This window comes from Dactylosporangium sp. NPDC049525 (assembly GCF_040676755.1).
Classification (GTDB): Bacteria; Actinomycetota; Actinomycetes; order Mycobacteriales; family Micromonosporaceae; genus Dactylosporangium.
In genome coordinates this window covers 115344-171870 of sequence record NZ_JBFAPO010000003.1, presented here as the reverse complement: position 1 = coordinate 171870, position 56527 = coordinate 115344, and the positions used below count along the sequence as shown (strand labels likewise).

The following is a 56527-nucleotide window of genomic DNA, read 5'->3' as shown; positions in this document are numbered from 1 at the left end:
CACCTCGAGGCCCGCCGCGCCTGGTTCGAGCCTGACGCGACTCCGGCCCTGGAGGACCTGCACGCCGAGCGGTTCCGCGGCATCCGCCCGGCGCTGGGCTACCCCGCCAGCCCCGACCACTCGCTCAAGCAGGCCCTGTTCGATCTCCTGGAAGCCGGCAAGCTCGGCCTCGCGCTCACGGAGTCGTTCGCGATGACGCCGGCCGCGGCGGTCAGCGGCCTGATCTTCGCCCACCCGGACTCGCGGTACTTCACGGTCGGCCGGATCAACCGCGACCAGGTCGAGGACTACGCCACCCGCCGCGGCCTACCGGTCGCTGAGATCGAGCGCTGGCTGCGCCCCAACCTGGCGTACGACCCGGCCTGACCGCCGACCCGGCCTGACAGCTGACTGACGCCCCCGTGCCGTTCGGGCTCGGGGGCCCAGCGGTGCACGGCGAACGCGCCGAGCAGGGTCGTGCCCGCCAGCAGGGACCACAGGAGCGCGGGGGACGCGGCGAGCAGGGCGAGAAGCAGCGCCGGGGCGGCGGCGTTGGCGAGGCCGGTGGACAGCTGCCACCGCGCGAGGGCGTGGCCGAGGCGGTGCGGGGGAGCGGCAGCGGTCACCAGGGCGGTGCCGCTGCCCGCGTAGAGGATCTCGCCGAGGGTGTACCCGACCGCCACGACGCAGATCACGGCCACGTTCGGCGACCCCCAGAAACCCAGGTACGAGGCGGCGAGCACGACCCCGGACGCGGCCAGGACGGCGCGGCGGGAGCGGTCCTTGAGCCGCACGACGAGGTACACCTGCAGGGCGACGACGAGCACGGTGTTGCCGGCGAACAGGATCGCCGACCACGCGGGCGAGGCGCCGAGCCGGCCGGTCAGCACGACCGGGATCGCGACCTCGAGGACGGCGAAGCACAGCGCGAACGGCAGGTTCGCCCACAGGAGCACCGCCATACCGGGCACCCGGCCGTGCCGCACCGGGGCGACGACCGGCGGCGCGCTGTTTGCTTGCCTGCTCCTCGCGGCCGGTGGGAGTTGGACCGTGAGGACCAGGGCGGCCGCGGCGGCGTACCCGGCGGCGGTGCCCACGGCGAGGACGCGCAGCACGTCGGGGCCGCCGGCGACGGCGAGAGCCGCGATCAGGGCGCCGGCGCCGAGACCGGCGTTGCGCAGGGACCGGGCCGCGGCGAGGGGCGCGTCGGCCGGTTCGGGGGCGGCGAGCGCGGCGACGAGCGCGGCGTGCGCCGGCGGCCAGACCTGGTTACCGATGCCGAGCAGGAGCGACGCGACGCCGAACGCGACGACTTTCAACCCCGCAGCACTGGGCGCGGCCAGCAGTACCGCGACGCCGGCGACGCGCACGAGCAGGGTCGCGACGACCGGCAGGACCCTGCTCGTGAACGGGCGGCCGCCGGCGTCGATCCACCGGCCGGTGAGCGGCACCGCGAGGAGACCGGCAAGCAGTCCCGCGGACAGGGCCAGCCCCGTGGCGGCGGCGGGCAGGTGCAGGACGCTCAGGCCGTACACCACGAGAAACGGACGTAGGAGACCCGCACCGATCGCGTCGACGGTGAGGGCGGCCGCGTAACGAGGACCGAATCGCATGACGCTCACGGTGCGTCCGCGTGCCCGCGGGATCACGCGGATTGACGGGACCCGTCAAGGGACGCCGCGAACCCGTCGCTGTCACAGCGCTGCCGCGTGTCCGCTGGCACGATGGGGGAGTGACGCTGACGATCGACATCACGGGCATGCCACCGGAACGGTGCGTGTTCGCGCCGTCGCCGCTCGCCGAGCTCACGTCGATGCTGCACGTGCTCGCGGAGCCGGCGCACCACCCGGCGGTGCAGGCGTGGGCGGGCGCGACCCTCGCGGGGTTGAAGCCGACGCTCGCCGACCGGCTCTTCGAGGCCGAGTTCCTGTGGCGATCCTCACGCGCGGACTTCCTCGTGCCGGGACGCCCGCAGCCGACCCTGGCCGCGGAGCTCGACGCCGTCGACGCGATCCCCGACGAGACGTACGTGGCGGCCGCGCTCGTCATGACCTGCGGCTCGCCCCGGCTGGCCGTCACCGGCGGGGCCCGCGACCCCGCCGACACAGTGCGTGCTGCCGACACAGCGCGGGCACTGGAACTGGCGCACGCGCGCGGGCCGCGGCAGGCGGCGTTCGCGGAGCGGCTGATCACCGACCCGGCGGCGGTGCGGGCGGCGGTCCGGGATCTCCTCGAGGCGTGCGTTGACGCGTTCTTCCTCGACACGTGGCGGCAGGTCGAGCACCAGCTCGCCGCCGACGCCCGGCACAAGGCAGACCTGTTCGCCCGGCACGGCCTGCAGGCCGCGCTCGCGGCGGTGTCACCGGCGATCACGCTGAGCGCCGACGCCGGCAGCGAGCGGATCCGGCTCGACAAGCTGCAGGACAGCGCGACCAGCGCGGCCGGTGACGGCGTCACGTTCATTCCGTCGGTGTACGGGCGGCCGCACCTGCTCACCGTCCACGCGCCCGGGTGGCGGCCGGTTGTGCAGTACCCGGTGGCGGAGCGGCACCAGGACACGCATCAGGGCCGGCCCGCGCCGATGGACCTGGTGCGGCGCCGGCTCGACGCGCTCGCGCACCCGGTGCGGCAGCGGCTGTGCCGGACCCTGGCCCGTGGCCCGCACACGACCGGCGAGCTGGCCGAGGCGTGGCACCTGACCCCGCCGGAGGTGTCCCGGCACCTGGCCGTGCTGAAGAAGGCGGGGCTGCTGCAGACGACGCGCCGCGGCCGGTACGTGCGGCACCACCTCGACATCACGGCGACGGCGGCGCTCGGCGTGGACCTGCTCGCGGCGCTGCTGCGGTGACACCGTTGCAGGACGTGGTGCCCGCACCGGCGTCTGTCCAGCCCGCCGCCGGCGTCACGTTCACCCTCACCGCCGGCACCGGCATCCAGAGCCAGTCCGCCGACGTCGGCAACGCCCTGGCGGCGCTGCTGCGCCCCGCGACCGGCTTCCCGCTGCCGGTCACGGCGGTCACCGGTACCCCCGCCCCGACGAGCGGCATCGCGCTGCTGCTGTCCGGTGCGGACGCGAGCGTCGGCGCCGAGGGCTACCAGCTCGACGTCACCGCGTCGCTGCTCACGATCCGCGCGCAGACCCCGGCCGGGCTGTACCACGGCGTGCAGACCCTGCGGCAGCTGCTGCCGCCGGCCGTCGAGGCGGGGACCGTCCAGAGCGGCCCGTGGACCGTCGCCGGCGGGCGGATCATCGACCGGCCCCGCTACGCGTACCGCGGCGCCATGCTCGACGTGTCCCGCCATTTCTTCGGCGTCGATGTGGTCAAGCGGTACATCGACGAGATCGCCCAGTACAAGCTGAACATCCTGCACCTGCACCTGACCGACGACCAGGGCTGGCGCATCGTCGTCGACGCGTGGCCGCGGCTGGCCACAGTCGGCGGCAGCACCCAGGTCGGCGGCGGCGCCGGCGGCTACTACACCAAGGCCCAGTACACCGACCTCGTCGCATACGCGGCCGCCCGCCACATCACCGTCGTGCCCGAGATCGACCTGCCGGGCCACACCAACGCGGCGCTCGCCTCGTATGCCGAGCTCAACCGCGACGGGGTCGCGCCCGCGCTGTACACCGGCACCGACGTCGGCTTCAGCTCGCTGTGCGTCGGCAAGGAGGTCACCTACACGTTCGTGCAGCAGGTCCTTGACGAGCTCGCCGCGATCACGCCCGGTGCGTACCTGCACGTCGGCGGCGACGAGGCGCACAGCACCCCCGAGGCGGACTACCGCACGTTCATGAACCGCGTGCAGCCGTTCGTCGGCGCCGCCGGCAAGACCGTCCTGGGCTGGCACCAGATCGGCCAGGCCGACCACACCCCGGGCCGCGTCGTGCAGTACTGGGGTACCACCCCCTCCGACGCCGACCTCAGCTCCGCCGTCGCCAAGGGTGACAAGGTCTTGCTGTCCCCGGCGGACAAGACGTACCTGGACATGCAGTACACGGACTCGACTCCGCTGGGCCTCTCGTGGGCGGGCCTGATCGAGGTGCAGACCGCCTACGACTGGGACCCGGGCACCTACCTGCCAGGGGTACCGGCCGCGTCCGTCCTCGGCGTCGAAGCTCCACTGTGGAGCGAGACCGTCCGCACCTTGGCCGACATCGAGTTCATGGCGTTCCCACGCCTGCCCGCCCTGGCCGAGCTGGCGTGGTCGCCGCAGTCCGCCCGCAATTGGGACACGTTCAAGGTGCGCCTGGGCGCGCAGGGCACGCGCTGGACCGTGCAGGGGATCAACTACTACCGGTCCCCGCAGGTGCCGTGGGGCACGCCGCCTTCCATCTCGCCCTCCACGTCACCGGCCACCTCGCCGTCGGTGTCATCGCCGCCTGCCGGTGCGCTCGCCAAAGGTGGATTCGAGACCGGGTTGCCTCCGGCGCCACCACCTCGGTGACGGTGCACGTCCACGGCTGGGCACGTTGTGTTCGGGAACGCCGTGTGACGCCGCGCATGCCGGGGTACCAGCACCAGCATGCGCAACGACGGCACATCACCGGCCCTGGGCGTCCGGCCGGCCAACCTCACCGACGAGGAACTGCTGCGCGAGCTGGCCAGCCTGCACGGCACCCGCCACGAGACGTTCCGCCACGGCGCAGACGACGCCCTGACGAACCACTCCCGCCGCACCGACGAACTCGAACGCGAGTACCTGCGCCGCTTCCCGGCCCGCGAGATCAACCCCGACCGCCTCCGCTGAGCGCGACACCCCCATACCGACGTGCGGTTGGGGGGTCGGATCGGGTAGAGTGCACAAACGTCGCGGGCGATTGGCGCAGCGGGAGCGCGCTTCGTTCACACCGAAGAGGTCACTGGTTCGATCCCAGTATCGCCCACCGTAGACATGCAGGCCAGGGCCGGTTATCCCCACAGGGGTTCCGGCCCTTTTCGCGCGCCGGAACGTCACTCGGGAGCATCGGGGAGACGATCTTGGACGAGGCGGACGACACGGCCCGCTTCGTGCCCGAGCTGGCCGAGCGCCACGAGCTGGTCTGCCATGTTCCGCAGACCGGCGCGACGAGCATCCCGGACTTCGTCCGTACCGGCACCCTGCGGCGGCTGTCCGCCGACGCCATCGTGACGTTCCAGCAGTACGCGCAAGGTGACGCAGCCTGGGCAACTTTTTTCTCGCGTGGGAGTTAAGGATGTCACCATGTCGGACACCGCAACGAGCGACGACTCGGCGCCGAACGCTGGACCTGACCGGCGGCTGATCTGGGCATTCCATCTGGTCATCGTTGCCGCAGCAAGTGGTGTGTTCTGGTCCGCGAGCTACCCGGGCAGCAACCTGTTCCTGTTCGCGGCCAGCGGCTGTACGTCCGTGCTTGCTGGCTGTTTCTGGCTCGGCTGGACCATCTACGTCGCCAAAGCTACCGACAGCTGGAGGAGTTGGTTCCTGATCGGACCAGTCATCGGCGTCCTCACCTTGGTTCTGCTCTGCACCGGCGCGCCGTTCAAGACGCGGTGGGCGGCCAGCCGGGGCGCGTTCGCCGCCGTCGTCGCCGGACACCCGATTCCGCCGCTGGGCAGCGCATGGGAAAGCTTCACCGTGCCGCGCCGGTTGGGCCTCTACAGCATCACAGAAGCTGGGTGGGTGCCCGGTGGCGCGATCTTCTACGAAGCTCAGGGCGACGCCTTCAACAGCGCTGGCTTCGCCTATCTGCCCGGCGGGCCGACTGCGGACGTTGAGACCGCCGCGAAGCAGTCGGCATACTTTCATCCCCTCGGCGGCGACTGGTACCGCTGGACCGGCACCTCGTAGCGAGCACCCTCGCCGGTCCGCGATGCTGTGTTGTTCCGTAGCTCCGCGGGGCGGGCTGTTGCGATGCATGCCGGTGCCGGGCGGTTCTGATCCCGTGGTCGGGGGGGGGGGGGGGGGGGTCGGCGACGGTTCGCGGCTGGTCGGTCTTCGCCAAGCTCGACATCGTCGCCGACCCAGCGGCGATGGTCTCCTGCAGGACGGGAACAGCAGGCAGCCCCTGATGCGCGCCTACTGGCGCGGTTGGGCGGTCACCACTTCCTCGACGAGGTCGCGGGGGATGCCGTGGGTGTCGTGCAGGTAGTGGTAGTCGTCGTCGGTCAGGGGGCCGCGGAGCAGGAGGCGTTCGATCAGAGGCCGGCCGCGGCGCAGCAGCGCGCCGAAGCGGCGTTCCTCGTAGACCAGGACGTCGTGGACGTACAGCGGGTCGATGGGCAGGCCGTAGTGGTCGACCGTTGACGCGATCGGATCGGTCGGCAGGTCGAGCAGAGTGCGGGACGGGTCGTCGCGCCAGAGGGTGGTCAGGATGCGGCGGATGAGGCGGCGCAGGACGTAGCCGCGGCCCGTGTTCGACGGGTGGACGCCGTCGCCGATGACGACGACGGAGGAGCGCAGGTGGTCGTAGAGCAGCCTGGAGGGGGTCCACAGGGAGGACACTGTGCGGGTCCACGGTTCGAAGACGTCGGTGTCGAAGACCGACGAGTGGCCCTGCAGGACCATCGCCATCCGTTCGAGGCCCATGCCGGTGTCGACGCTGGGCTGTTCGAGCGAGGTGAGGGTGCCGTCGGGGTGGCGGCGGTACCGCATCATCACGTGGTTCCACACCTCGACCCAGCGGTCGTCAGTCGAGGGAGTGGTCGAGGGGGTGCCGCTGGGGACTCCGTCGCCGGTCCAGATGAAGATCTCCGAGTCGGGGCCGCACGGACCGGTCGGGCCGTTCGACCACCAGTTGTCGTCGTCGCCGAGGATCTCGACCGGGACGCCGAGCCGCTGCCAGGTTTCCAGCGAGCCGGGGTCGCCGTCGTGCACGGTGACGTGCAGCCGCGACGGCGGGACGCCGAACCCGTCGCGGAGCAGCTCGTACCCCCATCGCAGGCTTTGGTCGCCCGGATAGTCGCCGAGGGACCAGGAGCCGAGCATCTGGAAGACCGTCAGGTGGGTGTCGTCGCCGACCTCGTCGAGGTCGGTGGTGCGCAGGCAGCGTTGCACGCCGGTGAGGCGGCGGCCGAGTGGATGCGGGCGGCCCTCGAGGTACGGCGTGAGCGGGTGCATGCCCGCGCTGGTGAACAGCACCGGGTCGCCCTGCGGCGGGATGAGGGTGCTGTCGCCGAGGATCTCGTGGCCGCGGTCACGGTAGAAGTCGAGGAACGTGCCGGTGATCTGGCTGGTGCTGAGGGTGGTCCGCACGATGGGTCCTTTCGGGATGGACCGGAGACGGACCCCATGGCGCACACAAAAAACGCCGGCGACCGTTTCCGGTCGCCGGCTGAAGCGGGAGAAGATCAGGCAGCGGCGTCCGGCGAGCGGTGAGCTCGCGCGGCAGCAGCGGAGAAACGCCTGATACACATGGCGGAGAGTGTACCTCAGAAGCGGGACGAGTACTCGACGGTGAAGCCGCTGCCGACGGGTACGCCGGCGTTGGTGAAGCAGTTGATGCGGATGCCGAGCCCACCGGCGCCGGGAGTCCACGGCAGGTGCAGGCCGCAGTAGTCCGGCGTGGTGCCGAACGCCGTGACCTGCACGTTGCCGGGCGGGGACGCGACGCCGCCGAACGTGGCGGTCCAGACGGGCGGGCCGAAGGCGAGTGCGCCCACCGGCCCGGCGGAGTTGAAGTTGGTCAGCGGCGGGCCGAGCGGCGAGACGTTCCACAGGTAGGCGAACTTGTAGGGCGGGGCGGCGCCCCCGTACAGCGCGCGCTGGTAGTGCCAGGTGAGCGTGAACCGGGTGTTGGCGGTCGCCCCGGCGGGGTTGAAGCAGTAGACGCGGAAGAACTGGCCGTTGGCGGACGACTGCCAGCTCGCGACCTTGCATCGGGCGCCGACGCCTGGGTTGACGGCGGTGACCTGGACGTCGCCGACCTGCGGGCCGGCGGTGCCGAGGCCGGGCAGCGCGACGGAGTAGAGGCCGGGGCCGACGTTGGTGACGGTGTTGACGGCACCGACGGAGTTGTACTGGGTGATCGTGCCGCCGGCCGCACAAAGAGTCGTATGGGGTGAAACGTCAGCGGGTCTTCTGCTGGGGGCGGCGCTGCAGCTGCGGCGGGAGCAGCGAGCCGCCCTGCTGCTGGCGCTCGCGGGCCTTCGCCGCCAGGCGGCCCAGGTAGAGCAGCGCGGCGCCCAGGACGCCGACGTCGTCGAGGTAGATCGGGTCGGGCAACAGGTCGACCGGCGACACGGTGTAGATGAGCGCGCCCCAGAAGGCGAACTTGCCGCCGGCGCCCATCGCCTGCAGATACTTGCCGGTCTTCCACACGCGGGTGGCAAGGACGATCGCGACGACCAGCACCCCGATCAGCAGCAGACCGCCGATCACGATGAGGGCATAGAACACGGTGTCGTCCATGGCGCTGAGTCTACGGGCGATACTCGCACCATGCCCGCTGAGTCACCCTTGCAAGCGCCGCCGCCCCGGGTCCGCAGCGACGACCCGGCGTCGTTCGCCGCGTCCGTCCTGCGCGACCGCCATCCGGCCGTCGTCGCCCGCGTCCTTGCGGACTTCCCCTTCCCGGCGCCGGTGCGCGACGGGCTTGCAAGGCTCTTGCAGGACCCGACCGTGACCCCGCTCCCACGCGACGCCCACGACCACGAGGACTGGGACCGCTGGGGGGAGCCGTACTTCGGGCAGTCGATGTTCGACGTGCCGTTCCTGTGGGCGGAGAACTACTTCTACCGGCGGCTGCTGTACGCGACCGGCTATCACGAGCCGGGGCCGTGGCAGGGGATCGACCCGTTCGGGCCGCAGAAGGCGGCGGACCTGCCGGGGGAGGAGGAGCTGCGGGCCTTGCAGGAGACCGGAGACGCGCTGCTGGTCCTCCCTGAGGATGAGCAGGCCTCGGCGCTGGTCGCGGCGGCGCTCTGGGGCAACCGCGCCGACCTCGGGTTCCGGCTGGCGCAGCGGCACACCACGGAAAGCGGCACGGAGAAAGGTACGGAAACAGCAGAGCAGCTCGTCGCCGACGACACGGCGCAGCTCTGGAAGCACCTTGCCGGCGGCACCGTCTGCGTGGTCGCCGACAACGCCGGCCGGGAGCTGCTGCCGGACCTGGTGCTCATCGACTTCCTGCTGCGCACCGGGCGGGCAGGGCGCGTCGAGCTGCACGTCAAGCCGGCGCCGTACTTCGTCTCCGACGCGCTCACCGCCGACGTGCTCACCGAGCTGCGGCGCTTCCCGGCGGACAGTGCCATCGGCCGGCGGCTGTGGGCGGCGCTGCGCGCCGGGACCCTGGAACTGGTCACCGACCCGTTCTACTGCGCGCCGCTGGAGTTCCCGCAGATGCCGGCCGGCCTCGCCGCCCGCTTCGGGGCGGCGACGCTGACCATCCTCAAGGGGGACCTCAACTACCGGCGGCTGGTAGGGGATCGCAGCTGGTCGCCGGAGACGTCGTTCTCAAGTACTACTGGATACTTTCCCGGGCCGGTCGCGGCCCTGCGGACGGTGAAGTCGGACGTGGTCGTCGGGTTGGCCGCGGGCGTCGAGGCGAAGCTCCCCGTGTCATGGCGCACCAGCGGCAGTTTTGCCATGGTCCAAGTGCGCGGCTGAAACGGCGTTGCCGTTGCCGGCGGCGGCAGCAGCGGTGGTGGTCGTGGTGGTGAAGGTCGGTCCGGCCCAGATGCGCTTCGTCGTCATGGTGAGCACTCTGCCGGGCGGTACTTGGCGACCACTTGCGGTCGGCTTGCGAAAGCCCTCAAGCGTGGCGGGGGTCACGCATCGACCGACTTCCCCACCGGAAATGTCCGACATGCCCAGGGCATGTCAGGGCCCGTGCAAGCCGCGCGTCCAACCCATGCGCCGGGCTGCAAGGTCATGAGCGGCGGGCTGCAAGCTTTAAGCCAGACTTGAGGACCCTTTCATTGACGGTCCTGCACAGGTAAGCGAAGCATTGCCATCGGCGAGGCGGTCGTACCTGTGGAGGAATCATGGGTCATCGCATCGGCAAGTTCATCCCGTTCTCGGTCCAGGTTCTGGTACTGGCGGTGGTGGTGGCCGGGGGCACGGCCGTCGCCGCTGAGATCACCGCTGACCGCGTCGCCGGCCGGCAGCGTCCACCTGGGCGCGGCGGCGGCATCGACCTGGAGGTGCAGAGCCTCGACGGCTCCGGCAACAACCGCTCGCACCCCCGGTGGGGGAAGGCCGGGCTGCCGTACAGCCGGGTCGCACAGGCGCGGTACGCCGACGGGCGCGGTGCAATGGTCCAGGGGCCCGACGTGCGCTGGATCAGCAACCGCGTCTTCAACGACCGGAACCAGAACATCTTCACCGACCGCCGGGCGAGCCAGTGGGGCTTCGTCTGGGGGCAGTTCGTCGACCACACGATCGGCCTGCGCGAGGAGACCACCGCGAAGGACCCCGGCGTCGAGAAGGCCGACATCGCCTTCAACGCCAAGGACCCCCTCGAATCGTTCGTCAACACCGTCGGCGGCATCCCGTTCACCCGCTCCAAGGCCGCGGCGGGCGTGTCCGGGCCGCGCCAGCAGACGAACCTCGTCAGCTCCTACGTCGACGGCTGGGCCGTGTACGGCGGCACCCAGGAACGCCTCGAATGGCTGCGGGAGGGTCCCGTCGACGGCAACATGAGCAACAACGGGCCGCACCTGCTGCTGCAGGGCGGCTACCTGCCGCGCCGGGACAGCCGCGGTGACCCCGGCACCGCCCCGGCGATGGCGGTCGACGGGATGCTGCTCGGCCGGCCCGCGAAGGCCGCCGTCGCCGGCGACCAGCGGGCGAACGAGAACATCGCGCTCACCGCCGTGCAGACCCTGTTCGCCCGGGAGCACAACCGGATCGTCGACCTGCTACCCACGTCGCTCAGCGCGGAACAACGCTTTCAGATCGCCCGCCGGGTCGTCATCGCGGAGCAGCAGTACATCACCTACGAGCACTTCCTGCCGGCGCTCGGCGTCACCCTGCCGCGGTACCGCGGCTACCGCTCCGACGTCGACGCGACGCTGTCGAACGAGTTCGCGACCGTGGGGTACCGCGCGCACAGCATGATCCACGGCGAGATCGAGATGTCCTCGGACGTGGACCGCTACAGCACCGCGACGCTCCAGCAGTTCGAGCGTGGCGGGGTCGAGGTCACCGTCGAGGGTGACGAGGTCGAGCTCGCGGTGCCGCTCAACGTCGCCTACTTCAACCCCGACCTGGTCCCGGCGGTGCAGCTCGGGCCGCTGCTGCAGGGCATCGGCTCGGAGTCGGAGTACCGCAACGACGAGCAGATCGACAACCAGTTGCGCAGCGTGCTGTTCCAGATCCCGGTCGCCGGCAACCCGCAGTGCCTCGACGGGCCCACCCTGCCGGAGTGTTTCCGCGGCGTCATGGACCTCGGCGCAATCGACGTGCAGCGCGGCCGCGACCACGGCATCCCCAGTTACAACGAGCTGCGCCGCGCGTACGGGCTGCCCGCCCGCCGCACGTTCCGCGCCATCACCGGCGAGGCGTCGGAGGGCTGGCCGCGCGACCCGGAGCTGACCGCCGGCAAGGAGGTCGACGACCCGTCGGCGCTGGACTTCGTCGGGTTGTACGACGCCGACGGCAAGCGGATCGACCCCACGTCGGACGCCGCCGAGACGTCGGTTACCCGCGGCGTGCGGCGCACCCCGCTCGCGGCCCGGCTCAAGGCGGTCTACGGCTCCGTCGACCGGGTCGACGCCTTCGTCGGGATGGTTGCCGAGCCGCACGTGCGGGGCAGTGAGTTCGGGGAGCTGCAGCTGGCCATCTGGGCCCGCCAGTTCCAGGCGTTGCGCGACGGCGACCGGTTCTTCTACCGCAACGACCCCGGTCTCGACATGATCAGGAGGGTGTACGGGGTGGACTTCCGCCGCAACCTGGGTGACATCATCGCCCTGAACACCGACATCCCGCGGTCCGCGCTCACCCCGGACGTGTTCATGGCACCGGCCGCGTGACGGGCGGGTTTTGTTCCGTGGACCTGGGTAGGACCGCGCAATGCAACCTGAAGCCGACGAGTCGGTGCCGGAGCTGGCGACTCAGCCTGACGACGAGCCGCCGGCGCCCGCGCCACCGTTGTCAGCACAGAACACCACCACAGCGCAGAACAGCGACGCTGCGCAGGACAGTGCTGCCCAAAACAGCGCCGCACAGAATAGTGCTGCACAGAACAGCACAGGCCAGGGCAGCGCAGCACAGAACAGCGCAGGACAGTTCAACGGCGCGCCGTACCGCGCGAACACCGGTGGCACGCCCGCCGCGACCCTCGCGTCCCTGTGGAACGACACCGACCGGCAGCGCATCCGCGGCCGGTGGCAGGAACTGCAGCTGAAGTTCCTCGACGACCCGCACCTGGTCGCCGGGGAGGCCGAACGGCTCGTCCAGGAAGCGGTCGCGTCCCTGACCGCCTCCCTCGATGCCCGCCGGACCCAGCTGCACCAGCAGCGGGCAGGCCGGGGGGTCGATACCGAGAATCTGCGCGCCTCGCTGCGTGACTACCGCGAGTTCCTCGACCGCATCCTCGGCCTGTGAGGGTCCACGTGTTTAAGGGGTCCACATGAACTCGACGACGATCACGATCGGCCTGGTCGTGCTGGCCCTGGCGGTCGGCGGCTGGATCCTGCTGCGCGGCGGCAAGGAGGAGGAAGAAGAGGAGGAGACGGCCACCCAGTCCGGCCCGCCCGCGCCCCGGCCCCCGGCGCCGGCGAACATGCCCGCGAGCGGCATGTCACCCAACGGCATGCCGTCCAGCGGCATGGCACCGAACGGCATGCCACCCGGCATGGCACCGAACGGCATGACACCCAACGGAATGGCGGCGAACGGTATGGCACCTGGCATGGCCCCCGGCATGACACCCGGCATGGCGCCCAACGGCATGGCACCGAACGGCATGGCGTCGCCGGGCCAGTACGGCGCGGCTGGCGCGACGTACGGCGCCGCGTACGGTGCGGCGGCCGCCCCCGCGGTCCCTGCGCCGATGTCGTCGGTGCCGGCGGCAGGGTCGACGTACTTCACGTCGGCGACGTCCCCGTTGACGTCCGAGGGGCACGCGTACGAGGTGCGCGCCCGCTGGCAGGAGTTGCAGTTGCGGTTCGTCGATGACCCGCAGACCGCGGCGGGCGAGGCCGAACGGCTCGTCGACGACGCCCTGGCCGGGGTGACCGCGTCGCTGAACGCCCGCAAGGACCAGCTCAGCACGTGGCGGGCCAGCGGCCGCGACGACACCGAACAGCTGCGGGCGGCGGTCCACGGGTACCGCGACTTCCTGACACACCTCGTGGGCCCGTGAAGTGCTGCCCGTGAAGTGCTGCCCGTGAAGAGCACTGGCCGTGAGTGAACTGGCCGTGAGTGAACTGCCCGTAATGACCGTTCTCGTTTGATACTTCGCGTCATGCGGAATACCTCCTGTGAAGGAGGACCGCCATGACAACCACCCAAGTTCTCATCACGATCGTTGTGCTCCTGGTGATCGCGGCGATCGGTTACGGCATCTGGTTCGTCACCCGGCGGCGGGCGCTGCAGCACCGGTTCGGCCCCGAGTACGACCGGGCCGTCGCCGAGGGTGACAGCCGCACCGCCGTCGAACGTGAGCTGCGCGAGCGGGAGCGCCGCCACGCCGAGCTCGAGCTGCGTGACCTCGCCCCCGAGGCGCGCACCCGGTACACCGCCGCGTGGGAGGAGATCCAGGCCCGGTTCCTGGACGACCCGAATGCCGCCGTCCGCGACGCCGACGCGCTCGTCTCCGAGCTGATCGCCGAGCGCGGGTACCCGACCGGCGAATACGAGGAGCAGGTGGCGCACCTGTCGGTGGAGCACGCCCGCACCCTCGGCCACTACCGCGACGCGCATGAGATCAGCCTGCTCAGTGACCGTGGCGAGGCCACCACCGAGCAGCTGCGTCAGGCCGTCGTGCACTACCGCACGCTCTTCTCCGAGCTGCTCGGCACGGACGCCACCCCCGGCGCCGTGCCCACCACCGATGCAAACGGCACTGACGCTGACGCCAACCGCGCTGACGTCGACGTGCCCGTGCAGCGTGATCCCGAGGACGCCGCCCACGACACCAGCCGCCGGTCGTAGGGCCGGGAAAGGACACCCCGATGCAGGATCAACGCGGGAACCTCGACGAGAGCCACGTGCCCGGCCCTCGCAACCCGGCCGACGACGACGTTGCCGTGGGCACCGCCCACAGCCCTCACGAGACCGACACCCCTTACGAGACCGGCACTTCTTACGAGACCGACGGAACTGCTGAGGGCGGCTCGCACGAGTCGTACCCGGCCGGCACGTACGCGTCCGGATCCGCGGTGCCCGACACCGACCGCGACGACCTGGCCGAGCGCGACGACGTCGAGGTCGTCGACCATGACCAGGCGCTCGCCGACGAACAGGCCGCCGACGAAGACACCACCAACGAAGAGACCACCGGCGAAGAGGCAGTGGCCGAGCGCGAGGCCGACGACGTCGAGGCGCACGAGGAGAACGAGGCTCGCGGCGACGACGACTTCGTCCCCGCGGACGTCGACCCGCCGGCGGACGAGCGCGACGAGGACGAGATCGCGGCCACGGAGGCCGCCGAGGATCGCGCCTGGACCGCCGAGCACACCGACGACACCGCAGACGCCGACGCGGTCAGCACCGACACCGAAACGGTCAGCAGCGACACCGAGGCGGTCAGCACCGACGCCGAGGACCGCGCCTGGGCCGCCGAGCACGCGACCCAGTTGCGTGCCGGCTCCCTCACCGACGACGACTACGTCGCCGACGCCGATCACCGGGACGACACAGATCACCGGGACGACACACTGGTCGAGCCGGTCGACAGCGAGCCGGTCGACAGCGAGCCGGTCACCAGCGACGCCGCGCTCGAAGGCGGCGAGGCACTCGACGCGGGCGACGTGGTCGCGGTCCCGGTGCCCGACAGCACAGCATCCGATAGCACAGTGTCTGACAGCGCCGTGTCCGACAGTGCCGGGCAGGACCTGCGGCCCGGTGCGGTCGAGGCCGTGCCCGTCGGGGCGATCTGGGGCGAAGGTGTCGCCGACGGGCTGCGGGAGCGGTGGCGTGAGCTGCAGCTGCGGTTCATCGACGACCCGCGTTCCGTGGCCGGCGAGGCGGACCAGCTCGTCGCCGAGGCGGTCGCGACCGTCACCGGCGCGCTCGAGTCGCAGCGGGCGCAGCTGAGCGCCTGGCAGAGCGAGGGCGGCGAGGACACGGAGCGGCTGCGGGCGGCGGTCCGCCAGTACCGCGACTTCTTCAACCACCTGCTCGGCCTGTAACGGCACTTCCGAAACACCCGACAGCACTTCTGAACAGCGCGCTTCCACGCGAAGCTACCCAGTGGTAGCCTCCCTGGTACCAGTCGGTACCAGGGAGGCTGTATGCATGTCAGGGTCGCGATCGTCGGGGCGGGTTTCGGCGGGCTGGGCGCCGCGATCCGGCTGAAGCAGCGTGGTCACGACGACTTCGTCGTCTTCGAGCGGGCGGGCGATCTCGGCGGCACGTGGCGCGACAACGCGTACCCCGGCTGCGCCTGTGACGTTCCCTCGCACGTCTACTCGTTCTCCTTCGCGCTGAACCCACGGTGGAGCAGCACCTACTCCCCGCAGGCCGAGATCTGGGACTACCTGCGCGACTGCGCGGACCGGTACGAGCTGCGGCCCAGCATCCGCTTCGACACCGACGTGCGGCAGGCCAGCTGGGACGCCGCCGCCGGGCACTGGCGGATCGAGACCTCGCAGGGTGGATCACAGCGCGAATGGACCGCGGACGTGCTGATCAGCGCCGGCGGCCCGCTCAACGAGCCGGTCATCCCGAAGCTGCCCGGCCTGGAGACGTTCCGCGGCGAGACGTTCCACTCCTCCCGCTGGAACCACGGCCACGACCTCACCGGCCGCCGGGTCGCGGTCATCGGCACCGGGGCGTCGGCGATCCAGTTCGTACCGGCGATCCAGCCCGCGGTCGGCCGGCTGACGCTTTTCCAGCGGACCCCCGCCTGGGTGATGCCGCGCAACGAGCGGCCGCTGCGCAGGTGGGAGCACACGGCGTACCGGCGGATCCCCGGCGCTCAACGGATGATGCGCACGCTGGTGTACTGGGGAATCGAGTCGACCGTCATCGGCTTCCTCCGCCCGCGGGTGATGCGGCTGGCCCAGCGGGTCGCGCTGCGCAACCTGCGCATCGCCGTCGCCGATCCGGTGCTCCGCGAGCGGCTCACCCCCGGCTACGCGATGGGCTGCAAACGGGTCCTGAAGTCCAACACCTACTACCCGGCCCTCACGCAGGACAACGTCGACGTGGTGACCGAGCCGATCGCCGAGGTCCGTCCACACGGGATCGTCACCCGTGACGGCGTCGAGCACGCGGCCGACACCATCATCTTCGGCACCGGGTTCCACGTCACCGACCTGCCGATCTCCGAACGGGTCCGCGGCCGCGACGGGCGCAGCCTCGCCGAGGTGTGGCAGGGCAGCCCGCAGGCGTACCGCGGCACCACCGTGGCCGGCTTCCCCAACCTGTTCCTGCTGCTCGGCCCCAACACGGGGCTCGGTCACAACTCCGTGGTCCTGATGATCGAGGCGCAGCTCAACTACGTGCTCGGCGCCCTGGACGAGCTGCGCCGCACCGGTGCCCGCAGCCTGGAGCCGAGCGCGTCGGCGCAGCGGGCGTTCACCGCCGCCGTCGACCGGCGCATGGCGAGGACCGTCTGGGCGACCGGCGGCTGCAGCAGCTGGTACATCGACGCGACCGGCCGCAACTCGACCCTCTGGCCCGGATCCACGTGGCGCTTCCGGCAACGGATGAAGCGCTTCGACGTCAACGCATATGAGGTGAGCGCGTGACCCTGTACACCGTCCGCAAGGGCACCGGCGAGCCGCTCGTGCTCATCCATGGCATCGGCCACCACTGGCGTGCCTGGGAACCGGTCATCGACCTGCTCGCGGCGCACCACGACGTGATCGCGATCGACCTGCCGGGCTTCGGCCGGTCGCCGGCCCCGGCCGAGAACCACGGCATGCCGAGCGCCGTCGAGGCCCTGGCGGCGTACTTCGCCGAGGCGGGACTCGACCGGCCGCACGTCGCCGGCAACAGCCTCGGCGGCGCCATCGCCCTGGAGCTCGCCGCGGCCGGCCACGCCCGCTCGGTGACCGCCCTGTCGCCGGCCGGTTTCGCCACCCCGGCCCAGCTACGCCGGGCGCTGCGCGTGCTGCGCGGCCACCGGCTCGGCGCCTTCACCCCGACGCCGGTGCTGAAGGTCTTCTACCGCACCGGCTTCGGCAAGGCGTTCTCCTTCGGCTGGCTGGTCCGCAACCCCGGTGTCCTCACCGCCGAGCGGGCCCTCGCCGACACCCTGGCGCTGCGCGGCGGGAAGGGCTTCGGCGCCGTCGCCCGGCACGGCCGCGACTACGCCTTCACCGCGAGCCCTGACGCCTTCGGCTCGGGCGGCGTCCCGGTCACGGTCGCCTGGGGTTCCCGCGACCGGATCCTCCTGCCAGTCCAGGCGTCGCGCGCCCGCGAGCAGCTGCCCGGCGCCCACCACGTCACCCTCGACGGCTGCGGCCACGTCCCGATGAGCGACGACCCGGCCCTGGTCGCCGGCGTCATCCTGCGGACGACGGCCGCCGCCAGTGCTGCAGCCACGCGCCCGCACGCGCACCCATGACGGCCAGCGCGTCCCGTCGCACACCGTCCGGATCGCGGCGCAGTCGCGCATGGCTGAACCGCACGACCGTGAACCCCTCCGCCTGCAGCGCCGCGTCTCGCCGCAGGTCCCGCTCCCGGTCGGCGAGACCAGCGTGGAACTCGGTGCCGTCGAGCTCGAAGTCGACGCCGGTGCCTGCGTCGAACGCGTCCAGATACACCGTGTGTCCGCCGATCCGGACCGGTGCCTGCCACCGCAGACCCTCGAACCCCGCACCGACGAACACCCGCTGATATCCCCAGAGCTCGAGCTGGCTCCTGCACCCTGCCTGCAGAAGCTCGACGAGTCGCACCAACCCACGCCGCCCGCCGATCCGCGGTGCCTGCTCGACGGCCGCCATGAGCCGATCAGGAGTCGTCATGCGCCGGTTGACCGCGACGATCGCCGGAGCTCGCCCCGCGTCCAGCTCCAGCAGCGGCCAGCTGTCGACCACGGCCCGCTCGACCCGCACGACCCGCATCCTGTCGCGGACGGCAACATCGTCCAGCGGCGCTTTGCGGCGGTGCACCCGCACGCCCGTGGCACCTCGCAACTGGTGACCATGCTCGACGGTGAGGTGGATCGGCCCGGTGGCAGGTGCGGGAAGCCGCCACACCTCCAACGCGCTGGTGTGCGACAGCGCGCCGTGCTCCCCGCCATACCGGGCGACGGCGCGCAACAGCGTGCGGCGGTCGGCACCCCGGGCCGCGTCGACGAATGTCTTCGGGCAGACCCGCACGATGTCACCGCTCGTGGCGGCCCGATCGATGACGGTGTGATCGACGACCTGGAGCGCGGCGCGCCGCACCACGACGCCACCGTCGGTGTCGGCGAGCTGCTGCAGCGATCGATGCATGGCCAAATGCTGCCCGAGCACCACTTTTCGCGCCCGGCACTCTCAGCCGAACTGTGGATGGCAGGTCGCTTGTGGATAACCCTGCCGCCCGGGGCCGCGCCCGGCGCGTAGCCAGACGCATAGACGATGTGCGATCTACCCGCAAGATGATCTTCGGGGCGCGGGTAGATCGCACATTGTCTATGGCGCAAAAGCGGCAATGCGGGGCATTGATCAACGTCTGTGTGGGGCGGTGCGCCAGCGTGAGGGCAGGGTGGGGGCAGAGTGGAGGCAGAGTGGGGGCAGGGTGGGCGAGGGGCCGTTAGAAGTGGATCAGGGTGCGGGCGCCGATGCCGTTGCGCATGCGGTCGAAGGCGTCGTTCACGTCGTTCAGGGAGATGTGGTCGGTGACGAGGGCGGACAGGTTCAGCGCGCCGGTGCGGTAGTGCGACAGCAGCACCGGGACGTCCACGGCCGGGTCGGTGCTGCCGTACATGCAGCCGGTCAGCGTGCGGGCGAAGTACGCGACCTCGAGGGCGCTGAACGTGACCTCGTCGGTGGTGGAGCCGAGGCCGAGGACGGTGGCCCGGCCGCCGCGGCGGGTGACGGACCAGGCGGCCCGGATCGTCGCGGCGCGGCCGACGCACTCGATCGCGTGGTCGGCGCCGCGGCCCGAGGTCAAAGCGCGGACCTCCTTGGCCAGGGACGTGCCGGGCGTCAGGAAGTGGGTCGCGCCGAGGGACAGCGCGAGGTCCTCCTTCGCCGGTGCCGCGTCGACGGCGATGACGGTCGAGGCACCGGCGATGCGGGCGCCCTGCAGCGCGGCGAGGCCGACGCCGCCGAGCCCGATCACGACCACGGACTCGCCGGCGCGCACGCGGGCGGAGTTGAGGATCGCGCCGACGCCGGTGAGGACGGCGCAGCCGAGCAGGGCCGCCTCGTCGAGCGGGATGTCGGCCGGGACGGGGATGCACGCGTTGGCGCCGACGACGGTCTCGGTGGCGAACGCCCCGGTGCCGAGGCCCGCGTAGACGTCCTCGCCGCCGGCGCTGCGGGCGAACGGCACCCCGCGGGCGTCGTCGGCGTGCGCGCACAGGTACGGCTCGCCGGCGTCGCAGAACCAGCAGGACCGGCACGGCGGCGACCAGTTGAGCACGACGTGGTCGCCGACGGTGAGACCAGTCACGGCGGCGCCGACCTCGGCGACGACGCCGGCGCCCTCGTGGCCGAGGACGACCGGGAACGGCTGGCGCAGCGTGCCGTTGGCCAGGGACAGGTCGGAGTGGCAGACCCCGGCGGCGGCGAGCCGCACCCGCACCTGCGAAGGGCCGACCGGGTTCAGGACGAGGTCTTCGACGACGGCGGGGCCGTCGACGGCGCGCAGGATCAGGCCACGGGTCACAGCTGGATCGCCTTCACCGACGTGAACTCCTCGTAGCCGTGGACGCCGAGCTCCCGCCCGTACCCGGAGTCGCCGATACCGCCGAACGGGGCCAGGGGGTTGAACGACCCCCCGTTGACGTCGACCTGGCCGGTGCGCATCCGCCGGGCGACCGCGAGGGCGTGCTCCTGCGAGCCGGACCAGACGCTGCCGGCCAGCCCGTACGGCGTGCTGTTGGCGATGCGGACGGCGTCGTCCTCGTCGCGGTACCGGATGATCGACAGCACCGGGCCGAAGATCTCCTCCTGCGCGATGGCCGACGCGGGGTCGACGTCGGCGAAGACCACGGGGGCGACGTAGTAGCCGACGTCCGGCACGGATCCGTTGCCGTGCGCGAGTTTCGCGCCGTCGGCGAGGCCCCGCGAAATGTAGGACAGCACCCGGTCGCGCTGGGCGGCGGACGCCAGGGGGCCGAGGCGGGTGGCGGGATCGGTGGGGTCGCCGACCGTGTACCGGGACGCGGCGGCGACGGCGAGGGCGACCACCTCGTCGTGCTGCGACTCGTGCACGAGCAGCCGGGTCCACGCGGTGCAGGTCTGGCCGGAGTTCAGGTAGCAGTTGCCGACGCCCACCTTCACCGCGGCGGCCAGGTCGGCGTCCGGCAGGACCACGTTCGCGGACTTCCCACCCAGCTCCAGCGACACCCGCGTGAGGTTTGTGGCAGCCAGTGCCGCCACGGTACGACCAGCGCCGGTCGAACCGGTGAACGACACGAGGTCGACCCCGGGGTGCCCGGCCAGGGCCGCCCCGGTCGGGTCGCCGTAGCCGGTGACGAGGTTGTAGACGCCCTCGGGCAGCCCTGCCTCGCGGACCAGGTCGAGCAGGCGCAGCGCCGACAGCGGCGCGACCTCGCTCGGCTTGTGCACGACGGTGTTGCCGGCGGCCAGGGCCGGCGCGAGCTTCGCGACCGTCTGGTGCAGCGGGTAGTTCCACGGGGTGATCGCCGCGACGACGCCGACCGGGTCGCGCACGACGAGCGAATTGCCGATCCGCTCCTCGGGCTCGTCGGCGCCGAGCAGGTCGACCATCGAGGACAGCACCGCGATCGGCAGGCCGACCTGGACCTTGCGGGCGACGGCCAGGGGCGCGCCCATCTCCGCGGTGATCAGCGCCGCGAGCTCGTCGGCGTGGGCTGCCAGGAGGTCGCGCAGCGCGGCGAGGTGCGCGGCACGCTCGCCCCGCGACAGCGCCGACCACGGCCCGAGCGCGGCCCGGGCGGCGGCGACGGCCGGGCCCACGTCGGCGCTCTCGGGCACCGACCCGATGACCTCCTCGGTCGCCGGGTTGTAGACGTCGATACTCATCGTTGAGATCCCCTTATTGCGACGCGGCTCAGACGAACGCGTTCACGCCGGTGAGGGCGCGACCGATGATGAGCTTCTGGATCTGGCTCGTGCCCTCGTACACGGTAGTGACCCGCGCGTCGCGCAGGTACTTGCCCACCGGGTACTCGTCGATGTAGCCGTAACCGCCGAACACCTGCAGCGCCGCGTTCGCCGAGCGGACCGCGGCCTCGGAGGCGTAGAGCTTCGCGGTGGAGGATTCGGTGGCGAACGGCAGCCCCCGGTCGATCAGGTCCGCGACCCGCCAGGTCAGCAGGCGGGCGGCGTCGGCCTCGACGGAGATGTCGGCGATGAGCTGCTGCACCAGCTGGAACGAGGCGATCGGCCGGCCGAACTGCTCGCGCTGCTTCGCGTAGGCCACGGCCGCCTCCAGGCAGCCCTGGATGATGCCGACGCAGCCGGCGGCCAGGGACATGCGCCCCTTCGCCAGGGCCGACATCGCGATCTTGAACCCTTCGCCGAGGCCGCCGAGCAGCGCGTCGTCGCCGACGGTCACGCCCTCGAAGGTCAGCGCCGCGGTCGCCTGGCCGCGCAGGCCGAGCTTGCCGTGGATCTCCTCGATCCGCAGGCCGGGCGTCTCCATGGGCACCAGGAAGGCCGAGACGCCCTTCGGGCCGGGGCCGCCGGTGCGGGCGAAGACCAGGGCGACCTGCGCCCAGGTGCCGTTGGTGATGAACATCTTCGACCCGTCCAGCCGCCAGCCGCCCTCGACCCTGGTGGCGCGGGTCGCCAGGGCGCCCGCGTCGGAGCCGGTGTCGGGCTCGGTCAGCGCGAAGCAGCCGAGGGCGTCGCCGGCGCACAGCCGCGGCAGCCAGGCGGCCTTCTGCGCCGCGGTGCCGTAGCCGTTGATGCTCTTCGCGACGAGGCCGAGGGACACCGACACGATGCCGCGCACCGACGAGTCGCCCTTGCCGAGCTCCTCCAGGACCAGGCAGTAGGTGGTGTGGTCGCCGCCGCTGCCGCCGTGCTCCTCGGGGATCGTGATGCCGAAGATGCCCAGGTCGGCGAGCTTCTTGACGATGGCGAGGTCGACCTGCTCGGCACGGTCCCAGGCGGCGGCGTGCGGGGTGATCTCGCGGTCGACGAACTCGGCGGTGACCTGGCGGATCGCGCGCTGTTCGTCATTGAGCGTGAAGTCCATGGGTGCGGGTCCCTTAACTAACGCCGTTAGTTTCTAAGATCGTAGCCATGGTCCGCCCCAGAACGCCACTCCTCAGTCGTGACCGCATCGTCGAGGTGGCCACCGCGATCGTCGACGCCGACGGTCTCGACGCGCTGTCCACCCGGCGGCTGGCCCGCGAGCTGGGCGTTCAGGCGCCCTCGCTGTACAACCACTTCGCCACCAAGGAGCAGATCGTCGACGCGATCGGCGACAGCATCGTGGCGGGTGTCGACCTGTCCATGCTGGGGCGCGACCCGTGGCCGGAGGCGCTGCGGGCGTGGGCACGGGCGTACCGGGCGGCGTTTCGCGCCCATCCGAACGTGGTGCCGTTCCTGGCCCGCGGCCCGGCCCGCCGCCCCGCGTCGCTGCGCCTCGCCGACGCGGTCTACGGCGCCCTGGTCAACGCCGGCTGGCCGCCCGGCTACGCCACCCGCATCGGCGCGACCATGCGGTTCTTCGTCGCGGGCTCGGCCCTGGGCTCGTTCGCGCTCGGCTTCGTCGACGACCCCGACCTGTACGCGCGCGACTACCCGCACCTGCGCGACGCGCACCGCCTCGCCGGCCAGCATGCGCACGTCGACGACAGCGCGTTCGAGCTGGGCCTGGAGGCCCTGCTGACCGGCCTGGAGCGGAAGTTCGAGCAGCTGCAGCCGGAGAGCCAGCCAGAGAGCTAGGCGGCGGCTTCCTGCGGCATCACGAGCAGGATCTGGCCGCCGGGGCGGGTGCTCATGCGGACCGGCATGCTCAGCATCCGGCCGGCGCGGATCAGGACCGTGGCGGTCTCCAGGTCGGCGACCCGCAGCCCGGGGGAGCCGGAGCGGGACGGGCCCGACGCCAGCAGCACGCCGCGCCACGCCGACTCGGCGAGCTGGCGGGCGTGGCGGATCTGGCGGGCCGACCGCGGCAGCTCCGGGGTGCCGCACAGGTCCGCGTACCCCTGCTGCCACGCGCGGTCCAGGAAACCCCCGGCGAGCGGCGCGGTGAGGACGCGGAAGATCTCGTAACGGTGCCGGGTGCCCGCGGTGTAGCGGTGCACACTCGCCGAGTGGCCGGCCGCCCCCAACAGCTCGACCAGCCGGTCCGCGGCGACGGACCGGTTGAACTCGGCGAGCACCCCCGCTGGTGCGTGTGCGAAGGCGGCGCGGACCCGGGTGCCCCCCAGCGCCCGGGCCCGTCCTCCTCCACCGCACACCCCTGTGCATCGCACCAGCACGGCCGCCTCGAACGCGGCGACGGTCGAGGCCCGATAACGCTCGCCGGTTGAGGAGCGTTCGCCGGTTGGCACGATGTTCACCTGTTCACCGTGGCCGGTCGGACCGTGCCGGCGGAATCGCGGACGTCGTTCCTTGAGGGAAACTTGACGCTGCGAAATCAGCCCGAAGCAATGGCGGGGCGTCAGGCCGGCATCAGCACCTGGGTGCAACGGCTCGCGGCGAGGGTGGTGCCGTCGGTGTCGTACAGCTCGGCGGCGCAGAACACGACCTTCCTGGTCCGGCGCAGCACCGTGCCGACGGCCCGCAGCGTCCCCGGCCGGGTCGGCCGGAAGAACTCGACCCGCAGGTCCGCGGTCAGGAACAGCTCGTCCCGGTCGAGCGTGGTGAAGCAGGCGCCGCCCATCGCGGAGTCGAGGATCGCGGTGACCAGCCCGCCCTGGATCACCGGGCCGCCGGGCGTGGTGAAGCCGTATTCGACGGTCGCGTCCCATTCGACCGTCGAGCCGCCGGGTTCCCACTCCGTGCGCCGGAAGCCCAGCGTGCGCCACAGGTTGGGGCCCTGACCCCGGCTGTTGTTCCAGTCGCCGACGTCGGCGAAACGTTCACCGGCGGTGATCGGACGGTCGGTCATCGGTGTGGCTCCCTGAGACTCGGCATTGACACACGGCAGGTATCGGCATAGGCAGTGTAGAAACTTGGACTGGAGGTTCGTCGATGTCCAACCTCGCCCGTCTCACGGAGGCGTCGCTCGACCGGCACGGCGACTACCCCGCGCTGTGCTTCGAAGGGTCCTGGCACACGTCGGGGGAGGCGCATGACCGCGCGACCCGCGTCGCCGGAGGGCTCCGGGAGCTCGGGGTGCGCCCCGGCGACCGGGTGGCCGTCGTCATGGCCAACTGCCCCGAGGTGTCGCAGGTGTACCAGGCGGTGTGGCGGGCCGGTGCGGTCGTGACCCCGGTCGTCTTCCTGGTCACCGCCGACGAGCTCGGCCACGTCCTGCGCGACTCCGGCGCCGTCGTCGTGGTCACCTCGCCGGAGCTGCTGCCGAAGTTCGGCGAGCTGTGCCGGCAGCTCGGCGTGCCCACGGTCGTCGTCGGCACCGCGTCGTTCGACGCCCTCCTCGCCGCCGATCCGGCCCCGATCGTGGACCGCGGCCCCGACGAGCTCGCGGCGCTGCTGTACACCGGCGGCACCACCGGACGGAGCAAGGGCGTCGCGCTCACCCACGCCAACCTCGCCCACGCGGGGCGGGTCTCCCGGGAGGCGGCCCACACCCCGGGTCTCAACACCGGCATCACCGCCCTGCCGCTGTCGCACTCCTACGGGCTGATGGTCACGTCGGCGCGATGCAGGCCGCGGAGCCACCCGTCGCGGTGCTGCAACGCTGGTTCGAGCCGGCCGGCTGGCTGCGGCTCGCCGCCGAGCAGCGCGCGCAGACCGCGGCCGTGGTCCCGTCGATGATCGTCATGCTGCTCGGGCAGCCCCTGGCCGAGCACGACCTGAGCGAGCTGCGGTACGTCTTCTCCGGCGCCGCCCCGCTGCCGCCCGCCGCGGCCGAGGCGTTCGAGCGGCTGGTGCCGTCCGCGCGGGTGCTCGAAGGGTACGGCTGCACGGAGACCGGCGGGATCGTCAGCGGCAGCCCCCTCGACGCGCCCCGCCGCGGCACGGTCGGCAAGCCCCTCGAAGGCATCGAGGTCCGCCTCGGCGACGACGGCGAGATCTTCGTGCGCGGCCCGAACGTGATGCGCGGCTACTGGAGCCCGGTCGGGACGGCTGAGGGGGTCACTGGGGGGAGTACTGACAATACGGCCGAGGGGGTCACCGACGGATGGTTCGCCACCGGGGACATCGGCACGATCGACGGCGACGGGTACCTCAGCATCGTCGACCGCAAGAAGGACCTCATCATCCGGGGCGGGTTCAACGTATACCCGCGTGACGTCGAGGACGTGCTCACCGCCCACCCCGCGGTCGCGATGGCCGCCGTGGTCGGCCGGCCCGACGAACGCCTCGGCGAGGAGGTGATCGCCTTCGTGTCGCTGTCCGGCACCGACGGTACGCAGGGCACGCAGGGCACGGTCACCGCCGAGGAGCTGGACGCCTACGCCCGCGCGCACCTCGCCCCGACCCGGCGGCCGCGGGAGATCCGCATCATGGCGGAGATCCCGCTGACCTCCGTCGGCAAGCTGAACCGCAAGGCGCTTCGGGCACTGCTCTGACTGCGCCCCCCTCTATCGCGAGCGCACGATTACCATGAGCGCACGATGCGAGTGATGCTGGTCGAAGACGACGCCAGGGTGGCGGCCGCGCTGGCCACCGCCCTGCGCCGGCGCGGCCATGACGTCGCGCACTGCCCGACGGCGCAGACCGCCCTCGACACGTTCGCCGGTGAGCCGTTCGACCTGGTGCTGCTCGACCTCAACCTGCCCGACGGCGACGGCATCGAGGTGTGCCGCACGCTGCGCCGCAAGGACGAGACGGTCGCGATCATCGCCGTCACCGCCCGCGGTGAGGAGCGCGACCGGGTCATCGGGCTGCAGACCGGCGCCGACGACTACGTCGTGAAGCCCTATTCGATGGCCGAGCTCAACGCCCGTATCGAGGCGGTCCTGCGCCGCGCGTCGCGGGCGCCGCAGAGCGCCGTCGAGGTCCTCGCCGCCGGTCCGGTCCGCGTCGATGTCGGCGCCCGGCAGGTCACCGTCGCCGGCCGGGACGTGGCGCTCACCCGCAAGGAGTTCGAGATCCTCGCCGTGCTCGTGCGGACCCCGGGCGTCGTCGTCTCCTACGACCGGCTGATCCTCGCGGTGTGGCAGACCAGCTTCGTCGGCCGGCACACCCTCGACGTGCACGTCGGCTCGCTGCGCGCGAAGCTCGACGTGCCCGGCCTGGTGCAGACCGTCCGCGGCGTCGGATACCGCCTCGTCCCGGGGCTGTGAGCCGTGCGGATCCGCCTGGTCACCACGTACCTGTTGCTGCTGTTGCTGGTGCTCGCCGCCCTTGAGGTGCCGCTCGCGCTCGCCATCGCCGGCCGCGACACCCAGCGGCTCGTCGCCGACCGCCTCGCCGACGCGACCCGCTTCGCCGCGCTCGCCGAACCGGCCCTGCGGGCCCAGGAGACCACCGAGCTGGAAGCGGAGCTCACCCGCTACGACGAGGTGTACGGCGTCGTCGCCGTCGTCGTCAACCAGGACGCCTTCCGCGTCGTCGCCTCCCGCGAGCAGGTCGCCCTCACCGACCGGGCCGTGCAGCGGCAGGCCCGCCGCGCGCTCGAAGGCCGCGAGGCCAGCGACGACGGCACCGTCTGGCCGTGGCGCCTCGAACCGTTCGTGGTCGCGATCCCCGTCGTCCGCGGCGGGGAGGTCATCGGCGCCGTCATCACCATCTCACCGACCGGCCGGCGCGCCGCCGGCGTCCGCACCGCATGGAGCATCCTGGCCGGTGGCGGCCTCGTCGTGTTGTTCGCCGGGATCGTCGCCGCGTGGTCCCTGGCCCGCTGGACGCTGCGGCCCGTCGCCGAGCTCGACGCCGCCGCCCACGAGCTCGCCGCCGGTGACTACGCCGCCCGCGTCCCCGCCGCCGACGGCCCGCCGGAGCTGCGCCGGCTCGGCGCCGCGTTCAACGAGATGGCCGCGACCGTCGCGGACTCCCTGGAGCGGCAGCGCGCCTTCGTCTCCCACGCCAGCCACCAGCTGCGCAACCCGCTGACCGCGCTGCGGCTGCGGGTCGAGGACCTCGGCGTCGACCTCACCGACCCGCAGGCCGTCGAGGGGCACCGCCTCGCCCTCGAAGAGGCCGAACGCTTCGGCGACGTCCTGGACAGCCTGCTCGCCCTCGCCCGCGCCGAACGGGGCCGTTACGAGCTCGCCGACATCGACGCCGGCGAGGTCGCCTGGACGCGGGTCGTCGCGTGGCAGCCGGTCGCCGCGAAGAAGGACATCACGCTGCGCTACGTCCGCCCGCCGCGCCCGCTGCGGGCCCGCGCCGTGACGACCGCGCTCGACCAGGCGCTCGACGCGCTCATCGACAACGCCGTGAAGTTCTCCACCGACGGCAGCACCGTCACGATCCGGCCGGTCGCCGCCGACGACGGCGGGGTCGGCGGGGTCGCCGTGCACGTGACCGACACCGGTCCGGGGCTCACCGAGCAGCAGCGCGAGCTCGCCACCGAGCGGTTCTGGCGGGCGCCCGGCACGCAGAACGTCGACGGCAGCGGCCTCGGGCTGCCGATCGTCGCGGTCCTGGTGGAGGCGTCGTCCGGCCGCCTGGACCTGCTGCCGAACACCCCGAAGGGCCTGCACGCCCGGCTGTGGTTCCCCACGCCCTGAGCGGCGGCGAACGCAGGCTTGGAGGTCAGGCCTTCTGCGCGCGGTAGTAGCGGACCGCGCCCGGGTGCAGGGGCAGCGGCGGGGTGCTGATCGCGGAGCGGATGTTGAGCCGGGCCGCCGCCTGGTGCGCCTTCGCGAGCTCGTCGCGGCCCTCGAACAGCAGCCGCGTCACGCCGTAGGCCAGGGGCTCCGGCATCGACACCCGCACGACGAGATAGTTGGCGATGCCGATCGCGACGGTGGGGCTGATGCCCGCGTACGCCGACGCCGGCACGATCCGCTCCGCGTAGTAGTCGCCGAACTTCGCGCGCAGCTTCTGCACCAGCGTTTCGAGGCCGACGAGCTGGATGGCGAACGTTTGGGCCAGCTCCTGGATCAGCCCGACGGCCAGCCCGCCGGAGAAGAAGAACGCGTCGATCTCGTTCTTGCGCAGCGCCTCGACCGACTCGTTGAGGCTGAGCGGCTGCGCGATGATGGCGTCGCGGAGCCCGCCCTCGGCGACCTCGAGGATGTGATCGGCGGTGACGGCGGTGCCGGAGCCCTTCTGGCCGACGGACACCCGGCGGCCCCGCAGGTCCTGGACGGTGTTGATCCCGCCGCCGCGGGCGACGACGAGGTGCACGTAGTCGTCGTAGATGCGGGCGAGGGCGGCGAGCTGGCCCGGCGCGGCCTTGTCGCCGTCGCCGGCGATGTCGGCCTGGGTGAACCCGACGTCGGCGGCGCCGTTGAGCACGGAGTCGACGTTCTCCTTCGACGCGTTCGTGGGCAGGACGCTGGCGGTCACGTTCGGTAGGTACCGCTTCGCCAGCTCGGCGATCGCGGAGCCGTACGTGTAGTAGACGGCGCCCTTGCTGCCGGTCGCGATGCGCAGCGTCCCGGTCGCCTCGTCGTCGCCGGACTCGCACGCCGAGAGCAGGGGCACGCCGAGCCCCAGGCTGACACCCCAGCCGGCACCCCAGCCGAGCCCGCCGGCCATCAGCGTCCGCCGTTTCATGACAGGCAGGCCTCGAGGATCTGCAGGGTCTCGTCCGGGGTGCGGTGCCGCACCGTCGTCATCCCCAGGGCGCGCGCCGGTTTCAGGTTGCCCGGCAGGTCGTCGACGTAGACGCACTCCTGCGGCGGGACGCCGATCGCGGCGGCGCCGAGAACGTAGATCGCCGGGTCCGGCTTGCGCACGCCGACGTCACCGGAGATCACGATGCCGTCGAACAATTCGTCCAGCAGGATCCGGTCGTACCGCTGCGAACCCCACGAATTGGAGATCAGTCCCGTGCGGATCCCGCGGCCGCGGGCGGCCCGCACGAAGTCCAGCATCGCCACGTCGGCGGTGGTGCCGCCGAGCAGCCGCTCGATCAGGCCCTCCGGAGGCACCCCGAGCAGGGCCGCGAACCCCGCCTCGAACTCGGCGTCCGGCAGCGTCCCGTCCTCCAGGCCACCGAGCAGCGACCGGGCCGCCAGGTCATCGCGGAACAGGTCCCGGACCGTGCCGGGCGGCAGACCCTCGCGCGCGCAGAACGCGTCGAACGAGGCGAACACGTCAGTGGTCAGAACCCCGCCGTAGTCGACCAGCAGCCCGCGCAGCGTCACGAGGATCCCGTCCCCTCAGCCGTTTCCGCTGCCAACGACTGTACGACCTCGCGGGAGCCATCGCTCTTGGTGGAATTGCTCTTGGAGGAATCGCCCTTGGCGGATTTGAGCGCCCGCTGGCGGGTCGCCGACGTGCCCCGGGCGCGCAGGTCCTCGAGCAGGTCGACGGCGATCTCCCACTCGCCGCGGGCCTCCAGGGCGGGACGGATGTGCGCCATCAGCGCGTCGACCCGGGCGCCGGCCGTCACCGCGGAGCGGGTCGCCGGGTCGACGAGGTGGCCGCTGAGCCCGGACCGGGCGGCCCGCCACGTGGCGGCGCGCAGCAGCACCTGCGGCGCCTCCGGCAGGGGCCGGCCCGCGGCGTCCTGCTCGGCGGCGACGGTGACGAGCCCCCGGGACAGCGCGGCGAGCAGCACCGCGTCGTCGACCCGAGGGCAGGAGTCGGCGACCCGGACCTCGACGGTGGGATACCGCGCCGACGGCCGTGCGTCGAAGTAGACCATCCCGGCGTCGCTGATCACGCCGCTGTCCACGAGCGTCTGGACGACCCGCTGGTACTGCGCGTCGGAGTCCAGGTCCGGCGGCGGGCCGACGGTCGGCCAGCGGGACGTGACGACCGTGCGGTAGGAGGCGTACCCGGTGTCCTGGCCGGCGAAGAACGGCGAGCTGACGCTGAGGGCGAGCAGCGCCGGCAGCCACTCCCGGATCCGCCGGGTGATCCGCACCGCCAGGTCCTTGTCGGGCACGCCGACCTGCACCTGGCAGGCGGCGACCTGCTGCTCGTCGACGAGCAGCCGGTACTCCTGCGCCATGCGCTCGTAGCGCTCGTCCGGGTAGACCCGGCTGGGCCCGGACCCGGAGCCGGGGACCGAGCCGGCCGCGACGACCGCGAGCCCGAGCCGGCCGGCCGCCTCGACGAGGGACCGGCGCTTCTCGATGAGGTCGGCGCGCAGGCCGGTCAGGTCGGTGTGCACAGCGGTGGCCGTCTCGACCATCGACCGGTGCAGCTCCGGCTCCGCGTCCGCGCCGCGCAGGACCCGCCGGGCGGCGGGCTCCAGGTCACCGGTCTCGGCGTCGACGACGTGGAACTCCTCCTCGACGCCGATGGTTTCGCCGGCGCTCACTGTGTCGCCGGAGCTCACTGTGTCGCCGGGGCTCACCATCGGCTGTGGACCGAGGCGCGGATCAGCTCGTCGTACACCTCGCGGACCGCGTCGTGCGTGGCGGCGGGCAACGGCGCCGTGACGCCTTCGGCCGCGCCGACCGCGGCGTTGGCGCGGGCCTGCTCGCCGTTGCGGGCGCCGGGGATGACCACGGAGACGGCCGGGTGGTCGACGATCCAGCGCAGCGCGAACTGGGCCATCGTCAGCCCCTCGGGTTTCAGCGGCGCGAGCCGGCGGACCGCGGCGAGACCGGTGTCGTAGTCGACGCCGGAGAACGTCTCGCCCTGGTCGAACGCCTCACCGTGCCGGTTGTAGGTGCGGTGGTCGTCGGCGCCGAACGTGGTGCGCTCGTCGTAGCGGCCGGACAGCAGGCCACTGGCCAGGGGTACCCGGGCGATGATCCCGACGCCCATCTTCTCCGCCGCGGGCAGCACGTCGTCGAGGGGCTTGAGCCGCAGCATGTTGAAGATGATCTGCACGGTGGCGACGCCGGGCCGGGCGATGGCGGTCAGCGCCTCCGCGGCCGTCTCGACGCTGACCCCGTATGCCTTCATCCGGCCCTCGGCGACCATCTGGTCCAGGCCGTCGAACACCTCGTCGGTGGAGTACACCTCCGACGGCGGGCAGTGCAGCTGCACCAGGTCGATGGTGTCGACGCCGAGGTTCTCCCGGGACCGGTCGTTCCACGCGCGGAAGTTGTCGAGGTTGTACCGGTCCGCCTCCTGCGGCACCCGGCGGCCCATTTTCGTCGCGACCGTGACGCCGTGGCCCGAGGGCAGGCCGTTGACGAACCGGCCGACGAGGCGTTCGCTGCGGCCGTCGCCGTACACGTCGGCGGTGTCGATGAACGTCACGCCCGCTTCATGCGCTGCGGTCAGGGTCGCGAGGGCCTGGTCCTCGTCGACCTCGCCCCAGTCGGCGCCGAGCTGCCATGCGCCGAGTCCGACCACGCCGACCGGGGCACCGGTCCGTCCTAAGATCCGTTCCTGCATCCGCCCAGACTATGGCGTCACGCGAAGACCGGCACGTCCTCGCGCACGAGCCGCCAGTTCGGTGTGAAGAAGTCCGCCGGGTTGATCGAGCCCTTCGCCTGGGCCCAGTCGATGAGCAGCTGCCGGATCTCCTGCTGCGCGTTGTAGACCTGCGGCTTGACGATGCCGGGGAAGTTGCCGCCGCCGGAGCGCCGGTAGTTGTTCACCGCGACCACGAACTGCTCGGCGTCGCCGACGGGGGTGGTGGTCCCCGGGTGGACGAGCCGCGTGATCCGCTGGCCGACCGGCTTGCTGATGTCGATGTCGTAGTCGACGCCGGACAGCGTGTCGTAGTTGTAGTCCGGCACGGCCGGGTCGTTGATCGTCGCCGGGTCGACGGGCGCGCCGACCGGCAGCGTCACGAAGTACTTCGCCGAGTACTCCAGGTACGCGCGGACCTCGGCGCCGGTCAGGACGACGGCCTCGAGGGTGTTGTCGTAGATGTACAGCCCCGCGACGTCCTTGATCTTGACGTCGCCGGCCGGGAACACCGCGGTCCGCGAGAACGGCGCCGCGATCGACAGCACCGGCAGGGCCGTGCCGAGCGCCGCGATGACCGTGTCGGTCTGGACCTTGTTGATGTAGTCCAGGATCGGCGTGTCCTTGTAGCGGGACTCGGCCGCCGACAGCGTCTCCGTCGACGTGGCGACGACCTGGTTGACGTAGGTGACGGTCTTGGTGTGCTGCGCGCGCACGACGGCGAGGACCTTCGGGTCGGCGTCGACCGTGTTGGTGTTCAGCGTCGTGGCCGCCTTCGACGTGATCGTCCAGCGGTTGCGGTCGCGGCTGAGCTGGAAGTCCATGCGGGTCAGACGAGAACCCCACCTCGACGGCTCCGACAGCAGCACCTGCGCGCCGGTCGCGGCGTTGGTGACGAAGCGCTGCGGGATGTCGTTGTGCGCGTGGCCGAAGAGGATCGCGTCGATGCCGGGGACCTGCTCGGCGATGAGCGCCGACGGGTTCTCGTTCGGCAGCTCGGGGCCGTAGCTGGACTTGCCGCTGTCGCCGCCGTGCGCGGAGATGAGCACGATGTCGGCGCCGCGGCGGCGCATCTCCGGCACGTACTTCGCCGCGGTGGCGACCAGGTCGTCGAAGCGCAGCTTGCCCTCGACGTTGGCGCGGTCCCAGATGGCGACGCCGGGGTTGGTGAGCCCGAGGATGCCGACGCGGAAGTTCGGCGCGCCGTGCCCGAGGTCGACCTTCTTGATCACGTACGGCACGAACGCCGGCCGCCCGGTCTTCACGTTGACCGCGTTCGCCGCCAGGGCGGGGAAGCCCAGCTGCTTGATCCACAGGTCGAGCAGCGGCAGCCCGTAGTTGAACTCGTGGTTGCCGAGGGTGACCGCGTCGTAGTCGATGACGTTCATCGCCCGCGCCATCGGGTGCTTCTCGCCGGTCGTGGTGATCGGCTCCTGCTTCGCGTAGTACGTGGCCAGGGGCGTGCCCTGGATCGTGTCGCCGGCGTCGAGGACGAGGGTCGCCTTCCCGCGCCGCTCGGCCCGGATCTGGTTGACCAGCGTGGCGACCTTCGCGAGGCCGATGTCGTTGTGGGCGCTGTCGTCGTACTCGGCGTCCTTGTAGTAGTCCCAGTTGTAGACGTTGCCGTGGGTGTCCGACGTGCCGAGCAGCGTGAGGTCCCAGGTTTTGGGTTTCGCCGCGGGTGCCGCGCCGGCCTCGCCGCCGGCGACGAAGGGTGCCGCCGCCGCGGCCGCCGCGACGGCCAGGACGGTCCGCCGTGAGGTGCCTGAAGGGTTGTTCATGCCAGGCACCCTATGCAGTCGGGCGCGGCGCCGCTTGCCGGGGTCGATGTCCGCTCATCGATGGTCCCGGCCGGCCCCCATCAGTGCGTCGATGCCGCGCATGTACGTGTCGCGATCGATCTTCCCGACGAGCACCCGCTGCAGGATGTACCCCTGGATGAGCCCGAAGATCGCCGAGCCGATGGCGCCCGGGTCGGCGTCGGCGGGCACCTGGCCGTTCTCCTGCGCGCGCTGCGCGAGGGCGACCGCGTTGCCGCGGATCTTGCCGTAAATCTCGGCGATGAGCGCGGCGAACTGCGGGTCGTGCACCGCCTCGCCCCACACCTGCACGGCGATGCGGACCGTGCCGTCGTCGGTGAGGTTGACGTCGATCTGGCGCAGCAGGTCGTCGATCACCGCGAGCAGCGGCGGCGCGGGGTCCTGCGCGAGCAGGTGGTCCGCGGTCGCCTGCACGACGCTGATCTTCTCCCCGGCGATGGCCTTGATCAGTGCGGCCTTGCTGTCGAAGTAGCGGTAGAACGCCCCGACCGACAGGCCCGCCTCTTTGATGACATCCTGCATGGACGTCTGATGGAAGCCGTTGCGCAGGAAGCAGCGGGTGGCCGCCTCGATGATCTGCTCGCGGCGGGCGGCGAGATGGGCTTCCGAGACGCGGGGCATCCTTCGAGTATAAAGCGAATGTTCGCTTTCTAATCCGGCTGCCACGATCCCCGCCATGTCCGCCGCTGAGCGGTGTGGTGGTCGGCGCGCTGCTAGACGCGGGTCGCGTTGAAGATCATCGCGGTCATGACGACGCCGCCGGCGCCCGCGTTGGACAGCATCAGCCGGGGCGACAGGCGGGTCACCGGGTTGGTCTTGTCGACCGCGGTCGCCTTGCGGTTGCCGGTCGAGAACGCGGTCAGCTCGATCCCGCCGTCGGCGGTCGGCTTGCAGGTGACCTGCAGCGGGGTCGAGGCGGTCGTCGGCGGGCCGGCGTTCTTCGGCTTCGCCGACGCGGCCAGCTTCGTCGGCTGCCCGCCGACCAGCTTGTCGATCTCGATGACGCCGTCGGCGCCGACCTCGAACGTGTACCCGTTGCCCAGGTCCGCGCCGTCGAGGCAGGCCGCGCCGATCTTCGCGCCGCCGGCGGTCTTGCCGATCGCGGCGAACTCCAGGTCCATCGCGAAGCCGCCGCCCTGCACCGCGAGGCGCTGCTCCGGGCCCGGCGCGACGCAGCGGGTGTTGGGCTGCTCCGCGGTGACCCGCAGCGCGTCCGGAACCTCGACCTTGCAGCCGCTGGCGGCCGCCCACGGCACCTTCTGCTGCAGCGCGGCGACCGTCTTCGTGCCTTTCAGCGTCCACGGCCCGACCGCACCGACCGAGCACGCGATGACCGGCCGCGCCGTCCAGCCCGGCGGCAGCATCGGCTTTTCGAGCGGCAGGAACGACTGGCCGTACGGGACGCCGAGGTACGCGCCGTAGGACTGCTCGCAGACGGCTTTCGCGGCCGCGTCGACGGCGTCGCGGCCCGGGTCGTCGAGGAACGGCAGGTGCCCGACGTAGGTCACCTCGCCGATGTGCGCGGCGTTGCACGGCGTCACGTACCGCAGCTGCGACGAACCGCCGATCCAGTCGAAGCACTCGCCGGCCTTGAGCTCGAACTGGTCGCCGACGAAGGTGTCGGCGGCCGCCTGCGACGGGTCGGCCAGGGCCTTCGCGATCCGGTCGCCGTCGTCGTTGCCGGTGACCTGCAGCCCCTTGTCCAGCAGCGCCAGCAGCGACGGCGACAGGCCGTCGACGGGGACCGCCGTGTCGTGGACCGCCTGCCGGTGCGAGGGGGACAGGCCCGCCACGACGACGACCCGGCCCTGCTCGGTGCGCAGGTAGTACTCGAAGCCCAGCCAGTGCCCGGCGCCGACGCCGAGCAGCGGCACGGCGACCGCGACGGCGAGGACGGCGTAGCCGGCGACGGTGCCCCAGGCCCGGCCGACCGACGCGGCGATGACCGCGGCCGCGCCGATGAGGATCCCGCCGAGCAGTCCGATCGCGCCGCCGGCGGCGAACACGAGGCGCAGCGGCTCGGCGAGCAGCCAGCCGGCGAGCCCACCGGCGCGGGACGTGCCGCCGTCGAACAGGCTCGGGTTGCCGCGCACCAGATGCAGCAGCCCGAGCGTGGCCAGGGCGATGCCGGTGGTGCGGGTCAGCACCCGCTCGCGCAGGTACTGCAGCGTGGCGACGGCCAGGTCGCCCAGCTCGGCGCCGGTCCACAGCCGCCGGTCGACGAACGGCACCAGCGGCAGCTGCCACGGCCAGGTGGCCCGGGGCAGCCGCGGCAGCGGCCAGAGCAGCAGCAGCGGCAGGACGGGTAGGGCGTAGGCGGCGTAGCCGAACACGAACGTGAAGACGGCCGTCGCGACGCCGTGCACCGGCACCTGCGGCACCCACAGCAGGGCGACGAGCGCGGCGACGATCAGCGCGATGATCCCGATCCGCGGCCACGACGGGCGTGCGGGCCGGGGCGGACGGGGTTTCTCCAGCTGCACCGGCTCGTCCGGGGTCTGCGGCGGCAGGTGTACGGCCGGCGCGCCCCTCGGCGCGGAGCGGGTCCGGCGGTGGGTGCCGGACTCGGCGGCGGTGGCGCCCTGCCAGTCGGTCAGCGCGGCCCGGACCTGGTCGGTCGCGGCGATGCCGAGCAGCAGCCCCGCCACGAGGGTCAGCACGACCTGCCAGATCGGCGGCGCCGGGGCGATCCCCAGCAGTGTGGACAGCCCGAGAACGGCCGCGGTGGCGAGCGTCAGCAGCGCGACCGCGGGTAACGCCGCGCGAACGCGTTCACCGACCTCGGACATGGCTCTGGAGCATGGCACCCGCCGTACCCCATCGCAACTGGCCTAAGTCTGCCTTAAAACTTCATCTTCACATCTGGGTGTGGCCGGCGGCGCAGGCATCGATCACCGGCTTGAAGGCGTCACGCTCCGCGTCGGTGATCTTCAGTTCCGTGTACAGCGGCGGGCCGCCGTCGAGGCTGAGCCAGGCGGGGAACACGTACGGCTTCTTGATCTCCGCGAGGGCGTGCGGGGTGCAGCGTTCGCCGTCGACCACGATCGGGATGCTGACCTCGTTCTGGCCGGGTTGCAGCACCGCGTAGGGCTTCGGCGTCTGCTCGCGGGCCGGCAGCGGCAGCACCTCCAGCAGGATGCTGCCGACGAACTCCTGCAGCGTCACCGTGCCGGCGAACCCGACCCGTTTCAGCAGCACGGTGCCGTTGAGCCAGCCGCTGGGCAGGTGCGTCCACGGGCCGAACGTGAGGGTCACCTGCCGGTCCAGGTACGCCTGCTGGCAGTCGATGCCGAGCAGCTTGTCGAGCATCGGGTCCGGGTCGGGCAGCGGCAGCCGCAGGTCGTGCAGTTTGCCGTCCTCGGTGCGGACGCCGAACGCGACGTGCGAGGCGGCGCTGCGCGGCTTGAGCTCGTCACCCTGGCAGACGCCGGTGCCGTAGGAGACCGGCACGTCGACGCGCAGGCCGCCGACGGGCAGCGGGGCGTCGACCGTGACCGGCCCGACCCCCTTGAACGACGGCGCCTGCAGCTCGACCCGCTCGACGGTGACCTTCGCGGGCCCGTCGTTGTGCATGGAGATCTGCACCGTGTGCCGGACCTCGTCGACCCGGCCCTGGGTCAGCTCGACCCGCAGCTTGACCGGGCTCTCCTGCGCCTTCCCGGCGGGGCCGGAGCAGCCGGCGACCAGGGCGACAAGGGCGAGCAGGGCGACCACGGGGACGAGCGCCAACCGCTTCATAGCCGCCTATGTTGGCACGATCCAGTGCAACAGTGCACGGGCCGCCTCCAGGACGAGGTCACGGTCGTACGTGAGGGCATAGGTGAACCGCCGGTCGGCGTCGGGTCCGTCGTCGGCGAGGTCACGGGCGACCAGGGCGCCGGCGAAGTGCGGCCCGACGACCACCACGTTCCACTCGCCGCGCAGGGGGTCGTCGCCGGCGATCGCGGCGCCGCGCAGCCCCGGGACCCCGGCGACCGGGACGCTGGGCAGTTCGGTGCCCACGACACCGACGAAAGCGGCGGTCCGCGCGACGGCGGCGTACCGGCGGGCGGTGGCCGCGGTCAGGAACCGCGCCTCCTGGAAGCAGCTGAGCAGGACCGGGGGCTCGGCCGCGTCCAGGGCCTTCTCCTCCAGGTACCGGCTCAGCGGCATGAGCATCCGTTTCGTCGCCTCCGCGGTCGGCCGGCGGGCGGCGACGATCTCGTAGGGTGTCCTGGTCCCCGTGCCGGCCGGCGGGGCGACGAACGGCACCGGCAGGGTCGCGCTGCGCTCGGCGACGTCCGCCGGCAGCGGGCCCGGCCGGCCGAACAGCCAGCCCTGGCCGAGGGTCGCGCCCATGCCCAGGGCGGCGGCGACGTGCTCGCGGGTCTCGACCCCTTCGGCGAGGATCGCGGCGCCGGTACGTTCGGCGTAGGCGACGATCGCGTTGACCACCCGGGCGGCGTAGGCGCCGTCGGGCTGCTGGGTGAGGTGCCGGTCGACCTTGACCACGTCCGGGTGCACGAACGGCATGACCGCCAGGGACGCGGGTTCCGCGCCGACGTCGTCCAGGGCCACGCCCCAGCCGGAGCCGCGGCACGCCTCGGCGGCGGTGAGCAGGGTCGCGGGGTCGTCGGTGATGGCCCGTTCGGTCATCTCGACGACGACCCGCAGCCGCAGCTGCGCGTCGAGGATCTCCCGCGCGAGGTCCGGCGGGCACGGCACGCCCAGCGCCGCGGGTTCGGCGTTGACGAACAGGGTCAGGCCGAGCGGCAGGCCGGCGTCGATCGCGGCGCGGTACGCGGCGGCGCGGCAGATCCAGTCGAGCTCGGCGAGGCGGCCCGCCTGGCCAGCGGCGTCGAACAGCTCCAGCGGCGCCTCCCACGGGGTGCCGGCCGGGCCGCGGGTCAGGGCCTCGTAGCCGACGACCTCCGGCCGGTGGCGGCGCCACGAGTCGAGCCGCACGATCGGCTGGAACACGTGGTGACGGCTCGCGCATCGATGACGTCGTCGATGCCCCTGATGACGGTAGGGATGATGGTGCCGTCCATGTCCCTTGGTTCGACCCGGACGCGCGGGAACTGAGGGTTAATTGCCCGAAACTGAGAGTAATCGCCGGTTTGGCGGCGGGCGGGTCGGCTCCGGTAGGTTGGGCGCCGATGCGACGTGTACTGGTGGTGACGCTGCTCCTCGGTCTGACGGCGTGCGGTCTGACGGCCTGCACGACGGCCGACCCGTCCACATCCGCCTCCTCGAGCGCCTCCGGTGCCTCAGGCGCCGCGGGCCCCGGCGTGCGGACCGCCGGCTGCGGGGCGTCACCCACGGCCGACCCCGCGGCTGACCCGGTGGACGTCGCCGGGCAGATCGGCATCCGGGGCGAGGCCGACTTCGCCGCGGTGTTCGCCGGGGCCAGGGTCGGCGACGAGGGCGTCGAGGTCTACCGCAAGCCGTCGGCCGAGCTCGACAAGTGGGTCAGCGCGACGTTCGCGTCCTCGTGCGTGATCCTGCGCGACGCGCGGTTCTCCGCCGGCGAGCTGGCGAAGCGCTATGAGCAGGTCAACGACGACAACGTGTACTGGAGCGAGCAGGGCGTGCACGTCAACAGCGTGTCCTCGGACTTCGTGCGCGGGGTCGTGGTCGTGGGCACGTCCGAGGTCGACAAGGCCAAGCCGCTGTTCGCCGCCCGCTACGGCGACGGGCCGCCCGTGGAGCTCGTGAACGAGGCACCCGCGTAAATGGGCACGCTCTACATGGGCTCGGTCTAGATGGGTACCTGGCGGGAGATCATCGACGGGATCGGCGAGCACACCGAGTTCGGCAACGCCAGGCTGGTGCGCGACCCGCGCCGTAAGGGCGGCTGGACGCTGCTCTTCGAAGAGGTCCAGCAGTCCTACGTCGACGTGACCGACCCGACGTACCTCAGCTTCGAATACGCCAGGCGCATCGCCGCGGTCGTGGACACCATGGCCCCGGCCGGTGCGCCCCTGGAGGTGCTGCACCTCGGCGGCGGTGCCTTCACGATGCCGCGCTACCTGGCCGCGACCAGGCCCGGCTGCATGCAGGTGATCGTCGAGCGGGACCGGCAGCTGGCCGAGTTCGTGCAGCGGGTCGTGCCGTTCGACGACGCGACCGGCATCTCATTCGTGTTCGGCGACGCCCGGCAGGTCGTGTCCGACATTCCGGCTTCGTCCTACGATCTCGTCATCGGCGACGTGTACGACGCCGCGCAGATGCCGGAAAGCGTGTCGGACGTCACGTTCGCCGCCGAGGTGGCCCGGATCCTGCGCCCCGAGGGGATCTACGCGGTCAACGTCGCGGACCTCGCGCCGCTGGCCTTCTCCCGGGGCCAGGCGGCCACGCTGCGCACCGCCTTCGATGACCTGTGCCTGCTGGTGCGCCCGGAACTCCTGCGGGGCCGTCGCTTCGGCAACGTGGTTTTTGCGGCGGCGAAGGCTCCGGACCGGCTGCCTGTCGCGCGGCTGGCCGCGATCCTCGGCCGGGATCGGCAGCCCGCGCAGGTCGTCAGCGGTGCCGGACTGGACCTGCTGACCGCTGGAGCGGACCCTGTCGTGCTGCCGTGAAGGCCGCCATAACGGGTGAATCACGTGTGCCCCGGGTGGGATTCGAACCCACACTGTCGGAGGTTTGAGCTCCGTTCCTCTGCCGATTGGGATACCGGGACGAGTACGCCGCATCAGAGTACCCACTAGTCTGATCGCGGCGGTAACCGCCGTCAGCCGTATCAGGCTGTCCAGTCGAGTCGGATCGGGAGTTGCGCGTGGCCGAGGCACAGAGCCGCCGGGTGCTCATCGCGGAAGACGAGGCGCTCATCCGCCTCGACCTGCGGGAGATGCTCGTCGAGGAGGGCTACGACGTGGTCGGCGAGGCCGGCGACGGCGAGACCGCCGTCGGTCTCGCTGAGGAGCTCAAGCCCGACCTGGTCATCATGGACATCAAAATGCCGATCATGGATGGTCTGGCCGCCGCGGAGAAGATCGCCGGCGCCCGCCTCGCGCCGGTCGTCATCCTCACCGCGTTCAGCCAGCGTGACCTGGTCGAGCGGGCCCGCGCCGCGGGCGCCATGGCCTATCTGGTGAAGCCCTTCCAGAAGAGCGACCTGGTGCCGGCCGTGGAGATCGCGGTGTCGCGGTTCGCGGAGCTGGCGGTGCTCGAGGAGGAGGTCGCCACGCTGACCGACCGGCTCGAGACCCGCAAGGTCGTCGAGCGGGCCAAGGGGCAGCTGATGGCGACCTACTCGATGAACGAGCCGCAGGCGTTCAAATGGATTCAGCGCACCGCGATGGACCACCGAATGACCATGCGCGAAGTGGCCGATCGGATCATCGCGGAAACCGCCGGCGGTAACAGCACCGTAACCCCGGAGTCCTGACCTTTTACCTGCGCACGGCACGTCTGGGCACGTGAAGCCCAGGGTCGAATAACGGCTTGGTAACAGCGCGCAATTGGCTTGTAGGGCGGGCTATGATCCGCCAGTCCCGAGGGTCGGGACGGATTGCCGCCATAAGTTATTCGAGGAGCACCATTGCGTAGAGCCGTGATCATGCTCACGGCCTTCCTGGCCTGCCTGATGCTGTCCTTCGGTCTGGGCGCCACAAGCGCGTGGGCCGAAGGCGAAGCGCTGCAGGGGACGTTGACGAACAACGGCGCTCCGGTCGCCGGCGTCAAGATCAAAGCGTCTACCCAGGACGGCGCGCCCGCCGGTGAGAACACTTCCGACGAGCAGGGCAAGTGGAGTATTCCGGTAACCGGTCCGGGCACCTACAAGGTGGAACTCGATGTGGCGTCGCTGCCCTCCGGGGTCGGGCTCACCAACAACCGGCCCGTGCTGCCCACCGTCACCGTGGCGGAGGGGCAGCTCCGTAACGTGCTGTTCCCGCTCGGCCCGGCCGGCACCACCATCGGCGGCAACCAGCCCGGCACGAACGACAGCGGGGGAGGCTCGTCGTTCGACCGGTTCGCCGACCTGCTGTACTCCGGCCTGCACTTCTCGCTGATCATCGCGCTTGCGGCGCTCGGCATCTCCCTGATCTTCGGCACCACCGGTCTGACCAACTTCGCCCATGGCGAGATGGTCACCTTCGGCGGGCTCGTCACGTTCCTGTTCAACGTGACGATCGGCATGCCGCTGGTGCTGTCCGGGATCATCTCGGTGGCCATCGGCGCCGCCATGGGCTACTTCCAGGACCGCGCGTTCTGGGGCTGGCTGCGCAAGCGCCGCACCAACCTGGTGACCACGATGATCATCTCGATCGGCCTGTCGCTGCTGGTGCGGTACGTCTTCCTGTACTTCTTCGGCGGCGAGTCGCGCAACTTCGCCGACTACAACGCCCAGGCGGGCGTGCAGTACGGGCCGTTCCTGATCGCGCCGAAGAACCTGATCGCCGACGGCGTCGCCCTCGTCGTCCTCGCGGCGGTGTCCTTCGCGCTGGTCGGCACCCGGCTGGGCAAGGCGACCCGCGCGGTCGCCGACAACCCGGCTCTGGCCGCCGCGTCCGGCATCAACGTCGACCGCATCATCCGCCTCGTGTGGACGATCGGCGGCGGCCTCGCCGCGCTCAGCGGCGTGATCCTCGGTGCCTTCCAGGGCGTCGGCTATCAGATGGGCTTCCAGATCCTGCTGCTCATTTTCGCGGCGGTGACCCTCGGCGGCTTCGGCACGGCCTGGGGCGCGCTGCTCGGCAGCCTGGTCATCGGGTTGTTCATCCAGATCTCCACGCTGTGGATCCCGACCGAGTTGAAGACCGTGGGCGCCCTCGCGGTGCTGATCGTGATCCTGCTCTTCCGGCCGCAGGGCATCCTCGGTCGTCGGGCTCGGATCGGCTGAGGGGACGACGATGAACTGGCACAGTATTTTCAGCGTGTCGCTGGAATCGATCATCGGTTCCACGACTATTGCCTACGCCCTCGCGGCCATCGGGCTCAACGTCCACTTCGGCTACACTGGACTGCTCAACTTCGGCCAGTCCGCCTTCGTCGGCGTCGGCGCCTACGGCATCGCGATCACGGTCGCCACCTTCGACCTGCCGCTCTGGCTCGGTGTCCTGATCGGCCTGGTCGCGGCCGTGGTCCTTGCGCTGCTGCTCGGTATCCCGACGCTGCGCCTGCGCGCGGACTATCTGGCCATCGTCACGATCGCCGCGGCCGAGATCATCCGGCTCTTCTACCGCGCCACCGACCTGCGCAAGTGGACGGGAGCCTCGGACGGCCTGCAGAGCTTCTCCGGCGACTTCTACGCCCTCAATCCGTTCGGCGGGAGCAAAGGCCTCGACCTGGGGCTCATCACGTTCACCGACCGTGAGCTGTGGGTCCTGGTTGTCGGCTGGATCCTCGTGCTGCTCAGCTGCCTCGTGGTCTACCTGCTCATGAGCAGCCCCTGGGGCCGGGTGCTGAAGGCCATCCGCGAGGACGAGGACGCCGTGCGCAGCCTCGGCAAGAACGTGTTCTCCTACAAGATGCAGTCGCTGGTCATCGGCGGTGTCATCGGTGCCCTCGGCGGTTTCGTCTTCGCCCTCGACCGCGCCGCGGTCCAGCCGGACACGTACGGCACGGAGTTCACCTTCTTCGCGTACACCATCGTGATCCTCGGCGGCGCGGCCCGGGTCTTCGGCCCGGTCGTCGGCTCGATGATCTTCTGGGTCCTGCTGGTCTTCATCGACTCGACCCTGAGCGAGGCCTCCAACAACAAGGTCTTCCCGGAGTGGTTCATGACCACCTCGCAGGCCGGCTCCGTCCGGTACATCCTGGTCGGTCTGGGCCTCATCCTGCTGCTGATCTACCGGCCGCAGGGCATCTTCGGCGACAAGAGGGAGGTCATGCTCGATGGACGTTGAGAACAAGCCCGACCGGGCCGCCCGGACGCGAGCCGTGCAGGCCCTGGCCGGCCTGCCGTGCGAGCCCGGCGTCCCGAAGCCGGACCCGATCCTCGTCGCCGACAACGTGATCCGCCGCTTCGGCGGCCTCACCGCGGTCGACGTCAAGCACGTCGAGGTCCAGCGTGGCTCCATCACGGCGCTGATCGGCCCCAACGGCGCCGGCAAGACGACGTTCTTCAACCTGCTCACCGGCTTCGACGCGCCGGACGAGGGCAGCTGGACGTTCAACGGCAAGTCGCTGTCCGGGGTGGCCGCGCACAAGGTCGCGCGCTCCGGCATGGTGCGCACCTTCCAACTCACGAAGGCCCTGTCCAAGCTCAAGGTCATCGACAACATGCGGCTCGGCGCCACCGGGCAGCGCGGCGAGACCTTCTGGCGGGCGCTGCTGCCCGGCACCTGGAAACAGCAGGAAGCCGAGATCACCGCCCGCGCCGAGGACTTGCTGACCCGGTTCAAGCTCATCGCCAAGCGGGATGACTTCGCCGGCAGCCTCTCCGGCGGCCAGCGCAAGCTCCTCGAGATGGCCCGGGCCCTGATGGTCCAGCCGGAGATGGTGATGCTCGACGAGCCGATGGCCGGGGTCAACCCGGCGCTGACGCAGTCGCTGCTCGGCCACGTCAAGCAGCTGCGCGAGGACGGCATGACCGTGCTGTTCGTCGAGCACGACATGGACATGGTCCACGACATCAGCGACTGGATCATCGTCATGGGGCAGGGCGGCGTCATCGCCGAGGGCACCCCGGACAAGGTCATGGCCGACCCGCGCGTGATCGACGCCTACCTCGGCGCGCACCACGACGGCGCGGTCAAGACCGTCGGCGGCGAGGAGGTGGACGCGGGCGACCTCGAGGAGGGCGACGGCGTGACACTGATCGGGGCCGTCGACGAGCTGCAGCATGACGAGACCGACGACGGCAAGAGGGGGCCCGCATGACCGATCCCGATCCGATCGAGGACGACGTCCCGGTCAGCAACGAGATCGTCGACCGCGGCGACCACCTGGCGCACGCCGACGGGGCGGTCCTGCGGGCCGACGACGTCGTCGCGGGCTACCTGCCCGGCGTCAACATCCTCAACGGCGCTGACCTGTACGTGCACGACGGCGAGCTGGTGGGCATCATCGGCCCCAACGGCGCCGGCAAGTCGACCCTCCTGAAAGCCATGTTCGGCCTGGTCAACGTCCGCTCGGGTCAGGTGACCCTGCGCGGGGAGAACATCACCAACCTCAAGGCGCACGGACTGGTGGAGCGGGGCATCGGCTTCGTGCCCCAGAACAACAACGTGTTCGCGGCGCTGACCATCGAAGAGAACCTGCAGATGGGCACGTTCCTGAAGCCGAAGCGCTACAAGGAGCGCTTCGACTTCGTCACCCAGCTGTTCCCGACCCTGGCCGAGCGGCGCAAGCAGCGGGCCGGGCTCATGTCCGGCGGTGAGCGGCAGATGGTCGCCATGGCCCGGGCGCTCATGATGGAGCCGACCGTGCTGCTGCTGGACGAGCCCTCAGCGGGTCTCTCGCCGGCGTTGCAGGACGAGGTGTTCTTCCGGACCAAGCAGATCAACTCGACCGGCGTGACGGTCGTGATGGTCGAGCAGAACGCCCGCCGGTGCCTGCAGATCTGCGACCGGGGTTACGTGCTCGATCAGGGCCGTAACGCGTACACCGCCTCAGGACAGGATCTCATCAACGACCCCCGGGTCATCGAGTTGTATCTGGGCACCCTCGCCCGCGCCTGAACCAACGTTTTTGTCGGGTTGTGAGCCCGCTGAAATCCCGCGTTCCCCGTTCGGGGGGCGCGGGATTTCTCTTTGCCCGATCACGGGCGTGAAAAAAGGCCCCCACCGCCGTCGGCGGTGGGGGCCTTTTCGCTATTCAGATCAGATCTTGCCGGTCTGGTACTTCACGTCCGACGTGAGCTTGTTGTTCTCGTCGTAGGTGTAGACCCCGATGGTGGCCTCGGCCGGGTCACCGGCGTCGTTGAAGGAGATCGGGCCGCTCAGGCCGTCGTAGTCGATGTCCTTCTTGGCCTTGAGCAGGTCGGCGCAGGACTTGAAGTCCGTGCACTTCTCGCCGCCCTTGGACACGGTGCCCAGGTGCTTCGCGATCTCGCCCGGGTTGTCGCTGCCGGCCTCGATGGCCGCGAGGGCCGCGAGCATGGTGGCGTCGTAGGACTCGACGGCGTAGTTCCAGTCCTTGAGGTCCTTGTTGATCTCAAGGGCGCGCTTCTTGAAGTCGTCCTTGGTCGCGGCGCCGGGCTGGGTGCCCTTGAAGCCCTTCAGCGTGCCGGGAGCGAAGTCCTTCGAGTAGTCGGCGATGTTGCCGTCCACGAAGTACCACTTCTTGGTCTTGAGGCCGGCCTCGATCAGCTTGGGGACGATCTTCTTGGTCTCGTCGAAGCCGATGATCGCGATGGCGTCCGGGTTGGCCGCCTTGATCTTCGCCACGTCGGCCGAGAAGTCCGCAGCCTTGGGGTCGTAGGTCACCGACACGGCGACCTTGCCGCCGCCGCTCTCGATCTCCGCCTTGGCGTTCTCGGCGAGGCCGGTGCCGTAGGAGTCGTTGAGGACCAGCATGCCGGTGGTGGCGTTGCCGTCCTGGACGATCAGGTCGCCGAGGACGCGGCCCTGCAGCGTGTCCGGCGGCGCGGTCCGGAAGTAGAGGCCCTTGTCGTTGTAGGTGGTCAGCGCCGTCGAGGTGTTGGCCGGCGAGATCTGAACCACGCCCGCGCCGGTGATCTTGTCGATCACGGACAGCGAGACGGACGACGAGGCAGCACCGATGATGACGTCGGTCTTGTCGGTGAGCAGCTTGTTCACCGACTGGGTGGCGATGTCCGTGGAGGTGTCGCCCGAGTCCATGTGCTGGATCGTGACGGGCTTGCCCAGGACGCCACCGTTGGCGTTGATCTCCTTGATCGCGACGTCGACGCCGGCGAACTCCGGGGGGCCGAGGAAGGCCAGCGAACCGGTCTGCGGCAGGATCGTGCCGATCTTCAGCACGCCGTCACCGGGGGTAGCACCGCCGGTGGTCGCGCTCGTGCTCGGGCTATCTGCATCGTCACCGCATGCACTGAGTGCCAGGACGGCAGCGCTCAGCACGGCGACCGAGCGCCATGCGAGGTTGGGGCGGATCATCACCTGTCTCCTTTTTACAGCGCGGTAGGCGTGGTTGCGCCTAGATGCCAAGACGCTGATGAAGCCAGAACCTAATGAAACTCCTGGGCTGGCACTAGGGCTTCGGGGCAACACGCCTAGGAAGTTGCGCAGTCGTAATCTTCCTGTTCGCAACCGTCGCGGGAATCACTTTGTCGCGTCACAGTGCGGGGTCCTCTGCAGGATCCTCTGCGGGGTCCTGTGCCGGGAAGTGTCATACCCTCGGACTAGGCTCGACAGTGTGACGGGTTCAACAGACACCAGGCTCCTGCTGCTCGACGGGCACTCCCTCGCCTACCGGGCGTTCTTCGCCCTCCCGGTGGAGAACTTCTCCACCAAGACGGGGCAGGTGACCAACGCCGTCTTCGGCTTCACGTCGATGTTGATCAACATGTTGCGGGACGAGAAGCCCACGCACGTGGCGGTCGCCTTCGATGTGTCACGCCAGACCTTCCGCCTGGAGAAGTATGCGGAATACAAGGCCAACCGGTCCACGACCCGGCCGGAGTTCTCCGGCCAGCTCGACCTGATCAAGGAGGTCCTCAACGCGCTGCGGATCCCCTTCATCGAGAAGCCGGGCTATGAGGCCGACGACGTGATCGCCACGATCGCCCGCGAAGCCGTCGCGGAGGGCATCCCGACCTCGATCATCACCGGCGACCGCGACGCGTTCCAGCTGGTCACCGACCTGGTCACGGTGCTCTATCTCAAGCGCGGGGTCTCCGAGATGGACCGCATGACGCCCGCCAAGGTCGAGGAGCGCTATGGCATCCCGCCGTCGCTCTACCGGGCGAAGGCCGCCCTCGTCGGCGAGGACAGCGACAACCTCTCCGGCGTCCCCGGCGTCGGCGACAAGACCGCCGCGAAGTGGATCCTGCAGTTCGGCGACCTCGACGGGATCATCGCCCGGGTCGACGAGATCAAGGGCAAGGCCGGGGAGAGCGTGCGCGCCCACCTCGCCGAGGTCATGCGCAACTATGAGCTCAACGGCCTGGTCGACGACCTGGACCTGCCGGTCACCCCCGCCGAGCTGCACTGGCGCGGCTGGGACCGCGAGGCGGTCCACCAGGTCTTCGACGCCCTTGAGTTCCGGATCCTGCGTGACCGGCTCTACCAGTATCTCGACGCCGTCGAGCCGGAGGCCGAGAGCGGCTTCGACCTGGCCGGCAGCGTCCTGCGCGAGGGCGTCGGCGACTGGCTCACCGAGCACGCGCCGGCCGGCACCCGGGTCGGCGTCGCCGTCGCCGGCAAGTTCGGCCGCGGCGCCGGCGAGGTCACCGGCATCGGCCTTGCGGTCGCGGGCGGCCCGGCGGCCTGGTTCGACCCGACCGAGCTCGACGCCGCCGACGACGCCGCCGTGGGGGAGTGGCTCGGCGCCGCCGACCGGCTCAAGGTCCTGCACGACGTGAAGCCCGCCCGGCTGGCGTTCGGCGCCCGCGGCTGGGACCTGCAGGGCGTCGCCAGCGACACCGCCCTCGAGGCGTATCTGGCCCGCCCCGACCAGCGCTCCTATGAGCTCACCGACCTGGCCCTGCGCTATCTCAAGCGCGAGCTGCGGGTCGACACCCCGGACAACGGCCAGCTCGCGCTGGACGGGCTGGGCGGCAACACCGGGGAGGCGGAGGAGAACCTCATGCTCCGCGCCCGCGCCACCCTCGACCTCGCCGAGGCGATCGCCGAGGAGCTGCGCCGCGACGGTGACTCCTCCGCCCGGCTGCTCGCCGAGGTCGAGCTGCCACTGGTCACGGTCCTGGCCGAGATGGAGCGGGTCGGCATCGCCGCCGACTCCGACTATCTCAGCGAGCTGGAGTCGAAGTTTGCCGCCGACGTCAAGGCCGCCGCCCAGGGCGCCTATGAGGTGATCGGCCGCGAGTTCAACCTCGGCTCGCCCAAGCAGCTGCAGGAGATCCTGTTCAACGAGCTCGGCCTGCCGAAGACCAAGCGGATCAAGACCGGCTACACCACCGACGCCGAGGCGCTGACCAACCTGCACAAGCAGACCGAGCACCCGCTGCTCGCGCACCTGCTGCGGCACCGGGACGTGGCCAAGCTCAAGACCACCGTCGACGGCCTGCTGAAGTCGATCAGCGACGACGGCCGCATCCACACCACCTACTTCCAGACCGTCGCGGCCACCGGGCGGCTGTCCAGCACCGACCCCAACCTGCAGAACATCCCGATCCGCACCGAGGAGGGCCGGCAGATCCGCCGCGCCTTCATCGTCGGCGCGGGCTTCGAAACCCTCCTCACCGCCGACTACAGCCAGATCGAGATGCGGATCATGGCCCACCTGTCGAAGGACGAGGCGCTGATCCAGGCGTTCAACTCCGGCTTCGACTTCCACGCCGCCACCGCGTCCTCGGTCTTCTCGATCCCCGCCGAGGAGGTCGTCCCCGACCAGCGCCGCAAGATCAAGGCGATGAACTACGGCCTGGCCTATGGCCTGTCCTCCTATGGGCTCGCCGCGCAGCTCGGCATCACCCCCGCCGAGGCCACCGTCCTCATGGAGGAGTATTTCGCCACGTTCGGCGGGGTCCGCGACTACCTGCGCCAGATCGTCGTGCAGGCCCGCCGCGACGGCTACACCGAGACGGTCCTGGGTCGCCGCCGCTACCTGCCGGACCTCAACAGCGACAACCGGCAGCGCCGCGAGATGGCGGAGCGGATGGCCCTGAACGCGCCGATCCAGGGCTCCGCCGCCGACATCATCAAGGTCGCCATGCTGCACGTCGACACCGCGCTGCGCGCCGCCGGCCTGCGCTCCCGCATGCTGCTGCAGGTCCACGACGAGCTGGTCTTCGAGGTCGCCCCCGGCGAGCACGCGACCGTCGAGGCGCTGGTGCGCGAGCAGATGGGCGACGCCTACCCGCTCGACGTCCCCCTCGGCGTCTCGGTCGGTGCCGGCAGCGACTGGAACGCCGCCGACCACTGACCCGGGTCCCGCTGTTCCCCGCGACTTTCCCGCTGCGCGGTCAGGCCGGCTTGGTGGCGACGAAGATCGCCGTGCCGGGGAAGATCCTGCCGCGCAGCGGGCTCCACTGGCCCCACGTGCCCTTGTGGTCCTCGGGCCACTCCGGCTCGATCAGGTCCTCGAGGACGAAGCCGGCGGCGACGAGCTCACGGATGCGGTCACCGAGCGTGCGGTGCTGCTCCACGTAGGTCGGGACGTGCGCCTCGTCCTCCTCGACGTAGGCGCGGCGGTCGAAGTACGAGTGCACGGCGACCAGCCCGCCCTCACCCGGGTCGTCGAGGAACACCCAGCGCATCGGATGGGTGATCGAGAACGCCCAGCGGCCGCCGGGACGCAGGACGCGGAACACCTCACGCATGACCCGGCCCGAGTCGGCGACGAACGGCACGGCCCCGAAGGCGGTGCACACGATGTCGAATACGCCGTGGGCGAACGGCAGGGCGGTGGCGTCGGCCTGCAGCAACGGCACAGGTACACCCGATCGGGTGGATCCGGCGCTCGCGTGGCGCAGCATCCCGGCCGACAGGTCGCTGGCGACGACCCTCGCGCCCTGCGTCCGCAGCCAGCGGGAGCACGACGCGGCGCCGCAGCCGATCTCCAGGACGTCCTTGCCGGCCACGTCGCCGAGCAGGCGCGCGTCCGCCTCCCGCAGGCCCTCCGGGCACCAGACGAAGTCGACGTCACCGAGGAACGCGCCGTGTTCGGCCTGGTAGGCGTCGGCGTCGGCGTCCCACCAGCCCCGGCTCGCGCGGCGGCTCTCGGCGGGGTTCACTGCGCGTCGTGTGACGCTTGCGTCTGGTGACGTTTCCATGGACTGCAACGGTAGGCCCCACGAAAGTCGGCGGATCGGGTCTGGGGGAGGGTTGGACCATGTGGTATTGCGCAGGGTAGGCTGATCGGTGCACTCGTGGGTTGTGCGCCTCGGCATGGAGCAGGCTCACGGTCGTCCACACATCCTGAGCTTCCAATGCACTGATCCTGCACTGCGACAGGCGGGTTGTGCCGACGATGGTCCGCGGGAGCGCAGGTCCACCGAAGTCACCCACCGACCGGAGCAACAACCCACATGACGAGCAGCATCGAGGCCACCTCGAGCGCCAGCAGCAACAAGGTCGTCGACGAACTCGCGTCCGATGAGGCGTTCCTCGCCGCGATCGACGAGACCATCAAGTACTTCAACGACGGCGACATCGTCGAAGGCACCGTCGTCAAGGTCGACCGGGACGAGGTCCTGCTCGACATCGGCTACAAGACCGAGGGTGTCATCCCCTCGCGCGAGTTGTCGATCAAGCATGATGTCGACCCTGCTGAGGTCGTGTCGGTCGGTGACCACATCGAGGCCCTGGTCCTTCAGAAGGAGGACAAGGAAGGGCGCCTGATCCTCTCGAAGAAGCGCGCGCAGTACGAGCGGGCGTGGGGCACGATCGAGAAGATCAAGGAAGACGACGGCATCGTTCGCGGTTCCGTCATCGAGGTGGTCAAGGGTGGTCTCATCCTCGACATCGGACTCCGTGGCTTCCTGCCGGCGTCCCTGGTCGAGATGCGTCGGGTCCGCGACCTGCAGCCCTACGTGGGCCGCGAGCTCGAGGCGAAGATCATCGAGCTGGACAAGAACCGCAACAACGTGGTCCTGTCCCGCCGGGCCTACCTCGAGCAGACGCAGTCCGAGGTGCGCACCGAGTTCCTGCACAAGCTGCAGAAGGGCCAGGTCCGCAAGGGCGTCGTGTCCTCGATCGTCAACTTCGGCGCGTTCGTCGATCTCGGTGGCGTCGACGGCCTGGTGCACGTGTCCGAGCTGTCCTGGAAGCACATCGACCACCCCTCTGAGGTGGTTGAGGTCGGCCAGGAGGTCGAGGTCGAGGTGCTCGACGTCGACCTGGACCGTGAGCGCGTCTCCCTGTCGCTGAAGGCGACCCAGGAAGACCCGTGGCGCCAGTTCGCCCGCACCCACGCGATCCAGCAGATCGTCCCGGGCAAGGTCACGAAGCTCGTCCCGTTCGGCGCGTTCGTCCGCGTCGACGACGGCATCGAGGGCCTGGTGCACATCTCCGAGCTGGCCGAGCGCCACGTGGAGATCCCCGAGCAGGTCGTGCAGGTCGGCTCCGACGTCATGGTCAAGGTCATCGACATCGACCTCGAGCGCCGCCGGATCTCGCTCTCGCTCAAGCAGGCCAACGAGGGCTTCGTCGAGGGCGAGGAGCACTTCGACCCGACCCTCTACGGCATGTCTGCCACCTACGACGAGCAGGGCAACTACATCTACCCGGAGGGCTTCGACCCGGAGACCGCCGAGTGGATGTCGGGCTTCGAGAAGCAGCGTGAGGCGTGGGAGCAGCAGTACGCTGAGGCCCGCCAGCGCTGGGAGGCGCACACCAAGCAGGTGCAGACGGCCCGCCAGGCCGACGCCGCCGAGCCCGCCGCCGCAGCCGCGGCAGGTGGCTCGACGAGCACCGGCCCGGTGACCTCGTCGACCCCGACCGCGGCCCGCGCCCCGGAGGAGCCGGCAGGCACCCTCGCGACGGACGAGGCCCTGGCCGCCCTGCGCGAGAAGCTGGCCGGCGGCAAGAGCTGACGGCTCGCACAACATAAGAAAGGCCCCGCAGCCGGTTCCGGCTGCGGGGCCTTTCTCTCGTTCGCGGCTACTTGACGCCGGCCACGTCCATGGCGCGGAGCTCCTTCTTCAGTTCGGAGACCTCGTCACGGAGGCGGGCGGCGAGCTCGAACTGCAGCTCGCGGGCCGCGCCGAGCATCTGGTCGTTGAGGTCCTGGATCAGGGTTGCGAGCTCGGCCCTGGCCATGCCCGCGCGGGCGGGGGTGGCGGCGCCGGCGGAGCCCTTGGTGCCGCCGCCCTTCTGGCGGGCCCGGGTGTTCTCGGGGGACTTGCCGCGGCTCATCTGGCGGCCGCCGCCGACGGTGATGGCGCCGCCCGGCCCGTGCCCGCCGACGGCGCCGGCGGTGTCCTCGGCCTCGCGGTAGATGTCGTCGAGGATGTCGCCGAGCTTCTTGCGCAGCGGCTGCGGGTCGATGCCGCGGGCGGTGTTGTACGCGATCTGCTTGTCACGCCGCCGGTTGGTCTCGGAGATCGCCAGCGCCATCGACGGGGTCATCTTGTCGGCATACATGTGGACCTGGCCGGAGACGTTTCGCGCGGCGCGGCCGATGGTCTGGATGAGGCTGGTGCCGGAGCGCAGGAATCCCTCCTTGTCGGCGTCGAGGATCGCCACGAGACTCACCTCGGGCAGGTCGAGGCCCTCACGGAGCAGGTTGATGCCGACGAGGACGTCGAACTCGCCGCGGCGCAGCTCGCGCAGCAGCTCGACCCGGCGCAGGGTGTCGACCTCGGAGTGCAGGTAGCGCACGCGGATGCCGTGCTCCAGCAGATAGTCGGTGAGGTCCTCGGCCATCTTCTTGGTCAGGGTCGTGACCAGGATCCGCTCGTCGAGGTCGACCCGCTGGTTGATCTCGTGCATGAGATCGTCGATCTGACCCTTGGTCGGCTTGAGGACGACCTGCGGGTCGACGAGGCCGGTCGGGCGGATGACCTGCTCGACGAACTCGCCCTGGGTGCGGCCGAGCTCCCATGGGCCCGGGGTCGCCGACAGGTAGACGGTCTGGCCGACCCGCTCCTCGAACTCGTCGAAGCGCAGCGGCCGGTTGTCCTGCGCGCTCGGCAGCCGGAACCCGTGCTCGACCAGCGTCCGCTTCCGGGAGGCGTCGCCCTCATACATGCCGCCGATCTGCGGGACCGTGGCGTGCGACTCGTCGATGACGGTGAGGAAGTCGTCGGGGAAGTAGTCGAGCAGGCAGTGCGGCGGGCTGCCGGCCTCGCGGCCGTCGATGTGCCGGGAGTAGTTCTCGATGCCGTTGCAGAAGCCGACCTGGCGCATCATCTCGATGTCATAGGTGGTGCGCATGCGCAGCCGCTGCGCCTCCAGGAGCTTGCCCTCGCGGTCGAGCTCGGCGAGCCGCTCCTCCAGCTCGACCTCGATCTGCGAGATCGCCCGCTCCATGCGCTCCGGGCCGCCGCCGTAGTGCGTCGCCGGGAAGATCATCAGCTGGTCGACCTGGCGGATCTCGTCGCCGGTCAACGGGTGCAGATAGGACAAGCGCTCGATCTCGTCGCCGAAGAACTCGATGCGGATCGCGAGCTCCTCATAGGCCGGGATGATCTCGAGCGTGTCGCCGCGGACCCGGAACGTGCCACGGTTGAACGCGAGATCGTTGCGCGTGTACTGGATGTCGACCAGCCGGCGCAGCAGCTTGTCCCGCTCGAGCTCCTCGCCGACGGTCACCTTCGCGGCCCGGTCCAGATACTCCTCCGGCGTGCCCAGACCGTAGATCGCGGACACGGTCGCGACCACGATGACGTCGCGACGGGTCAGCAGGCTCATCGTCGCGGAGTGCCGCAGCCGCTCGACCTCCTCGTTGACCGACGAGTCCTTCTCGATATAGGTGTCGGTCTGGGGGATGTAGGCCTCGGGCTGGTAGTAGTCGTAGTAGCTGACGAAGTATTCGACCGCGTTGTTGGGCATGAGGCTGCGGAACTCCGTGGCCAGCTGCGCCGCCAGGGTCTTGTTGTGGGCGAGCACGAGCGTCGGGCGCTGGAGCCGCTCGATGAGCCACGCGGTCGTCGCGCTCTTGCCGGTGCCGGTCGCGCCGAGCAGCACCGAGTGCCGGTCGCCGGCCCGCACGCGCCGCGCCAACTGCTCGATGGCGGTGGGCTGGTCACCGGACGGGACGTATTCGCTGACCACCTCGAAGCGGTTGTCCAAGCGGGGGATGTCGAGCGCCATGACCCAACCGTACGCGGAGGGTATGACAACTTTCGGGTTCCTCGCACTGGGTGGTTGATCGTATTCAACATGACGATTGTGTGGGGAAGATCACCGGGCTACCGTAGACCCGTAGGCCGCTCGCGGCGGCCGATCCGGAGAGCAGGCCGACCACCACACGGTCGGTCCTCCCGGCGCCAGGTTGCTGCCCCGGCCCGTCACGGCCGGCGAGCGCACCGTGGTGGGATCGCGCGTCACGCGCGTCCGGCCGCCGCGAGCGCCCCTTTGTCCGCAACGTCAGGACGAAGCAGTGCCGGCGATCGCCGGCCAGGCCGCCGTGACCGCCTCGTCGAGGTCCTCCGGCGAGCCGTCGTTGACGATGGCGACGTCCGCGACCTCCCGCCGCTGCTCGTCGGTGGCCTGCGCGGCGATCCTCGCCCTTGCCTCCTGCGGCGTCATCCCGCGCAGCCGCACCAGGCGGTCCAGCCGCGTCGGGAGGGAGGCGAAGACGACGACCACCGTCTCGTACAGGCGGGACATCTGCTTCTCGACGATCAGCGGCACGTCGTTGACCACCACGGCATCGTCGGGCGCGGCCGCGATCAGCTCGGCGGTGCGCGCCCGGACCAGGGGGTGCACGATGCCCTCGAGGGTGGCGCGGGCGGCGTCGTCGCCGAAAACCCTCTCCGCCATCGCGGCACGGTCGAGCGCGCCGTCGGCGGTGAGCACGCCGTCGCCGAACGCCTCGACGACCGCGGCGAGGCCCGGCGTGCCCGGCTCGACGACCTCGCGGGCCAGCCGGTCCGCGTCGATGATCACGGCGCCGAGCGCGGCCAGCCGGGCCGCCACGGCACTCTTGCCGGCCCCGATGCCGCCGGTCAGTCCCACCATCCTCATCGCGCCATCACACCATTGCGGCGCCGGCGAGCCGACGTGGGCCCGGACAGGTGACCTCCCGGCGTGTAAGCGCGGAAAGCGGCAATTATGGAGATACCGTCCGTCTCGGGGAAGACTCCTCGTGGGCGAACATAACGGGGCGAACATGACACAGGGGCGACACTGCATCGGCCGGCCGGGCCTCGGGCGCCGTGACATCACCATGATCCTGGCGGCCGCCGAGGTCACCGAGCGCCGCCCACGGCACCGCCGCGGACGGTCGGTGCGCCGGTCGACGACCGAGGCCGCCGGCATCTTCGCCGCCGCCGCGGTGCTCGCGATGCTCGCCGTCAGCGGCTGGTACACGGCGTCGGGCGCCACCGCGGTCGTGCAGATGCTGGCCCGTTGACCAGGCAGGCACCCAAAGGCTGAGCCATCAGCCGTGGCGCGAGGCGCGGGCTGTCAGCGATACTCTGCCGGGCGAGTGCACGAGTGCCGTGCGCAAGTGCACGAACTGCACCGACGCCAGACCAGAAGGACACGCTGCATGGAGCCGGGACACCCCCCACGGCAGGATCCACCGACGGAGCCGGGCCACGACCAGGTCAACGGGTCGCCACCGCGGCCCGGCAGCCGGCGTGGCTGGATGTCGGACTCGCCGCTCGACGGCGGCTCCGGCTGGCCGACGTCGGCGTATGCGATCGTCCCCCGCCAATCGACCCCGCAGTCGCAGCCCCAGAACACCACGGCCCAGAACACCACGGCCCAGAACACCACGGCCCAGGGTTCGGGGCAGGGCGGGGCACATCAGGTACCGCAGCAATCCGGACAACAGGTCAGGCATGAGACGACCGAGCACGCCGACGTCGAACCGCCCCGGGACCCACGGCACCGTCGCCGGCGGATCGCCGTGCTGGTCATCGGCCTGATCGTGCTCATCGTCGCGGCCGTCGGCGGCGTCCTGGCCACCCGCAACTCCGGCGACGGCACCGAGGAGCCGGTCGGGGAGAACCGCGCCGTGACCGGACCGGCGGCGACCACCGCCGGCGGGACCACCGTCACCACCGCCGCCGCCACCGGCGTGGGCGGCAGCGTGACCCCGAGCCTCGACGCCAGCGGATCGCCGGTGCCGGGCGGCAGCGGCACCCCCGACCCGAGCACCGTGGTGACCAGCGCGGTCCCGCAGGGCGCGGTCACCGACGTGCTGCGGGCCGGCACCGTCCGCATGACGGTCCTGGCCGGGCAGCCGGACGAGACCTTCGACTTCGACAGCGGCGCCAAGCAGGCGGCCGGCGCCGACGCGGCCGCGGGCGCGCTCGGCCTGACCGCGGTGGGCGGTGCGGCCTTC

General features: G+C 71.0%; 52 protein-coding genes, 2 tRNA genes and 1 pseudogene (2 of these 55 only partly in view). 31 read left to right on the top strand and 24 right to left on the bottom strand.

Going from position 1 to position 56527, the window contains the following annotated elements; translation table 11 throughout:
- A protein-coding gene (metH, locus tag AB0K00_RS07480) for a methionine synthase (protein ID WP_363516885.1) crosses the window boundary here: on the top strand, positions 1-366 show its end. Its footprint begins 3330 nt before the window's first position; only the last 366 of its 3696 coding nucleotides appear in the window; its start codon lies off the left edge, out of view; the stop codon is at positions 364-366.
- Here the strand turns inward: metH and AB0K00_RS07475 are convergent.
- Positions 288-1592 (bottom strand): MFS transporter, encoded by a 1305-nt coding sequence (locus AB0K00_RS07475; protein WP_363516882.1) that lies wholly within the window; start codon positions 1590-1592, stop codon positions 288-290. The two genes, metH and AB0K00_RS07475, sit on opposite strands and share 79 nt — an antisense overlap.
- A 119-nt stretch (positions 1593-1711) precedes the next feature.
- Here AB0K00_RS07475 and AB0K00_RS07470 point away from each other — a divergent pair, with 119 nt between their 5' ends.
- The 6 genes from AB0K00_RS07470 to AB0K00_RS07445 all read left to right on the top strand — a co-directional run bounded on the left by AB0K00_RS07470 (position 1712) and on the right by AB0K00_RS07445 (position 5790).
- Positions 1712-2827: a DUF5937 family protein gene (locus AB0K00_RS07470; protein ID WP_363516879.1), complete on the top strand. Its 1116-nt coding sequence runs from the start codon at positions 1712-1714 to the stop codon at positions 2825-2827.
- A complete protein-coding gene (locus AB0K00_RS07465; RefSeq protein WP_363516876.1) occupies positions 2824-4425 on the top strand; it encodes a beta-N-acetylhexosaminidase in 1602 nt (533 codons plus the stop codon). Before AB0K00_RS07470 ends, AB0K00_RS07465 begins: the two co-directional genes overlap by 4 nt.
- A gap of 78 nt (positions 4426-4503) precedes the next feature.
- Complete coding sequence (locus tag AB0K00_RS07460; protein ID WP_363516873.1) at positions 4504-4728, top strand: DUF6158 family protein; 225 nt, start codon at positions 4504-4506, stop codon at positions 4726-4728.
- 64 nt (positions 4729-4792) lie between these two features.
- A tRNA-Val gene (locus AB0K00_RS07455) sits at positions 4793-4864 on the top strand.
- A gap of 94 nt (positions 4865-4958) precedes the next feature.
- Complete coding sequence (locus tag AB0K00_RS07450; RefSeq protein WP_363516871.1) at positions 4959-5171, top strand: hypothetical protein; 213 nt, start codon at positions 4959-4961, stop codon at positions 5169-5171.
- Positions 5172-5181: 10 nt separating this feature from the next.
- Positions 5182-5790, top strand: a complete 609-nt coding sequence (locus tag AB0K00_RS07445) for a hypothetical protein (RefSeq protein ID WP_363516868.1) — start codon at positions 5182-5184, stop codon at positions 5788-5790.
- A 228-nt stretch (positions 5791-6018) separates the two neighbouring features.
- Here the strand turns inward: AB0K00_RS07445 and AB0K00_RS07440 are convergent, their stop codons facing one another.
- From AB0K00_RS07440 to AB0K00_RS07430, 3 genes are all read right to left on the bottom strand, one after another.
- A complete protein-coding gene (locus AB0K00_RS07440) occupies positions 6019-7194 on the bottom strand; it encodes an alanine--tRNA ligase-related protein (RefSeq protein WP_363516865.1) in 1176 nt (391 codons plus the stop codon).
- Positions 7195-7370: 176 nt separating this feature from the next.
- Positions 7371-7601: a hypothetical protein gene (locus AB0K00_RS07435; protein WP_363516862.1), complete on the bottom strand. Its 231-nt coding sequence runs from the start codon at positions 7599-7601 to the stop codon at positions 7371-7373.
- Between the two features lie 406 nt (positions 7602-8007).
- Complete coding sequence (locus AB0K00_RS07430; protein ID WP_363516859.1) at positions 8008-8349, bottom strand: YkvA family protein; 342 nt, start codon at positions 8347-8349, stop codon at positions 8008-8010.
- Between the two features lie 30 nt (positions 8350-8379).
- On the opposite strand from AB0K00_RS07430, the gene AB0K00_RS07425 reads away from it, so the two are divergent.
- The 8 genes from AB0K00_RS07425 (at position 8380) to AB0K00_RS07390 (ending at position 17620) form a co-directional block, all read left to right on the top strand.
- Positions 8380-9546 carry a damage-control phosphatase ARMT1 family protein gene (locus tag AB0K00_RS07425; RefSeq protein ID WP_363516856.1) on the top strand — a complete coding sequence of 389 codons (1167 nt, stop codon included), beginning with the start codon at positions 8380-8382 and terminating at the stop codon, positions 9544-9546.
- Between the two features lie 377 nt (positions 9547-9923).
- Entirely contained in the window at positions 9924-11912 is a 1989-nt protein-coding gene (locus tag AB0K00_RS07420; protein ID WP_363516853.1) for a peroxidase family protein, read from the top strand.
- A gap of 40 nt (positions 11913-11952) precedes the next feature.
- On the top strand, positions 11953-12486 hold the full coding sequence (locus AB0K00_RS07415; protein ID WP_363516851.1) for a hypothetical protein: 534 nt from the start codon (positions 11953-11955) through the stop codon (positions 12484-12486).
- A 25-nt stretch (positions 12487-12511) separates the two neighbouring features.
- Entirely contained in the window at positions 12512-13246 is a 735-nt protein-coding gene (locus AB0K00_RS07410) for a hypothetical protein (RefSeq protein WP_363516848.1), read from the top strand.
- Positions 13247-13380: 134 nt separating this feature from the next.
- Positions 13381-14037, top strand: coding sequence for a hypothetical protein (locus tag AB0K00_RS07405; protein WP_363516845.1), 657 nt, complete (start codon positions 13381-13383; stop codon positions 14035-14037).
- A 20-nt stretch (positions 14038-14057) separates the two neighbouring features.
- Positions 14058-15236, top strand: coding sequence for a hypothetical protein (locus tag AB0K00_RS07400; RefSeq protein WP_363516842.1), 1179 nt, complete (start codon positions 14058-14060; stop codon positions 15234-15236).
- A 102-nt stretch (positions 15237-15338) separates the two neighbouring features.
- A complete protein-coding gene (locus AB0K00_RS07395; protein WP_363516839.1) occupies positions 15339-16799 on the top strand; it encodes an NAD(P)/FAD-dependent oxidoreductase in 1461 nt (486 codons plus the stop codon).
- On the top strand, positions 16796-17620 hold the full coding sequence (locus tag AB0K00_RS07390; protein ID WP_363516836.1) for an alpha/beta fold hydrolase: 825 nt from the start codon (positions 16796-16798) through the stop codon (positions 17618-17620). Before AB0K00_RS07395 ends, AB0K00_RS07390 begins: the two co-directional genes overlap by 4 nt.
- Here the strand turns inward: AB0K00_RS07390 and AB0K00_RS07385 are convergent.
- From AB0K00_RS07385 to AB0K00_RS07370, 4 genes are all read right to left on the bottom strand, one after another.
- Positions 17559-18494, bottom strand: a complete 936-nt coding sequence (locus AB0K00_RS07385) for a DUF559 domain-containing protein (protein ID WP_363516833.1) — start codon at positions 18492-18494, stop codon at positions 17559-17561. The two genes, AB0K00_RS07390 and AB0K00_RS07385, sit on opposite strands and share 62 nt — an antisense overlap.
- 301 nt (positions 18495-18795) lie before the next feature.
- Positions 18796-19875, bottom strand: coding sequence for a Zn-dependent alcohol dehydrogenase (locus tag AB0K00_RS07380; protein ID WP_363516830.1), 1080 nt, complete (start codon positions 19873-19875; stop codon positions 18796-18798).
- Positions 19872-21218 (bottom strand): aldehyde dehydrogenase family protein, encoded by a 1347-nt coding sequence (locus tag AB0K00_RS07375; RefSeq protein ID WP_363516827.1) that lies wholly within the window; start codon positions 21216-21218, stop codon positions 19872-19874. Before AB0K00_RS07375 ends, AB0K00_RS07380 begins: the two co-directional genes overlap by 4 nt.
- A 28-nt stretch (positions 21219-21246) precedes the next feature.
- Positions 21247-22398 carry an acyl-CoA dehydrogenase family protein gene (locus tag AB0K00_RS07370; RefSeq protein ID WP_363516824.1) on the bottom strand — a complete coding sequence of 384 codons (1152 nt, stop codon included), beginning with the start codon at positions 22396-22398 and terminating at the stop codon, positions 21247-21249.
- A gap of 47 nt (positions 22399-22445) precedes the next feature.
- Between AB0K00_RS07370 and AB0K00_RS07365 the strand changes: the two genes are divergently transcribed.
- Positions 22446-23093, top strand: coding sequence for a TetR/AcrR family transcriptional regulator (locus AB0K00_RS07365; RefSeq protein WP_363516821.1), 648 nt, complete (start codon positions 22446-22448; stop codon positions 23091-23093).
- On the opposite strand, the gene AB0K00_RS07360 is transcribed toward AB0K00_RS07365, so the two are convergent.
- Entirely contained in the window at positions 23090-23713 is a 624-nt protein-coding gene (locus AB0K00_RS07360; protein ID WP_363516818.1) for a hypothetical protein, read from the bottom strand. The two genes, AB0K00_RS07365 and AB0K00_RS07360, sit on opposite strands and share 4 nt — an antisense overlap.
- 101 nt (positions 23714-23814) lie before the next feature.
- On the bottom strand, positions 23815-24264 hold the full coding sequence (locus tag AB0K00_RS07355) for a PaaI family thioesterase (protein WP_363516815.1): 450 nt from the start codon (positions 24262-24264) through the stop codon (positions 23815-23817).
- An 83-nt stretch (positions 24265-24347) separates the two neighbouring features.
- On the opposite strand from AB0K00_RS07355, the gene AB0K00_RS07350 reads away from it, so the two are divergent.
- From AB0K00_RS07350 to AB0K00_RS07335, 4 genes are read left to right on the top strand one after another with little or no spacing between them, the layout of a single operon-like run.
- Positions 24348-25094: an AMP-binding protein gene (locus tag AB0K00_RS07350; protein ID WP_363516812.1), complete on the top strand. Its 747-nt coding sequence runs from the start codon at positions 24348-24350 to the stop codon at positions 25092-25094.
- The gene (locus tag AB0K00_RS07345) at positions 24980-25852 is read left to right on the top strand and encodes an AMP-binding protein (protein ID WP_363516809.1); all 873 of its coding nucleotides are present in this window, start codon (positions 24980-24982) and stop codon (positions 25850-25852) included. Before AB0K00_RS07350 ends, AB0K00_RS07345 begins: the two co-directional genes overlap by 115 nt.
- A 45-nt stretch (positions 25853-25897) precedes the next feature.
- On the top strand, positions 25898-26569 hold the full coding sequence (locus AB0K00_RS07340; RefSeq protein WP_363516806.1) for a response regulator transcription factor: 672 nt from the start codon (positions 25898-25900) through the stop codon (positions 26567-26569).
- Between the two features lie 3 nt (positions 26570-26572).
- On the top strand, positions 26573-27958 hold the full coding sequence (locus AB0K00_RS07335) for a HAMP domain-containing sensor histidine kinase (RefSeq protein ID WP_363516803.1): 1386 nt from the start codon (positions 26573-26575) through the stop codon (positions 27956-27958).
- 25 nt (positions 27959-27983) lie between these two features.
- Here AB0K00_RS07335 and AB0K00_RS07330 read toward each other — a convergent pair whose 3' ends face one another.
- The 9 genes from AB0K00_RS07330 to AB0K00_RS07290 form a co-directional block, all read right to left on the bottom strand.
- The gene (locus AB0K00_RS07330; protein WP_363516800.1) at positions 27984-28952 is read right to left on the bottom strand and encodes a TAXI family TRAP transporter solute-binding subunit; all 969 of its coding nucleotides are present in this window, start codon (positions 28950-28952) and stop codon (positions 27984-27986) included.
- Positions 28949-29545: an HAD family phosphatase gene (locus AB0K00_RS07325; protein ID WP_363516797.1), complete on the bottom strand. Its 597-nt coding sequence runs from the start codon at positions 29543-29545 to the stop codon at positions 28949-28951. The genes AB0K00_RS07330 and AB0K00_RS07325 overlap by 4 nt, the downstream gene beginning before the upstream one ends.
- Complete coding sequence (locus tag AB0K00_RS07320; RefSeq protein ID WP_363516794.1) at positions 29542-30669, bottom strand: glutamate--cysteine ligase; 1128 nt, start codon at positions 30667-30669, stop codon at positions 29542-29544. Before AB0K00_RS07320 ends, AB0K00_RS07325 begins: the two co-directional genes overlap by 4 nt.
- Positions 30670-30701: 32 nt before the next feature.
- Complete coding sequence (locus AB0K00_RS07315; RefSeq protein ID WP_363516791.1) at positions 30702-31700, bottom strand: aldo/keto reductase; 999 nt, start codon at positions 31698-31700, stop codon at positions 30702-30704.
- A gap of 17 nt (positions 31701-31717) precedes the next feature.
- The gene (locus tag AB0K00_RS07310; RefSeq protein ID WP_363516789.1) at positions 31718-33499 is read right to left on the bottom strand and encodes a 5'-nucleotidase C-terminal domain-containing protein; all 1782 of its coding nucleotides are present in this window, start codon (positions 33497-33499) and stop codon (positions 31718-31720) included.
- A gap of 54 nt (positions 33500-33553) precedes the next feature.
- Complete coding sequence (locus AB0K00_RS07305; RefSeq protein WP_363516786.1) at positions 33554-34159, bottom strand: TetR/AcrR family transcriptional regulator; 606 nt, start codon at positions 34157-34159, stop codon at positions 33554-33556.
- Between the two features lie 92 nt (positions 34160-34251).
- Positions 34252-36327: a hypothetical protein gene (locus tag AB0K00_RS07300; RefSeq protein WP_363516784.1), complete on the bottom strand. Its 2076-nt coding sequence runs from the start codon at positions 36325-36327 to the stop codon at positions 34252-34254.
- Positions 36328-36394: 67 nt separating this feature from the next.
- Positions 36395-37276, bottom strand: a complete 882-nt coding sequence (locus AB0K00_RS07295) for a hypothetical protein (RefSeq protein ID WP_363516781.1) — start codon at positions 37274-37276, stop codon at positions 36395-36397.
- 6 nt (positions 37277-37282) lie between these two features.
- Positions 37283-38497, bottom strand: a complete 1215-nt coding sequence (locus AB0K00_RS07290) for an EAL domain-containing protein (protein WP_363516778.1) — start codon at positions 38495-38497, stop codon at positions 37283-37285.
- 179 nt (positions 38498-38676) lie between these two features.
- On the opposite strand from AB0K00_RS07290, the gene AB0K00_RS07285 reads away from it, so the two are divergent.
- Together AB0K00_RS07285 and AB0K00_RS07280 are read left to right on the top strand one after the other, a co-directional pair.
- Entirely contained in the window at positions 38677-39252 is a 576-nt protein-coding gene (locus AB0K00_RS07285; RefSeq protein WP_363516775.1) for a hypothetical protein, read from the top strand.
- Positions 39253-39282: 30 nt separating this feature from the next.
- Positions 39283-40098, top strand: coding sequence for a fused MFS/spermidine synthase (locus tag AB0K00_RS07280; protein ID WP_363516772.1), 816 nt, complete (start codon positions 39283-39285; stop codon positions 40096-40098).
- Positions 40099-40125: 27 nt separating this feature from the next.
- Here the strand turns inward: AB0K00_RS07280 and AB0K00_RS07275 are convergent.
- Positions 40126-40199, bottom strand: a tRNA-Leu gene (locus AB0K00_RS07275).
- Between the two features lie 96 nt (positions 40200-40295).
- Between AB0K00_RS07275 and AB0K00_RS07270 the strand changes: the two genes are divergently transcribed.
- The 5 genes from AB0K00_RS07270 (at position 40296) to AB0K00_RS07250 (ending at position 45144) form a co-directional block, all read left to right on the top strand.
- Positions 40296-40907 carry a response regulator gene (locus AB0K00_RS07270; protein WP_363516769.1) on the top strand — a complete coding sequence of 204 codons (612 nt, stop codon included), beginning with the start codon at positions 40296-40298 and terminating at the stop codon, positions 40905-40907.
- Positions 40908-41060: 153 nt separating this feature from the next.
- Positions 41061-42362, top strand: coding sequence for a branched-chain amino acid ABC transporter permease (locus AB0K00_RS07265; protein ID WP_363516766.1), 1302 nt, complete (start codon positions 41061-41063; stop codon positions 42360-42362).
- Between the two features lie 34 nt (positions 42363-42396).
- Positions 42397-43368: a branched-chain amino acid ABC transporter permease gene (locus AB0K00_RS07260; protein WP_363516763.1), complete on the top strand. Its 972-nt coding sequence runs from the start codon at positions 42397-42399 to the stop codon at positions 43366-43368.
- Positions 43358-44344: an ABC transporter ATP-binding protein gene (locus AB0K00_RS07255; protein ID WP_363516760.1), complete on the top strand. Its 987-nt coding sequence runs from the start codon at positions 43358-43360 to the stop codon at positions 44342-44344. Before AB0K00_RS07260 ends, AB0K00_RS07255 begins: the two co-directional genes overlap by 11 nt.
- Positions 44341-45144 (top strand): ABC transporter ATP-binding protein, encoded by an 804-nt coding sequence (locus tag AB0K00_RS07250; protein ID WP_363516758.1) that lies wholly within the window; start codon positions 44341-44343, stop codon positions 45142-45144. Before AB0K00_RS07255 ends, AB0K00_RS07250 begins: the two co-directional genes overlap by 4 nt.
- A gap of 141 nt (positions 45145-45285) precedes the next feature.
- Here AB0K00_RS07250 and AB0K00_RS07245 read toward each other — a convergent pair whose 3' ends face one another.
- On the bottom strand, positions 45286-46542 hold the full coding sequence (locus tag AB0K00_RS07245) for an ABC transporter substrate-binding protein (RefSeq protein ID WP_363516755.1): 1257 nt from the start codon (positions 46540-46542) through the stop codon (positions 45286-45288).
- 259 nt (positions 46543-46801) lie between these two features.
- Here AB0K00_RS07245 and polA point away from each other — a divergent pair, with 259 nt between their 5' ends.
- Positions 46802-49492: a DNA polymerase I gene (polA, locus tag AB0K00_RS07240; RefSeq protein ID WP_363516752.1), complete on the top strand. Its 2691-nt coding sequence runs from the start codon at positions 46802-46804 to the stop codon at positions 49490-49492.
- A gap of 40 nt (positions 49493-49532) precedes the next feature.
- Here the strand turns inward: polA and AB0K00_RS07235 are convergent, their stop codons facing one another.
- Positions 49533-50342 carry a class I SAM-dependent methyltransferase gene (locus AB0K00_RS07235; RefSeq protein ID WP_363516749.1) on the bottom strand — a complete coding sequence of 270 codons (810 nt, stop codon included), beginning with the start codon at positions 50340-50342 and terminating at the stop codon, positions 49533-49535.
- A 255-nt stretch (positions 50343-50597) separates the two neighbouring features.
- On the opposite strand from AB0K00_RS07235, the gene rpsA reads away from it, so the two are divergent.
- The gene (gene rpsA, locus AB0K00_RS07230) at positions 50598-52103 is read left to right on the top strand and encodes a 30S ribosomal protein S1 (RefSeq protein WP_363516746.1); all 1506 of its coding nucleotides are present in this window, start codon (positions 50598-50600) and stop codon (positions 52101-52103) included.
- Between the two features lie 67 nt (positions 52104-52170).
- On the opposite strand, the gene uvrB is transcribed toward rpsA, so the two are convergent.
- The gene (uvrB, locus tag AB0K00_RS07225; protein WP_363516743.1) at positions 52171-54324 is read right to left on the bottom strand and encodes an excinuclease ABC subunit UvrB; all 2154 of its coding nucleotides are present in this window, start codon (positions 54322-54324) and stop codon (positions 52171-52173) included.
- Positions 54325-54630: 306 nt separating this feature from the next.
- Positions 54631-55200: pseudogene (gene coaE, locus AB0K00_RS07220) on the bottom strand (dephospho-CoA kinase); the annotation flags it as partial.
- Positions 55201-55345: 145 nt separating this feature from the next.
- On the opposite strand from coaE, the gene AB0K00_RS07215 reads away from it, so the two are divergent.
- On the top strand, positions 55346-55588 hold the full coding sequence (locus tag AB0K00_RS07215) for a hypothetical protein (RefSeq protein ID WP_363516740.1): 243 nt from the start codon (positions 55346-55348) through the stop codon (positions 55586-55588).
- 138 nt (positions 55589-55726) lie between these two features.
- Positions 55727-56527, top strand: partial view of a hypothetical protein gene (locus AB0K00_RS07210; RefSeq protein ID WP_363516737.1) — the 5' portion only. It continues 228 nt past the right edge of the window; 801 of the gene's 1029 nt are visible here — the first part of the coding sequence; its start codon is at positions 55727-55729; its stop codon lies beyond the right edge, outside the window.

Excerpts from the sequence above, each read along its gene's own strand:
- AB0K00_RS07475 (WP_363516882.1), bottom strand. The coding sequence starts at position 1,592 with ATGCGATTCGGTCCTCGTTACGCGGCCGCCCTCACCGTCGACGCGATC.
- AB0K00_RS07460 (WP_363516873.1), top strand. The coding sequence starts at position 4,504 with ATGCGCAACGACGGCACATCACCGGCCCTGGGCGTCCGGCCGGCCAAC.
- AB0K00_RS07445 (WP_363516868.1), top strand. The coding sequence starts at position 5,182 with ATGTCGGACACCGCAACGAGCGACGACTCGGCGCCGAACGCTGGACCT.
- AB0K00_RS07430 (WP_363516859.1), bottom strand. The coding sequence starts at position 8,349 with ATGGACGACACCGTGTTCTATGCCCTCATCGTGATCGGCGGTCTGCTG.
- AB0K00_RS07425 (WP_363516856.1), top strand. The coding sequence starts at position 8,380 with ATGCCCGCTGAGTCACCCTTGCAAGCGCCGCCGCCCCGGGTCCGCAGC.
- AB0K00_RS07420 (WP_363516853.1), top strand. The coding sequence starts at position 9,924 with ATGGGTCATCGCATCGGCAAGTTCATCCCGTTCTCGGTCCAGGTTCTG.
- AB0K00_RS07415 (WP_363516851.1), top strand. The coding sequence starts at position 11,953 with ATGCAACCTGAAGCCGACGAGTCGGTGCCGGAGCTGGCGACTCAGCCT.
- AB0K00_RS07410 (WP_363516848.1), top strand. The coding sequence starts at position 12,512 with ATGAACTCGACGACGATCACGATCGGCCTGGTCGTGCTGGCCCTGGCG.
- AB0K00_RS07405 (WP_363516845.1), top strand. The coding sequence starts at position 13,381 with ATGACAACCACCCAAGTTCTCATCACGATCGTTGTGCTCCTGGTGATC.
- AB0K00_RS07400 (WP_363516842.1), top strand. The coding sequence starts at position 14,058 with ATGCAGGATCAACGCGGGAACCTCGACGAGAGCCACGTGCCCGGCCCT.
- AB0K00_RS07395 (WP_363516839.1), top strand. The coding sequence starts at position 15,339 with ATGCATGTCAGGGTCGCGATCGTCGGGGCGGGTTTCGGCGGGCTGGGC.
- AB0K00_RS07385 (WP_363516833.1), bottom strand. The coding sequence starts at position 18,494 with ATGCATCGATCGCTGCAGCAGCTCGCCGACACCGACGGTGGCGTCGTG.
- AB0K00_RS07375 (WP_363516827.1), bottom strand. The coding sequence starts at position 21,218 with ATGAGTATCGACGTCTACAACCCGGCGACCGAGGAGGTCATCGGGTCG.
- AB0K00_RS07370 (WP_363516824.1), bottom strand. The coding sequence starts at position 22,398 with ATGGACTTCACGCTCAATGACGAACAGCGCGCGATCCGCCAGGTCACC.
- AB0K00_RS07365 (WP_363516821.1), top strand. The coding sequence starts at position 22,446 with ATGGTCCGCCCCAGAACGCCACTCCTCAGTCGTGACCGCATCGTCGAG.
- AB0K00_RS07355 (WP_363516815.1), bottom strand. The coding sequence starts at position 24,264 with ATGACCGACCGTCCGATCACCGCCGGTGAACGTTTCGCCGACGTCGGC.
- AB0K00_RS07350 (WP_363516812.1), top strand. The coding sequence starts at position 24,348 with ATGTCCAACCTCGCCCGTCTCACGGAGGCGTCGCTCGACCGGCACGGC.
- AB0K00_RS07345 (WP_363516809.1), top strand. The coding sequence starts at position 24,980 with ATGCAGGCCGCGGAGCCACCCGTCGCGGTGCTGCAACGCTGGTTCGAG.
- AB0K00_RS07340 (WP_363516806.1), top strand. The coding sequence starts at position 25,898 with ATGCGAGTGATGCTGGTCGAAGACGACGCCAGGGTGGCGGCCGCGCTG.
- AB0K00_RS07330 (WP_363516800.1), bottom strand. The coding sequence starts at position 28,952 with ATGAAACGGCGGACGCTGATGGCCGGCGGGCTCGGCTGGGGTGCCGGC.
- AB0K00_RS07315 (WP_363516791.1), bottom strand. The coding sequence starts at position 31,700 with ATGCAGGAACGGATCTTAGGACGGACCGGTGCCCCGGTCGGCGTGGTC.
- AB0K00_RS07310 (WP_363516789.1), bottom strand. The coding sequence starts at position 33,499 with ATGAACAACCCTTCAGGCACCTCACGGCGGACCGTCCTGGCCGTCGCG.
- AB0K00_RS07305 (WP_363516786.1), bottom strand. The coding sequence starts at position 34,159 with ATGCCCCGCGTCTCGGAAGCCCATCTCGCCGCCCGCCGCGAGCAGATC.
- AB0K00_RS07300 (WP_363516784.1), bottom strand. The coding sequence starts at position 36,327 with ATGTCCGAGGTCGGTGAACGCGTTCGCGCGGCGTTACCCGCGGTCGCG.
- AB0K00_RS07295 (WP_363516781.1), bottom strand. The coding sequence starts at position 37,276 with ATGAAGCGGTTGGCGCTCGTCCCCGTGGTCGCCCTGCTCGCCCTTGTC.
- AB0K00_RS07285 (WP_363516775.1), top strand. The coding sequence starts at position 38,677 with ATGCGACGTGTACTGGTGGTGACGCTGCTCCTCGGTCTGACGGCGTGC.
- AB0K00_RS07280 (WP_363516772.1), top strand. The coding sequence starts at position 39,283 with ATGGGTACCTGGCGGGAGATCATCGACGGGATCGGCGAGCACACCGAG.
- AB0K00_RS07255 (WP_363516760.1), top strand. The coding sequence starts at position 43,358 with ATGGACGTTGAGAACAAGCCCGACCGGGCCGCCCGGACGCGAGCCGTG.
- AB0K00_RS07250 (WP_363516758.1), top strand. The coding sequence starts at position 44,341 with ATGACCGATCCCGATCCGATCGAGGACGACGTCCCGGTCAGCAACGAG.
- AB0K00_RS07245 (WP_363516755.1), bottom strand. The coding sequence starts at position 46,542 with ATGATCCGCCCCAACCTCGCATGGCGCTCGGTCGCCGTGCTGAGCGCT.
- AB0K00_RS07235 (WP_363516749.1), bottom strand. The coding sequence starts at position 50,342 with ATGGAAACGTCACCAGACGCAAGCGTCACACGACGCGCAGTGAACCCC.
- rpsA (WP_363516746.1), top strand. The coding sequence starts at position 50,598 with ATGACGAGCAGCATCGAGGCCACCTCGAGCGCCAGCAGCAACAAGGTC.
- uvrB (WP_363516743.1), bottom strand. The coding sequence starts at position 54,324 with ATGGCGCTCGACATCCCCCGCTTGGACAACCGCTTCGAGGTGGTCAGC.
- AB0K00_RS07215 (WP_363516740.1), top strand. The coding sequence starts at position 55,346 with ATGACACAGGGGCGACACTGCATCGGCCGGCCGGGCCTCGGGCGCCGT.